Here is a 56518-nt window from a genome sequence, read left to right as displayed (position 1 = left end):
GAACCCGAGGAGCGCCACGCGATCATCGCGCACCTTTACCGCGCCAGCGCGCCGCTGCTGACCTGGTTCCTGGTGCTCTCGGCGCTGGTCAGCCTGGTGCTGATCCGCATCGTGGTGGCCACGGCGCTGAGCTATGGCCTATCGCAATATGCCCTGGAGGTGCTGGTGCGCACGCTGGTGCTGGAGCTGATTCCGCTGTACGCGGCGCTCTTCGTGGCGGTGCGCTACACCATGCCCGAGTCGCAGCGCATCCGCCGCCTGCTGGCCGACGAGCACCGCCGTGGCGGCCGCCGGCCGCGCCAGTTGCTGCTGAGGGTGGACATGCTGCCGCGCGCGCTGGCGGGCGTGTTTTCGGTGCTGCTGCTGGCCGCGCTGAGCTGCTTCATCGCGCTGGTCCTCACCTACCTGAACGTGTACGGTTTTTCCCCCTGGGCACTGGCCGACTACAACCGCAGCGTGGGCAGCGTGTTCTCGCCGGCGGTCACGCTGATCTTTGCCCTCAAGACCGTGTTCTTCAGCCTCGCCGTGGCCTTCGTGCCCATGGCCGCCAGCGCCCAGCGCGACGCCCAGGGCGGCTACACGCGCCGCAGCGACATCACCGAGTTCGCGCGCCTGCTCTCGGTGATCCTGCTGCTGGAGGTGGTGTCCCTGATGGGCAACTACTATTGATTCACCTTCCGGTTCCGACCATGCCCACACCCACGCCACCCAACGGCCCCGTTCTCGACCCCTTGCCGCCGGTGAAGAACCTCGAGGTCAAGGCCGCGCTGTTGCTGCTCCTGCTGCTGATCCTGGTGGTGGGCTCGGCGCTGTACGTGATGTACGCGCGCGGCGCCTTCGAGCGCACGCAGCGGCTGGTGTTGATGTCCGACGACTCCGAGGGCGTGGTGGCGGGCATGGACATGACCTTCGCCGGTTTCGCCATCGGCAGGGTGGCGCAGCTGGAACTGGCCGAGGACGGCAATGTGCGCATCCTGGTGGACGTGCCCACCAAAGACGCGAAGTGGCTGCGCAGTTCCAGCATCTTCACCATGGAAAAGGCGCTGGTCGGCGGCACCAAGATCCGCGCCTACAGCGGCATCCTGACCGACCCGCCGCTGGAGGACGGGGCGGTGCGGCAGGTCTTGCGCGGCGACGCGGCGGCCGAGATCCCCAAGCTGGTGGCCCAGGTGCGTGACCTGCTCGACAACCTCAACAACATGACCAAGGCCGACGCGCCGCTGCAGCAGTCGCTGGCGAACGTGCAGATCGCCACCGAGCGGCTCAAGGGGCCGCAGGGCGCGATGGGCCTGCTCATGGGCAACGACGACGATGCGAAGCAGCTCACGGTCACCCTGGGCAACGCCAACGCCGTGCTCGCGCGCACCGACGGGCTGGTCAAGCGGCTGGACTCGCTGGTGGCCAACGCCGACAAGCAGGTGTTTGGCCAGGGCAGTGGCCCGGGCGGCACGGGCGGCGACACCGGGCTGGTGGCCGACGCACGCACCACCGTGCAGCAGCTCAACAGCATGCTGGCCGAGGCGCGCGGCAGCCTGCAGAAGGTCGACAAGTTGCTGATCGACGCGCAGGCCATCACCGCCAACACCCGCGAGGCCACGACCGACCTGGCCAGCCTGCGCGGCGAGGTGGACTCGAGCCTGCGCAAGGTGGAGGCGCTGATCAACGACCTCAACCGCAAGTGGCCGTTCAAGCGCGATTCGGAGATAAATCTTCCATGACAAGAGACACCCCCGTTGCTTGCTCGCTGCGCGTAGCCGCATCCCCCCTCAAGGGGGCAACACCAGTGGCCCGGCGAAGCCGGTTCCACGGTGTTTCCGATTGGGCCGCTTCTTCATTGGTCGCGCGTTGTTTTCCTGTGTTGCTGGGTCTGACCCTGGCGGCCTGTTCCAGCACGCCCGTGCCGGACTGGCAGATGAACGCCAAGGGCAGCTCGGAGCGGGCGACCGAGGCCTGGCTCAGTGGCGACAGCCGGATCGAGGTGGCGGAGTTTGCGCGGGCGCGGGCCGAAGTGGCGCGCACCGCGCGGCCCGACCTGCTGGCGCGGCTGGAGCTGCTGCGCTGCGCCACGCGGGTGGCGGCGCTGGAGCTGGAAGCCTGCACCGGTTTCGATGCGCTGGCCGCAGATGCGGCGCCGGCCGAACAGGCCTACGCGCGTTACCTGGCGGGCAACGCGCAGGCGGCCGACGCGGCCCTGCTGCCACCGGCCCACCGCGGCCTCGTGTCGGCTGGTCAGAGCGATGTCTCGGTCATTGAAGACCCGCTGGCGCGGCTGGTGGCGGCCGGTGTGCTGTTGAGACGCGGTGCGGCCACGCCGACGACCGTGCAGGCGGCGGTGGACACCGCGTCGGCGCGCGGCTGGCGCCGTCCCTTGCTGGCCTGGCTCAAGGTCCAGCAGCAGCGTGCGCAGGCGGCGGGTGCGGCGGACGAGGCGGCGCGCCTGCAGCGGCGCATCGAACTCATGCTGCGCTGAAGCGCCGTGGCTTCAGCGGCCACTCACTCCAGGTTTTCGTGGTGCCCTTCGGCACCGACCTTCCAGTAGGCGGCCACGCGCATGGCCTCTCGCGGGTGGCCTTTGTCGGTGGCGAGCACGTCACGCATGCGGGCCATCACCGCGGCCTCGCCCGCGCACCAGACGAAGCCCTCGCCAGCGGGCAGGTCCAGCTCGCGAACAGCGCTCACCAGATCGTCGGCCGATGGCACCCAGCGCACCTGCGCATCAGCGCGTGTGGACATGGCGCGCTGGTCGTCGGGCATGGGCGCGTGGGCGATCACCTGCACGCGGGCGCCCGGGGGCAACTCCTCCAGCCGGCGGTGAATGGCGGGCAGGGCGGTGGCGTCGCCCACCAGCAGGTGCCAGTCGAAGTCGGTGGGGATGACCATGGAGCCGCGTGGCCCGCCGACCGTGGCCGGCATGCCGGGCTGGGCCTGGCGGGCCCAGTCGCTGGCCAGGCCTCCGGCGTGGAGGGCGAACTCGATGGTCAGCTCGCGCCGCGCCGCATCGAATTGGCGGGGGGTGTAGTCGCGCCGGTGCACCTCGCCTGAAGGACCTTCAAACATGAATTTGAGGTGGTCGTCGAACGAGAGCGAGGTGAAGCCGTCGAGCGAGGCGCCAGCGAACGTGACCGCGAGGAACTGGGGGCTGACCGCTTCAACGCGGGCGACCTGGACGTCGCGCCGGACAAGTTCGTGGCGGACCCGCTCAACGCGACGGACGGGGGAAGTGATGGACATGGATAGAGTGAATTGATTGATAATGTCATCAATCATGACCAAAATTGATGACAATGTCAGCAAAGTGGGTATCTCGCCCGACAGCGATGTGCTGGAGGCCATGCACGCGGTGGTGCACGCTTTCCGTTCAAAGCTGCTGCGCGGCGAGGTGGACCAGCCCCGGGACCTGAGCCCGATGGAGGGCAAGGCGCTGGGCTACTTTGCCCGCCATCCCGGTGCCACACAGAGCGACCTCGCCACCCACGCGGGGCGCGACAGGGGCCAGGTCGCCCGCCTCATTGGCGGTCTGAAAGACAAGGGCCTGTTGCTGGCGGTGCCCGACGAAGCCGACCGCCGCGTGTGGCGCCTGTCGCTGTCGAAAGAGGCACAGGCTTTGCACAAGCTCATGCAGCAGCGCCAGAAAGCGCTGGCGTCGGTGGCCACGCGCGGCATGAGCGAACGCGAGGTCCAGCAGCTCATGGGGCTGTTGCAGCGGGTCAGGGAGAACCTGCAGCAACACGGGTGAGCAGCCCCATGCCATCCGTCGCCAGGGCATCGACACCCACCGCAGCCGGACAACGGCGGTGGGCGGCCTGACGCGGACGACGTCAGTTCGTGGGTCAGGCGGCCAGCTTCAGTTGGTCGTGGGGGTCGATGACGAACTTCTTCGGCGCACCGGCGTCGAAGGCCGCATAGCCCCTGGGTGCGTCCTTGAGGGCAATCACCTCGACGCCCACCACGTCGGCGATGTGGATCCGGTCCCACAGAATCGCCTGCATCAGCGCGCGGTTGTATTTCATGACCGGTGTCTGGCCGGTGAAGAAGCTGTGCGACTTGGCCCATCCCAGGCCCAGGCGGATGCTCAGCGAGCCGCTCTTGGCCGCCTTGTCCACCGCGCCCGGGTCTTCCGTGACGTACAGACCCGGGATGCCGATCTTGCCGGCCGCGCGCGTCACTTCCATCAGCGAGTTGAGCACGGTGGCCGGGGCCTCTTCCTGCGAGCCGGCGTGGCCGTGGCCGCGCGCCTCGAAGCCCACCGCGTCGATCGCGCAGTCCACCTCGGTGGTGCCGAGGATCTGGGCGATCTGCTCACCGAGCGTGGCGTCCTGCGACAGGTCCACGGTCTCGAAGCCGACCTTGCGCGCGTGCACCAGGCGGGCCGGGTTGACGTCGCCGACGATGACCACGGCCGCGCCCAGCAGCCGCGCCGATGCGGCCGCCGCCAGACCCACGGGGCCTGCCCCGGCCACGTACACCGTGCTGCCCGGGCCGACACCAGCCGTCACGGCGCCGTGGTAGCCCGTGGGCAGGATGTCGGACAGGCAGGTCAGGTCGCGGATCTTCTCGACCGCCTGTTCGCGATCGGGGAACTTCAGCAGGTTGAAGTCCGCGTAGGGCACCATCACGTATTCGGCCTGGCCGCCGATCCAGCCACCCATGTCGACATAGCCATAGGCGCCGCCCGCGCGCGACGGGTTGACGCTCAGGCAGACGCCGGTGTGCTGTTCCTTGCAGGTGCGGCAGCGCCCGCAGGCCACGTTGAACGGCACCGACACGATGTCGCCGCGCTGCAGCGTCTCGACATCGCGCCCGACTTCGAGCACCTCACCCGTGATTTCGTGGCCCAGCACCAGGCCGGCCGGGGCGGTGGTCCGGCCGCGCACCATGTGCTGGTCAGAGCCGCAGATGTTGGTGGTGAGCACCTTCAGGATCACCCCGTGCTGGGCGGTGCGCCCCATCGGGTTCAGGAGTTCGGGAAAAGGGATGGACTGGACCTCGACGTGGCCCTGGCCCAGGTACACGACACCGCGGTTGGCTGACATGGTTGTCTCCTCTGTTGGATGGGGGGAATCCCCCTGCCACTTTTGCAGATTGAGGAGAAGCGACTTGCCTCGATGCGACGCCGAGTTGTGTGGCGGCGGCAGGGGACCCCTGCGGGTCAGGCCACCCGGACCAGCCTGGGCGGGCTCTTCGTCGCGATGGTGCGGCCGGCACTCGCCTTGTCGGCCTGCTGGCGACGTTCGTCGCTGGGGGCGTGGCCGAACAGGCTGCGGTAGGCCTTGCAGAAGTGCGACGACGACTGGAAGCCGCAGGCCACGGTGACCTGCATGATGGGCTGGCTGCTGTGCGTCAGCAATTCCTGGGCGCGGCGCAGCCGCAGGTTCATGTAGTACTGGGCCGGGTTCATGCTGAAGTAGCGGTTGAACAGGCGTTCGAGCTGGCGCAACGACAGCCCGACCAGGCCCGCCAGCTCGATCAGCGACAGTGGCTCTTCGATGTTGGCGGCCATGATCTCGGCAGCCTCGGTCAGGTGCTGGTAGCCGGGGCCGATGCATTCGGGCTGCGGGATGCGCTGGCGGTCGCTGCTGGCGCGCAGCCGCTCCACGATGAACTGTTCGGACACGGCCATCACCAGCTTGGGCCCATGGTGTCCGCGGATCAGGTGAAGCACCATGTGAAGAGGTGCCGTGCCACCCGAACAGGTGATGCGGTCGCGGTCGAAGATGAAGACCTCGGGCGTGAACCGCACCTTGGGAAACTCTTCGCTGATGGCCGCCAGGTTTTCCCAGTGGATGGCGCAGCGGTGGTTGTCCAGCAATCCCGCGCTGGCCAGGGCAAACGACCCGGTGCACAGGGCGCCCATGGCGGCGCCCCGGGCGGCGCACTGGCGCAGCAGCCGGCGCACTGGATCGGTGGTGACCTGGCGGATGTTGAGGCCACCACAGACCAGCACGAGGTTGCAGGACGACAGGTCCTCGGCGCTGCCGTTCGACGAGACGGTCAAGCCATTGCTGGCGACCGGTTGCGACGGCTCGGCCTGGACGACCGTCCACCGGTACAGCGTGCGGCGGCTGATGTAGTTCGCCATGCGAAGCGTCTCGACCGCGTTGGCAAAGGCGATCATCGAGAAGTCGTGGAGCAGGACGAAGCCCACATGGAAGCCTTCCTGGACAGGCGCCTCGCGGGTGAGGGAGGAATCGACGGTGAAGTGTGTCATCGTTCGCTCGCTTGGCGGCTCAGTTCTGCTTGTTCTCTCGGGCCGCGCCGAAGCTCTCGGTGATGCGGTCCAGGATGATGGCGAGCAGCACCACGGCCAGCCCGCTCTCGAACCCCAGGCCGATGTCCAGTCGCTGGATGCTGGCGAGCACGTCGTTGCCCAGTCCGCCGGCGCCGACCATCGACGCAATGATCACCATCGAGAGCGCCATCATGATGGTCTGGTTGACGCCGGCCATGATGGTGGGCAGGGCGATGGGCAACTGCACCTTGAACAGCAGCTGGGTCGACGTGCATCCAAAGGCATTGCCGGCCTCCACCTGCTCGGCACTCACCTGCCGGATGCCCAGGCTGGTCAGGCGCACCACCGGCGGCATGGCGAAGATCACCGTGGCCAGGATGCCAGGCACGCGACCGAGACCGAACAGCATCGCCGCCGGGATCAGGTAGACGAAGGCCGGCATGGTCTGCATGAAATCGAGCATCGGCCGGATGACCGCGTTCACGCGGGGCGCGCGCGAACACCAGATGCCCAGCGGGATGCCGTAGAACAGGCTGATGAACGTCGCCGAGAGCGTCAGCGCCAGGGTGACCATGGTCTGCAGCCAGAACCCGGTCACGACGATCAGCGCCAGCGCCAGCGCCACGAACGTGCCGAACCGCCAGCTCACCCTGCGGACGCTCACCCCCACCGCCACCAGAATCACCAGCCAGAACGGGATGGACAGCATCGCGGTTTCGACCCACTGGGCGAACTGTTCAACCACCAGGCCGATGCCGTTGAACACGGCGGCGCCATGTTCCAGCAACAGCTGCACCCCGGCGTTGACCCAGCGCCCGAGGGGCAACATGTTTTCGGAGGCCTGGGTTACCTGTGAAAGCAGATCAGACATGGCGGGCCTCTTGTTCGATTTTCTGGAGCAGACTGCGGGCGGAGATGGACCCCAGCAAGCGGTTGGCCTCGTCGAAGACGCCCACCGGTTGCTCGATGCCCAGCACGATCTTCATGGCTTCCGGCAGGGGGGTCTGGGCGGAGATGCGGTGGCCGCCGCTGAACATCTGGCCCTGCAACGAGGCGTCCAGCAGGTCCCCGGCCGTCAGGTAGCGCGAGGTGTCCACGCCCTTGAAGAACCGGCGCACGTAGTCGTTGGCCGGCCGGGTGATGATTTCGTGGGCCGTGCCTTCCTGCACCAGGTTGCCGCCTTCCATGATGCCGATGCGGCTGCCGATGCGCAGCGCCTCCTCGAGGTCGTGCGACACGAAAATGACGGTGCGCCGGTGCTCGCGCTGCAGGTCCAGCATCAGGGACTGCATCTCGACGCGCTTGAGCGGATCGAGGGCGGAGAAGGCCTCGTCCATCAGCAGGATCTGCGGATCGACGGCCAGCGCCCGGGCCAGCCCCACCCGCTGCTGCATGCCACCCGAGAGTTGCGAGGGGTACTTGGCGGCGTAGGTCTTCAGGCCCACCTGTTCCAGCACGTCCATGGCGCGCGATTCGCGGGCCTTGCGGTCGATGCCCGCCATCTCCAGACCGAAGGCCGCGTTGTCCAGCACGCTGCGGTGCGGCATCAGCGCGAACGACTGGAACACCATCGCCACCCGGCGGCGGCGCCACTTGACCAGCTCGTGCTGCGGCAGCGCCGCGATGTCTTCACCGTCGATGTTGATCGATCCCGACGAGGGTTCGACCAGGCGGTTGATGAGCCGGATCAGGGTGGACTTGCCACTGCCCGAGAGCCCCATCAGCACGTAGATGTCGCCGGCCGCCACATCAAAGCTGACGTTGTTCACCCCGACCACATGGCCGGTTCGGGAAAAAACCTCGTCTTTGCTGAGCCCCTGGGCCAGCAGCTTCTGCGCTTCTGAAATGTTGTTGCCGAAGATCTTGTACAGACTTCGAACACTTACTTTGGGTCTTTGCATCGTGGGCCTCTGGTTGTCTTCTGTCGTTACTGTTTTTGTGAGCAAGCTGCGTGCCATCGACATGACCTCGATCCTCTGTCAAGCCGGCGGTTTTTGCCATGGGGCAAGCCCCAGTGATGCATCGATGCACGGACTTGGCGGTGTCATGGCGGTTCGAGGTGGCTGAAGCGGTGCGTGCCTGTTCCGCACTCACCGTTCCAGTGCGACATCGCTGAGCGGTTTGCTGCAGCAGGGCAGGATCCAGCCCTGATCGACCTCCCTCGGGCGGATGCCGCCGTTGTGTTTCATTTCGACCTCGCCGGATTTCTTGCGCGTCTTGCAGGTGCCGCACACACCGTTGCTGCAGGAGGAGGGCAGGCGCAGGCCCGCCGCCTGCGCCGCTTGCAGAAGCGTCTGGTCGCTGCGGCACGAGAAGGTCTGGCCACTGGTCTGCAGCACGATGCTGTGCACGGCCGAAGCACCATCGGCTGGCGCCGCCGGTTCGGGCAACGGTGGCGCAGCAAACGAGAAGCTCTCTTCCCGGTAGCGCGCCATGTCGTACCCGGCGACCGACAGCAACTGTCGGATGGCGGCCATGAACGGCGCCGGTCCGCAGGTGTAGATGTCGCGCTGCAGGAAGTCGGGCGCGATGTGCGCCAGGCGCGCCGCGTCCATGCGCCCCAGGTGCCCGGCGTACGCGCTGGCCATGGTGTGCTGCTCGCACACCATGGCCAGCCGCAGCTGCGGCATGTTGCGCGCCATCAGCGTGAGCTCTTCGGGAAAGAGCAGGTCGGCCGGTGAGCGGGCGCAATGGGTGAACACGATGTCGGCGCTGCTGCCCAGGTCGTGCAGCGCGCGTGTCATCGACATCAGCGGTGTGATGCCGCTGCCCCCCGAGAGGAACAGGTAGCGCTGCGCTGGCGCGTGGTGGAAACAGCTGAAATCGCCCGCCGGTCCGATGGCGCTCAGGCGCATGCCGGCGCGCAGGTGGTCGTGCAGCCAGTTGGACACCGGGCCACCGGGCACGCGCTTGACGGTGATGCTCACCAGGTCGGGGCGGGTGGGGGTGCTCGACAGCGTGTAGCAGCGGTTGATCTTGCGTCCGCCGATGTCCAGTTCCAGCGTGATGAACTGCCCTGGCAGGTAGCGAAAGCTCCGGGGCCCTTCCGCTGCGAGGACGAAGGTCCTGACGTCGTGGGTTTCCTGGCGAACCTGTACGCATTGCAGGAACTCATCCCGGTCGGCGTTCCACACCGCCGAGGGCGGCGCGGCGAGGTCGGGTGTGTGCAAAGAGGTGGCCATGGTCGTGTGTCCGGCGCTGGATGTGTCGTGGGGGCGTTACCGGGTGTGTGCGTTCAGGCGGTTGACGTACCAGTTGCAGAACTTCTCGACCAGGCCTTCGGTGTAGGGCGAGTAGGGGCCGGGTTCGTAGGCGCCGGTGGCGATGCCGATTTGCGACTCCTCGACCAGGCGGCGGTCCTGGGCGTTGGTGGCGTTCCAGACCGCGGTGAGGTTCTCGACCGTGTAGTCCACGCCCTCCACCGCGTCCTTGTGCACGCACCAGGTGGTGCGCACCAGGGTCTTGCCGGCCGAGATGGGCAGCACGGTGAAACTGACGACGTGGTCGCTCATGAAGTGGTGCCAGGAGTTGGGCTGGGTCCAGAAGGACAGGCCGCCCAAGGCCGGGTCGGTGAAGTCGGCGAGCAGCTTCCTGGACGCCACCTCGGTGTTCAGGGTCTGGGAGTGGCCCGTGCGGTCCAGTGGCAAGCGCTGTGTGCGGTAACCGGTGATCCGGTCGTCCAGCCGTTCGATCTCGGCGGACGGCAGACCCATGCCTTCCCAGCGTTCGCGGGCGGCGTTGGTGATGTCGATGAAACGCTGCTGCTCGGCGGCATTCTGTTCGTCCGGCTTGTACCCGAAGCCGAACTCGTAGAGGGAGATGGTCAGTTCGGGGTGGTTGGCCACGCAGTGGTAGCACTCCCGGTTGTTCTCCATGGTGAGCTTCCAGTTGCAGTCTTCGATGATGTCCACCTGCGCGGCCACCTTGCACTGGTCCAGGCGGTGCGGTGCCAGGTAGGGCGTCATCTCGGCGGCCATCTGATCGAAGTCCGCCGGCGGCTCGTCGGCCAGGCAGATGAAGATCAGGCCGGAGAGCGTGCGCACGTGCACCGTCTTGAGGCTCATCTCCGACGGGTCGAAGTCTGCGCCCATGTGCTTGGCGTGGATCAGCTTGCCGCTCAGGTCGTAGGTCCACTGGTGGTAGGGGCAGACGATGTTGCCCAGCTGGCCCTGGTGGCTTTCGCACAGCCGGGAACCACGGTGACGGCAGACGTTGTGGAAGGCGCGCACACCCATGTCGTCGTCGCGCACGATCAGGATGGACTTGTTGCTGAACTCCACGGCGATGTAGTCGCCCGGCTCCGGGATCTGCGGCTCGACGGCCACAAAAATCCAGTGCTTGCCGAAGATGTGTTCCATGTCGGCCTGCAGGACCGTTTCGCTCAGGTAGAAAGGCGCTTCCAGGCTGTAGCCGGGGCGGCGGCGCTCCAGCAGCTCGCGGGTGAGCAGCGTCTGAGCAGAGATGGTTTTGGTCATGGAGAGATCCCTTCAGAAGTGAACGAGAGAATGGGCACGCAGGTAGTCGAGCACCGCCTGCGCCTTGTTTCGGGCATCGCCGGCTTTCAGCACCGTGCCGCTGGTCGATGGCGACTCGATGGCGCCCAGCATGCGGGCGTGGCCACTTTGCTGGCGGCGGGCTTCCAGCGGCAGGCGGCGTTTGTGGGCCTGAACGAGCTCGCGCGGTGCGGGTGCACCGTCCGGGCCGTTGGCGTTGGTGACGGGCTGGCGCAGCACCTGACCGGCGACCGCACAGGCCATCGAATGGCGCAGCGTCAGCGGGGCCGCCGCGCTCACGGCCAGCACCGCCGGCGGGTGCACGCGCAGCTGGCGCCGCGCGCCTTTGGGCAAGGCCTGGGTCACGATCCAGGCCTTGCCTTCGGGCCGGATGGACAGCACGTCGCTGATGACGGGGCGGTGCAGCGCGGCGGCCAGGGCATAGGGCAGCACGTCTTCGCCGGGTTCCGTGCCCTGCCGGGTGCCGGTGAGCACCCAGGCCACGTCCTGCAGCTGTGCGGCCAGGGTGGCGGTGAGGTCGGCGCCGGCAGCGCATTCCAGCAGTTCGATGTGCGATGCCCCGAGGGCGAGGTAGTCGCGCGCCACGGCATCGGGCATGTTCCCGGCCGAGAGCAGGCGGACCTGGTCCGACACGCTCAGGGCCAGTGCGGCCGCCACGGCGTCCGCGCGGCTGCGCACCGGCCGGCCACTGACGGGGTGTTGGCGGCCTGCGACCAGGACCGTGATGTCGTTCATGGGGCCTCCTTGTGTTGCCGCACCAGATCGAGCATGGCCTGCATCAGGGCGCGGCTGTCCTCGACCACGGTCAGGTCCGCGCGCCGCGTGATGGGGGCGGATGTGTCCAGGTTGACCGCGATCACATGGCGGCAGTCCTTGATGCCCTGCAGGTGCTGCACGGCACCCGAGATGCCCACGGCCAGGTAGCCGGAAGCGGTCACCGTCTTGCCCGTGGCACCGACTTGCTGGGCCCGGGCAAAGCGCCCGTCGTCCACCGCGACACGGGACGCGCCCACGGCAGCACCCAGTGCCTGGGCCAGCGCGTGGAACAACGGCAGGTCGGTGACCCCGTTGCCCGCGGCCAGGATGAAGTCTGCTTCTTCCAGCGCCATCGTGGCCGGGTCGCCGGTCTGCACACCCAGGTCTTCCACGCCCGCTTCGGCCACCGCCGGCCAGCGCGGGGCCTCGCCGTGCACGCCCAGCCCCAAGAAGGGCAGCTGGGGGCTGGCCACGCCCTTGGCCAGCAGCATCACCTGTGCATGGGGCTGTTGCCAGTCCTGGCCCGCACCGGCGGGAATGCGCAGGTTGTCGGCCGTGAGTTCGGCCACGCCAGCGGCCAGCGGCAGGCCGGCGCGGGTGGCGAAACGGCGACCGAGCTGACCATCGGCCCCGTTGTCGGCCATCAGCCAGCGCGTGGGCGAGAGCTGTCGCCGCAGGTCTTGCAGCCATTGCACGCTGGCTGCGCTCAGGTAGGCGTTGCCATCCGCACCGTCGGCTACCAGGACCCGGTCCACGCCCAGGGCCGCGACGTCGTCGTGGCAAGGGCCCAGCACCGCCAGCACCACTTCGGTGTGGGGGGCCGCGAGGATGGCCGCCGCCGCGATCACCTGACGGGCCTGGTCGCTCAGCGCACCCCGGTCCGGGTGGGTCACCACCAGGGTGATCTCGCTGAAGGGGCCGGCGCTGCGAACCGGCTTGGTCAGCGGCGCGTGCGCGGCGTTGGAGGCGAGGCGTTCGCCCTCGCTGCTGCCCAGGACAATGCGGCGCAGGCCTTGCGGCGTGATGATGGCCGGGCGGCGCGGATCGACGCGGCGCAGGGCGGTGGGTGAATGGTTCATGCCACCTCCAGTGCACGAGCCACCAGCTCGGCGACATCCAGCACCTCGGGGCGCGGGCCGACCACGCCTTCGAGCATGGCGGTGCAGTTGGGGCAGGCGACGGCCACCACGGTGGCGCCGGTCCGCCGGGCGTCGGCGATGCGGATGTCGGGGATGCGCGTTTCGCCGGGAATGTCGGTGAACGGCGCGCCGCCACCGCCGCCGCAACAGCGGCCGTGCTCGGCGTGGCGCTCCATCTCGACGACCTTGATGCCGATGCCCTTGAGCAACTGGCGCGGGGCATCCACTTCGCGGCCGTAGCGGCCGAGGTAACACGGGTCGTGGTAGGTCACCACGTCCTGGCCGGGCGCCTTGGTGGGCGTGATGGTGCCCTTGGCCAGCAGGTCGGCCAGCAGTTGGGTGTGGTGCCAGACGTCGTAGCGGCCCCCCATGGCGGGGTACTCGTTCCGCAGCGAATGGAAGGTGTGCGGGTCGGGTGTGACGATGTGCTGGAAGCTGCGTGCCTTCAGGGTGGCGATCAGCTGCAGGGACAGCCGCTGGAAGCCCGCCTCGTCGCCCAGCCGGCGTGCCAGGTCGCCGCAGTCGGTCTCCGCCGCACCGAGCAGCGCGAACTTCAGGCCGGCCTTTTGCAGTGTCTTGATGAAGGCCCGCAAGGTGCGCTGGTAGCGCATGTCGAAGCCGCCTTCGCCCACCAGCACCAGCCAGTCGGTCTGTTCGCCGGGGTTCAGCACCGGCACATTCAGGTCGGCCGCCCAGTGGTGGCGCGCGCTCAGCGGGAAGCCGCCCACGGTGTCGGTCTCGCGCAGCTGCTCCAGCGCTTCCATGCCCTTGTTCGGCACCTCGCCCCGCACCAGGGTGATGTGGCGGCGCATGTCCACGATGGCGTCCACGTGCTCGATCAGCATCGGGCATTCCTGCACACAGGCCCGGCAGGTGGTGCAGGACCACAGCGTGTCGGCGTTGATCAGGCCGTTGACGATGGGCAGATGGGGCGCGCCGCCGTGCTGGCCCACGGGCTGGCCGGGGTAGGGACTGCCGGCGTAGGCGGCGTCCGTGCGGCCGCTCATGCCGACCACCAGGTCCTGGATCAGCTTCTTGGGGTTCAGGGGCTGGCCGGCGGCGAACGCGGGGCAGGCCGCTTCGCACTTGCCGCACTGCACGCAGGCGTCGAAGGACAGCAGCTTGTTCCAGGCGAAGTCGGCCGGTTTGCCCACGCCCATGTCCTCGGCGGTCAGCTTCAGCGGTTTCAGGGCCGTGGCGAAGCGTTGGTCGCCGAACCGCTCGGGGCGGGGGTGCAGGCCCAGGTGCAGCAGGCCGGCGACGGCGTGCTTCATGGGGCCGCCCAGGCCGATGCCCAGGGCCAGCTCGGCCACGCCCGCGGCGAAGGCCAGGCTGATCAGACCCGCCAGCCAGGGGGCGAGGGCGGTGCCGGTGAGGGCCACCACACCGACCAGGGTCGCGGCCGCGGCGAACGCCAGCAGGGAATAGGGCAGTCGTTTCCAGGGCCCTTGCGACAGGCGTGCGGGTGCCGCGCGGCGGCGCCAGGCCATCGCACCGGCGCCCACGATGGCCAGCAGGCCAGCGATGAGCAGCACCACGTCCAGGCTGCGCCAGTAAAGGCCGAGGCCGTAGTTCAGCGCCACGATGAACAGGGCCAGCAGCGTGCCTCCGGCGACGCCGACGTGCGCCCGCGCCACGAAGGGCTCGCGCGCCACCACATCGTGCAGGTCCACGAAGTAGCGCCGGGGGATCTGCAGCAGGCCACCGAAGTCCACCGCGGCGGCGCGGCCACCGCGCCAGAGCGCGGCGCGCCGGGCCAGGCCGATGAGCAGGCCCAGAACGGCGAGCCAGAACACAGCGCTCACAAGGTGCTGCAGCAGCATCTCAGACCTCCACAGCGCCGGCGTGCGAGCCGCCACGCATGACGAGGTCCAGCCCAAGGGCACCGCCGGGCCGGCTTTGCCGGACGGCCAGTGCCGCCCCCCTGGAGGGGGGAGACGCGAAGCGGCGCAGGGGGTGCTTCATGTTCAAAAGTCCTTACAGAGGCGCAGCGAGTCGTAGATCGCGGCGTGGATGTTGTGCATCGACACGCAGTCGCCGACGCGGTAGAGCAGGAAGTGATCGCCGTCGGTCTGGAGGCTCAGGCCGGGTTGCGGCAGCGCGTCGTACAGGGCGTCGATGTCGGTCTGCCCTTTGTTCAGCGACAGGGGCTTGAGCTGGTGGTAGAGACCCTCGTTGGGCAGGATGCCGTTCTCGATCACCACCTGATCGACCGCGCGCTCCTCCAGCGCCTCGGTGTACTCGTTCTTCAGCACCGCGATCAGCTTGTCGCCCTCGCGGTACACGCGCTCCAGCCAGAAGTTGGGGGTCTGGATCACGCCGTTGGCGTACAGCTGGCGGTAGAAGACCGGGAAGGTGGTGCCCCCCGTGTCGTCGGCCACCTTCACGTCGGGCGTCACGATCTCCACCAGCTTGCCGCGGGACGCGATGAAATCGGCCACGCCGGTGCCCGCATGCGTGCTGATGCTGTCGTAGACCAGCACGTTCTCGGCCGGTGCGACCGCGCCCGAGAGGATGTCCCAGCCGCTGACGCTCAGGCCGTCGGCCGCGCCCCAGGCGGGCACCTGGCCGGTGTGCGGCGTGCCGCCGGTGGCCAGCACCACGATGTCCGGCTGTTCGGCGCGGATCATCTCGGCCGTGGCCGCCACGCCCAGGCGGCGGTCCACGCCCAGGCGCTGGGTCTCCATGTCGAACCAGCGGATGATGCCGGCCATCTGTTCGCGCTTGGGCGGTTTGGCGGCGAGGTTGACCTGCCCGCCCACGGCGCTGTTCTTCTCGAACAGCACGACGTCGTGGCCACGTTCCCGGGCCACGCGGGCCGCTTCCAGCCCGGCCGGGCCGGCGCCGACCACCACCACCTTGCGGCGCACGCCCGTGGTCTTCTCGATCACGTGGGGCATGGTCTGTTCGCGGCTGGTGGCGGCGTTCTGCACGCACAGCACGTCCAGGCCGTTGTACTGGCGGTCGATGCAGTAGTTGGCACCGACGCACTGCTTGATCTGGTCTTCGCGGCCGTCGCGGATCTTGATGACCATGTGCGGGTCGGCAATCTGCGCGCGCGTCATGCCCACCAGGTCCACCATGCCGGTGGCCAGGATGCGTTCGGCCTGCGAGGCGTCGCGGATGCTCTGGGCGTGCATGACCGGGACCTTGGACACCGACTTGATGCCGGCGGCCAGGTGCACGAAGGGCTCGGGTGGCAGCGCCATGGGCGGCATGCAGTTGGCCAGGGTGTTGTGGGTGTCGGCGCCCGAGCCGACCACGCTCAGGAAGTCAATCAGGCCGCTCTCGGACATGGCCTGCGCGATCTCCTTGGCCATCTCGTGGCTGATGCCGTCTTCGTGGAATTCGTCGCCGCACATGCGCATGCCGACGCAGAAGTCGGCCCCCACCTGTTCGCGCACGGCCTGCAGCACCTCCATGCCGAAGCGCAGGCGGTTCTCCAGGCTGCCGCCGTACTCGTCGGTGCGGTGGTTCACGCGCGGGCTCCAGAACTGGTCGATCAGCTGCTGGTGCGCGGCGGAGATCTCGATGCCGTCCAGGCCCGCGTCTTTCACGCGACGGGCCGCGCGGCCGTAGTCGGCCACGATGCGGCGGATTTCCTCGATCTCGATCATCTTGGCGTTGCCGCGGTGCACCGGCTCGCGGATGCCCGAAGGGCTGACCAGGTGCGGCCAGTCGAAGCCGTGCCAGGCGTTGCGCCGGCCCATGTGGGTCGCCTGGATCATCAGCTTGGCGCCGTGCTTGTGCATGGTCTCGGCCAGGTTGGCCAGGGGCTCGATCACCGAGTTGGTGGCCAGGTTGACCGAGCTCCACCACGACCAGGGGCTGTCGCGCGAGACCGGGCTGGAGCCGCCGCAGATGGCCAGGCCCACGCCGCCCTTGGCCTTCTCTTCGTAGTAGCGGATGTAGCGCTCGGTCGGGTGGCCGCCTTCGGCGTACACCTCGGCGTGGGCCGTGCTCACGATGCGGTTGCGCAGCAGCACCTGGTTCAGGCGCAGCGGTTCAAACAGGTGCGGGTAACGCATGGTGGCTCTCTCAGAGGGGGCTGACGGTGAATTCGCAGTGCCCGTGGCCTTCCGCCGCACATTGCGTTTCCGCGCTGGTGGTGCGCACCGCCGAGCCGCTGGTCTCCAGCACCCAGTCCATCGCGCCCGAGAACCAGCCGGCGAACAGGTAGCAGACCTTGCTGTGGTCCACCGGCACGCCGGCGATGCCCTGCGCCAGCACGAACACCGAGTGCTCCAGCCGGATGCGGGCGTGGCCCGTGGTGGCATCGGACTCGATGAAGGAGAACAGGCCCCAGCCGCGTTGCGACAGCCGCTTGAGGTAGTGCTCGTACACGGCCATGCCGGTCAGGCCGTGGGTGGCGGCTTCTTTCTGGCACCAGAAATAGGCCGAGCGGTGGCCGGCCTTGTAGAGCGCGGGGGCGTAGACCTCGCGTCCCACCACAGCCTCGGTCTCCACGTGGTTGTTGACGAAGAAATGCCGGGGCACATAGATCATCGGCAGACCGTCGGTGGTCCAGATGCCGGTCTGTGCGTCGACGTCGATGGGGAGTTGGGGATTCATCGTGGGGTACTTTGTCGTTGCTCGGTCGGTGCGTGTGGCGGGTAGCACGCCCCCTGCCCGGAACAGCTCAGGCATGCAGGGGGCGGGGGTGTGGCTCGCCACGCCAGGTGTCAGGCCCGGTCGGGCCGCCGGTGCCTCAGGAGGTCCAGCCCGCGACGCGCGCCGCGTTGTCGGCCATCCATTTCTCGGCGGCCGCAGCGGGCTTGCTGCCGCCTTCGACGGCCAGCATCACCGCGCCGATTTCTTCGGGCTTCCAGGAAAATTTCTTCAGGAAGGCCACGACCGACGGGGCCTTGGCGTTCAGGCCGGGGTTGATCACGCTGTCCACGTGTTCTTCGGCGCCGTAGATGTTCTTGGGATCGGCCAGGAAGCGCAGCTTGTACTTCGCGAACATCCAGTGCGGGATCCAGCCGGTGACGGCGATGGCCTTGTTGGCGCGGTAGGCGCGGTCCAGTTCGGCCGCCATGGCGGGGCCCGAGCTCGGCAGCAGGCGCATCTCCAGACCATAGGCCTTGATGGCCTCTTCGGTCTTCTTCATCACGCCGGCGCCGGCGTCGATGCCGACGATGCGGTTGTCGAAGTCGGCGCGGAAGTTGTTCAGATCCGCCAGGCTGGTGGCCTTGACGTAGTCGGGCACGATCAGGCCGATCTTGGCGCCCGGGTAGTTGGCGCCGATGATCTGCACCTTGTCCTTGAAGTTGGTCAGGTAGGCTTCGTGGGTGACCGGCAGCCAGGCCGAGAGGGTCATGTCCAGGTCACCGCGCGCCACGCCCTGCCACATGATGCCGGCGGCCAGCGGCACCAGCTCCACCGGATAACCCAGCTTGCTGCGGATGATGGTCGCGGCCAGGTGCGTGGTCGCCACGCTGTCGGACCAGCCGTCCACAAAACCGATCTTGATCGTGGGCTTGGCCTGGGCGAAGGTGAGCGGGCTGGAGACCGCCAGCGCGGACAGCCCCAAGGTTTGTGCCAGGAACTGGCGACGTTGGCGGGTAGAAAGCGTGTGCGTGCGGGTCATGGCAAGGGTACTCCTGGGTGAAAGAAAAGAGCAAGAAGATCGATGTCGGGTAGCGCATATCAGGCGCCCCAGACCTCACGGAAAACACGGAGCCAGTTCCGCCCCATCACCTGGGTGATGGGGCTACCACAGGCTTACTGAATTTGGTCTGGCTTCACCACGATCCAGTTGCGGTCGGCCGTCACAGGAAGGCCTTGGGCTTTCTGGGCTTCGGCGTGTTTTTTCTGCATGGCCTGGATCTGCACCAGGTACTTGTCTTTGCGGTTTACCCACACGCGCAGACCGCCACGCTCTACATCGGTGCCGCGAAACAGCATCGGGCCGTCACTGACGGGGGTGTCACCCGCCACCAGAATGGGCTTTTTCCATTCGTCGATGTAGGTGTAAATGGCAGCCTGCTTGCCCTCAAACCAGGTCATCGGGGCCCATAGATAGGATGTCAGTTCATGGTCCAGCAAGGCGGTCTGGGTGTACTTTTTCTCGGCAATGAGCTTGCGCGCATTGGTGACTTCGCCGGTCTTGCGGTCTTTGAGCAACAAGCCGACACCGATGACGTTTTGCGGCTTGGCGTTGTAGCCATGCTTGGGGTCGGATACAACCATGCGCACCAACTCCTCGCTGGCCGCACTCATCACGTACACCTCAATGCCGTTTTCCATCAACCGGTTGTAGAGTTCCTGCATGCCGGTGTAGAACTTCGGCGGCTTGACCGCAATGGTCTTGACCGTCGTGCCCTCGTAATACGTGGCCGGAATCGGTTTGCCTGCAGCCAGCATTTCATCGAGCCAACCCTTGAGTTCGCGCAGGGTGTAGCCCGAAAATACCTGGGCCACCCAGGGGTAACAGACCTGGTCGTCGATATCGCAGAGGCGGTAGTAGTAGCTGTTGAGGCTCTCCTTGTGGCCTTCAATGTCCTTGAACGGAATCAGCTTCAGAGCGGGGTCGAGTTTGTCGCGGCTCAAAATGCCCTTCATTTCCAGAAAGGGCAGCAAGGATTCTTCAAGATCATTGTTGTAGCTGGTGTTGTCGGCGTCGAACACGGCAAACGCGCCTTTGTGAGCGTTGGCCTGGATCAATGCCTCCAGCTGCGCAGCCGCTTCGGGTGGCCAATGCTTTAATGCAGTCTCGGCCTGCGCTGAAACCACCAGTGCCAGGCTCATCGCCCAAGCAGCCAACCATTTGGCCAGATTCGTCCTCTTCAACATTGCAGTACTCCTTTTGGACTCAATGACAAACAGTGCGGATCAGGCGCCCCAGACTTCACCAAACACACGCAGCCAGTTCTGCCCCATCACCTTGGTGATGCGGTCAGTCGACCAGCCCGCCTGCTCCATCGCGGCCGTCAGGTTGGGCATTTCACCGATGGTGCGAATGCCCAGCGGGTTCTGCACGGTGCCGAAATTCGTCAGGCGGCGACCCCGCCCTTTGTCGTGGGTGATGTGGTCGAAGAAATCCTGTCCGTAGCCTTGCGTGTGGTCGGTACCGACGCCCACGCAGTCTTCGCCCACCAGGTTGATCACGTAGTCGAGCGCCTCGACGTAGTCGTCCACGGTGGACTCGATGCCGCGCCTGAGGAAAGGCGGGAACATGGTCACGCCGATGAAGCCGCCACGGTCGGCGATGAACCTGAGCTGTTCGTCGCTCTTGTTGCGCGGGTGTTCCTTCAGGCCTGCGGGCAGGCAGTGGCTGTAGGTGACCGGCTTCTTCGATTCGAGGATGGCTTCTTCCGAGGTCTTGGCGCCCACATGGGACAGGTCCACCATGATCCCGACGCGGTTCATCTCGCCGATCACCTCGCGCCCGTAGCCCGACAGGCCGCCGTCACGCTCGTAGCAGCCAGTGCCGATCAGGTTCTGCGTGTTGTAGCAAAGCTGGACCACGCGAACGCCCATGTCCGCGAAGGCTTCGACGTGACCCAGATGGTCTTCGAAGGCGTGCGCGTTCTGGAACCCGAGGATGATTCCGGTCTTGCCGTCCTTCTTGGCCCGTTCGATGTCGGCCGTGCTGCGCACCAGGGACAGCAGGTCGCTGTTCTCGCGGATGGACTTCTTCATCTCGGCGATGTTGTGCACCGTGCTCTTGAAGTCGTCCCACACCGAGACGGTGCAGTTGGCGGCGGTCAGGCCGCCCTTTTTCATGTCCTCGAAGACCGAGCGGCTCCACTTCGAGATGATCAGACCGTCGATGACGATGGCGTCCTGGTGCAAGTTGCTCATGGCTTGGGTGTGGGTAAGGGTTTACGCGAAAGGGACTTGGTTTTCTGTTAGGGGTGCTGTCGAGTGCGTTCATTGTTGTGGCGCGGTCCCCGGCCAGCTTGTGCATGACAGACGCGCACTTGCTCATAAACGACATGGCGGCCGACGGGTGCCGGCCGCAGGTTTCAAGCGCTTCTTTCTGCCGAGGTGGAGGCCGACAGGCCCCGGGGGCCGTGGCATCGGCGCAGGGGCGCTGGACGCTGCTGAGACAATTCGGGTTGCTTTTGTCCGCCGCTCACCTCTCACACCCCTTTTTTTTCCTGAAAGCACTTTCCATGCGGTCAAACGCAAACACCCGGCTCGCCATGTGGTCCATCTGGCTGATCCCGCTCCTGTGGACGGTCAACAACCTGCTGGCCCGCGTGGCGCCGGGGGTTGTCGGACCCTACACGCTGGGTTTCATGCGCTGGGGATTGGCGGGCATGTTGCTGAGCTGGCTGGTGCGCGACGAGCTGCGGCGGGAGTGGCGCCACCTGGCCCGGCACTGGTACCGGTACCTGGTACTGGGCTTTCTGGGCATGGTGGCCTGCGGGGCTTGGGTGTACATCGGCGGTCGGACGACCAGCGCCACCAACATCGCCCTGATCTACTCCGCCGCACCGGCGCTCATCGCCGTGAGCTCGGCCGCGTGGCTGCGCGAACGCATGGGTGGCCTGCAGTGGGCGGGTCTGGCACTGGCATTGGCCGGCGTGTTGCATGTCATCGTGCAGGGCCACTGGTTGGGCCTCGCCGACTTCCGGTTTGTCGAAGGTGATCTCTGGATTCTGACCAGCGTGGTCTGCTGGGCGCTCTACGCGCTCCTGCTGGAGGCCTGGCCCAGTCCGTTGGGCGCCGCCGCCCGGCTTGCGGCCGCTGCCTGGGGCGCCCTGCCTTTGCTGGCCGCGGGCGCGGCCTGGGAGATGTCTCAGCCATCGACCCCGGCGATAGGCGCCGATGCGCTCCTGATGGGGCTGGTCGCGGCCCTGGTTCCCGGTCTGATGGCCTTTGGTCTGTACGGATGGTCGCAGCAGATCCTGGGCGCCAGCAAGGTGGCCGCCACCCTGTACCTGGGGCCGCTCTACGGCGCCCTGGCAGCCTGGTGGCTGCTTGGGGAATCCCTGGGCTGGTACCACTTCTGGGGCGCGGCGCTGCTCTTGCCCGGCGTCTTCCTGGCCTCACGCCCGGTGGCGCCATCGCGCGCGGCGGCCAGCGCGCCGCTGTGAGCCGGTTGCGTGTCGGAATCAGGCCAGAAACTGGCGTGTTCAGCGAATCGCCGGGCCCCGATGCGCCGCACCATGCACTGGCGTTCCAAAGCCGTTGATGGTGGCGGCGGGCGCTACCCGCGCACCCCTTGACGGGGGTGTTTTCCAACAGGCGCGGCCACGTCCTGGTCAACGGCTGCTCGGGCCTGCGTCGTCTTATTCAGCTGGAGCAAACATGCAGATGAAGGTCGTAGGAATACTCGCTGTGGCGGGCTTGTTGACGGGGCAGCAGGCTTTCGCCGAAGACGCCAGTTGCAAGACCGTCAACTTTGCCGACGTGGGCTGGAGCGACATCGCGGCCACCACCGGACTGGCCTCGGTGGTGCTCGAAGGCCTCGGCTACCAGCCCAGGGTCACCATCGCGTCCGTGCCCATCGTCTTCGCCGGCATGAAGAAAAAACAGATCGACGCGTTCCTGGGCTACTGGAATCCGTCCATGACACCGGTCATCGAGCCTTTCGTGAAGGCGGGCGACATCAAGGTGCTGGAGACGCCGAATCTGGTGGGCGCCAAGTACACGCTGGCGGTGCCGACCTATCTGTACGACAAGGGCCTCAAGACCTTCGGCGACATCTCGAAATTCGAGAAGGAACTGGGGGGAAAGATCCATGGGATCGAGCCCGGCAACGACGGCAACGCCCTGATCGCGGGAATGATCAAGGACAACAAGTTCGGACTGAAGGCGTTCAAGCTGGTGGAGTCCAGCGAGGCGGGCATGCTGGTCGAGGCACAGCGTGCGGGCAAGGCGCAGAAAGCCATCGTGTTCCTGGGCTGGGAGCCGCACCCGATGAACGTGCAGATCAAGATGAGCTACCTCGCGGGCGGCGACGATGTGTTCGGGCCGAACCTGGGGGAAGCCAAGGTCTACACCGCGGTTCCGCCGTCGTACGAGAAGCGCTGCCCCAACGTCTACGCCTTCCTCAAGAACCTGCAGTTCAGCACCACCATCGAAAACCAGGTGATGGAGCCGATCCTCAACAAGGTCAAACCCAACACGGCGGCGCGCGCCTTCCTCAAGAAGAACCCGGACACCGTGGACAAATGGCTGGCCGGTGTGACCACGTTCGACGGCAAGCCCGGCCTGGACGCGGTCAAGGCCGCACTGGCGAAATAAACCCGACCGCACAGCCGAGCCTTCACCGGTGTGAGGGCGGCCGGCGTGCGGCCATGGGCGCCCGGCCTGCATGGGCCAGGCCCCGCAAGGATGGTCATGAATCCCACAACCCTGTTCAGTTTCATCAACGGACAACACGTCCACGGCGGAGGGGCGGCCTTTGAGTCGGTCAACCCCGCAACAGGGCAGGCCTGGGCCGTCGTGCACGAAGCCACGCAGGACGACGTGAACCGGGCGGTGCAGGCCGCGCAGGCAGGCTTTGCGCTGTGGTCGGCCATGAGCGGCACCGAGCGCGGTCGCATCCTGCGCCGCGCGGCCGACATCCTGCGGGCGCGCAACGACGAACTGGCCGCGCTGGAGGTGCAGGACTGCGGCAAGCCGCTGCAGGAGGCGCTGGTGGTGGACGTGATGAGCGGCGCCGACTGCATCGAGTACTTCGCGGGCGCGGCGGCCACGCTGACCGGCCAGCAGTACCCGCTGAAGAACGCGTTCGCCTACAGCCGCAAGGAGCCGCTGGGCGTGTGCGTGGGCATCGGTGCCTGGAACTACCCGCTGCAGATCGCCTGCTGGAAGTCGGCGCCTGCGCTGGCGGCGGGCAACGCCATGATCTTCAAGCCCTCGGAGCTGACACCGGCCACGGCGGTGAAGCTGGCCGAGGTGTACCTGGAAGCCGGCGTGCCACCAGGCGTGTTCAGCGTGGTGCAGGGGCGCGGGGCGGTGGGCGCGATGCTGGCGGCCCACCCGGACGTGGCCAAGGTGTCCGTCACCGGCTCGGTGCCCACGGGCAAACGGGTCATGGAAACGGCCGCCGGCACGCTCAAGCGGGTGACCATGGAACTGGGCGGCAAGTCGCCACTGCTGGTGTTCGACGACGCCGACCTGGAGCAGGCGGTGTCGGCCGCGATGATGGGCAACTTCTACACGCAGGGCGAGGTCTGCACCAACTGCACCCGCGTCTTTGTGCAGCGCGGCATCGCGCCGCGTTTCCTGGCGCGGCTGAAGGAGCGCACGCTGCAGCTGCGCGTGGGCGATCCGATGGACCCGCAGACCGAGATCGGCGCGCTCATTTCCGAAGCCCATGCGAACAAGGTGATGGACCACATCGCCAGCGGCCAGGCCGAGGGCGCGACGCTGGTCTGCGGGGGTGAGCGGGTCACCGTCGAAGGCCTGGGCCGCAACTTCGTGGCCCCCACCATCTTTGCGGACTGCCGCGATCACATGCGCATCGTGCGCGAGGAAATCTTCGGGCCGGTGCTGTCGATGCTGACCTTCGACACCGAGGCCGAAGCCGTGGCGCGCGCCAACCAGTCGCGCTTCGGTCTGGCGGCTGGTGTCTTCACCACCGATCTGCAGCGTGGCCACCGCGTCGCTGCGCAGATCCGGGCCGGCATCTGCTGGATCAACAACTACAACATCACGCCGATCGAGATGCCGTTCGGCGGCGTGGGCGAATCCGGCATCGGCAGCGAGAACAGCATGGCCGCGCTGGACCACTACACCCAGCTCAAGACGGTGTACGTCGAGCTGGGCGAGGTGGCGACCAGCTACCGCTGAACCCCCAGGCTTCGAGTCATTTCTTCCCACCGCCGCACGAGCCGCTTCGCATGACCCCGCCCGCCGCAGAGTTCGACTACATCATCATCGGCGCCGGCTCGGCCGGCAGCACCCTGGCCTACCGCCTGGGCGAAGACCTGGACGTGAAGATCCTGGTGATCGAGGCCGGTCCCATGGACCACAACCTGTTCATCCACATGCCCAGCGCGTTCGCCTACCCGATGGCCAACCCGCGCTACAGCTGGCAGTTCGAGGCCGAGGCCGACCCCGGCATGAACCACCGCCGCATCCACTGCCCGCGCGGCAAGACCATTGGCGGCTCCAGCAGCATCAACGGCATGGTCTACATCCGCGGCAACGCCGAGGACTACAACGGCTGGGCCGAGCAGTTTCACCTGCCCGAATGGCGCTACGCCCACTGCCTGCCGTACTTCCGCAAGTCCGAGACGCGCGAACAGGGCGGCGATGATTACCGGGGATCGGACGGACCGCTCAAGGTCAGCACCGGGGCCTGCCGCAACCCGCTGTACAAGGCGTTCATCGAAGCGGGCCAGGAGGCCGGGTACGGCTACACCGCCGACATGAACGGTCACCGCCAGGAAGGCTTCGGCCCCATGGACATGACGGTGCACAAGGGCCGGCGCTGGAGCACGGCCATGGCCTACCTGAGGCCGGCGCTCAAGCGAGGCAACGTCACGCTGCACACCGGCACCAGCGCCTCGCGCATCCTGTTCGAAGGTCGCGACCCGCCGCGCGCGGTGGGGGTGGCGGTGGAGCAGGGCGGGCAGAAGGTGGTGTACCGCGTGCGCCGCGAGCTCATCCTCAGCGCCGGGGCCATCCAATCACCGCAGCTGCTGCAGCTCTCCGGTGTGGGCAACCCGGACCTGCTGCGTCCGCTGGGCATCCCGGTGGTGGCTGCGCGCGCGGGCGTCGGCGAAAACCTGCAGGACCACCTGGAAACCTATGTGCAGTACGCCTGCAAGGAGCCGATCACGCTGTACTCTGCCACGAAGCCGCTGGCCATGGGCGCGATCGGCGCGCGGTGGCTGCTCACGCGCACCGGCTTGGGGGCCACCAACCACTTCGAGTCCGGCGGTTTCATCCGCAGCGACGCGGGCGTCAAGCACCCCGACCTGCAGTACCACTTCCTGCCGATGGCGGTGCGTTACGACGGCAGTGCGACGGTGGAGGGCCATGGCTTCCAGGCCCATGTGGGGCCCATGCGATCGACCAGCCGAGGCCATGTGCGCATCCGCAGCGCCAGCCACCGAGACGCGCCCCTGATCCGCTTCAACTACATGAGCACCGAGCAGGACCGCAAGGAATTCCGCGCCGCCATCCGCCTCACGCGCGAGGTGTTCGAGCAGAAGGCCTTCAACCGCTTCCGCGCCGAAGAGCTCTCGCCCACCGCGCAGGTGCAGAGCGACGCACAGATCGACGAACACATCCGCAACCAGGCCGAAACCGCCTATCACCCCAGCTGCTCCTGCCGCATGGGCCACGACGACCTGGCGGTGGTGGACGGGCAGGGCCGGGTGCACGGCGTGCAGGGCCTGCGCGTGGTGGACGCGTCCATCATGCCGCTCATCGTGAGCGGCAACCTAAATGTGCCGACCATCATGATGGCCGAGAAGATCGCTGACGCGATCCGGGGCCGGGCGCTGCCGCCGTCGGACGCGCCTGCCTGGGTGCACCCGCACTGGCAGACCCAACAGCGCTGAAGTGAAGCACCCCCTGCGCCGCTGACGCGGCTTCCCCCTTTGTTGCGCGCCTGCGGCGCTTCGAGGGGGACGCACCCTGTGGCCCGGCAGAGCCGGTTCCACGGGTGCCCTGGGCTCGGACACGCGCTCCGGCTGGATTCTGTGTGTTCTCCCTGTGTCACTGCCCGCGGCCGTGTCGGAATCCGACGTCTGCACATGTCGGAATCAAGACAGAAATTGGCGTGATCAGCGCAGCACCGACAAGGGTTGAAACCGAAGATTCACTCCAGTTCGCCACACCCACAAGACCCGAGGAAACACCCCATGTTCAGCTACCAGAAACAGTCCTTGCAGGCCTCCGATCCGGCCCTGTGGTCCATCGTCCAGCAGGAGCACCAGCGCCAGGAACAGCACATCGAGCTGATCGCCAGCGAGAACTACACCTCGCCTGCGGTGATGATGGCCCAGGGCAGCCAGCTCACCAACAAGTACGCCGAGGGCTACCCGGGCCGCCGCTACTACGGCGGCTGCGAGTTCGTCGACCAGGCCGAGCAGCTGGCCATCGACCGCGTCAAGCAACTGTTCGGCGCCGACGCGCACGGCTGGGGCGCCAACGTGCAGGCGCACTCGGGCGCGCAGGCCAACGAGGCCGTGTTCATGGCCTTCATGAAACCCGGCGACACCTTCATGGGCATGAACCTGGCCGAAGGCGGCCACCTCTCGCACGGCATGGCGCTGAACATGAGCGGCAAATGGTTCAACGTCGTGTCCTACGGCCTGAACGAGAAGGAAGAGATCGACTACGACGCGATGGAGCGCAAGGCCCACGAGTCCAAGCCCAAGATCATCATCGCCGGGGCTTCGGCCTACGCGCTGCGCATCGATTTCGAGCGCTTCGCCAAGGTCGCCAAAGACGTGGGTGCCCTGCTGATGGTGGACATGGCCCACTACGCCGGCCTGATCGCCGCCGGCGAGTACCCGAACCCGATTCCCCACGCCGACATCGTCACCAGCACCACCCACAAGAGCCTGCGCGGGCCGCGCGGCGGCATCATCCTGATGCGTCCCGAGCACGAGAAGGCGATCAACAGCGCCATCTTCCCCGGCCTGCAGGGCGGGCCGCTGATGCATGTGATCGCGGCCAAGGCGGTGGCTTTCAACGAGGCGCTGTCGCCCGGGTTCAAGGCCTATCAGCAGCAGGTGGTGAAGAACGCTGCGGCGCTGGCCGACACGCTGGTGGCGCGTGGCCTGCGCATCGTCTCGGGCCGCACCGAGAGCCACGTGATGCTGGTCGATTTGCGCGCCAAGGGCATGACCGGCAAGGCCGCCGAAGCGCTGCTGGGCCAGGCCCACATCACCGTCAACAAGAACGCCATCCCCAACGACCCCGAGAAGCCGATGGTGACCAGCGGTGTGCGCCTGGGCTCGCCGGCCATGACGACCCGCGGCTTCAAGGAAGCCGAGGCCATCCAAGTGGGCCACCTGATCGCCGATCTGCTCGACCACCCGGAAGACGAAACCGTGGTCGCCCGCGTGCGCGCCGACGTGGCCGCGCTGACCGCGGCCTTCCCGGTCTACGGCTGAACCTGGGCAGCACCACATGTCCCTCAGCACCTTCGACCTGTTCAAGATCGGCATTGGGCCGAGCAGCTCGCACACGGTCGGGCCCATGCGCGCGGCGCTGCTGTTCGCGCAGGCCCTGCGCGACGGCGGCCTGCTGCCTGCCGTGCAGTCGGTGCGTTGCGAGCTGTACGGCTCGCTCGGCGCCACCGGCAAAGGCCACGGCAGCGACAAGGCCGTGCTGCTGGGCCTGGAAGGCGAAGCGCCCGACCGGATCGATCCCGACGTGATCGCGCCGCGCCTGCTGGCCCTGCGCGCGTCGCAGACGCTGAACCTGCTGGGCATCCATCGCATCGCCTTCAACGAGCGCGAGGGCCTGAAGTTCCTGCGCAAGGCCTTGCCTTTCCACCCCAATGGCATGCGCCTCTTCGCCTTCGCGGCGGATGGCGAGCCCTTGCTGGAGAAAACCTACTACTCCATCGGTGGCGGTTTCGTCATCAACCAGGATGCCGAAGGACAACCGGCGCTGGTGCCCGACCGCAAGGTGTTGCCCCATCCCTTCACCACCGGGGACGAGCTGCTGCAGCGCTGCAAGGACAGCGGCCTGAACATCGCCCAGGTGATGTGGCACAACGAGCTGGCCTGGCGAGATGCCGACACGGTGCGCGCCGATCTGCTGCGCATCTGGGCCGTGATGCAGGCCTGCGTGAAGCGCGGTGTGGCCACCGAGGGCGTGCTGCCCGGTGGCTTCCAGGTCAAGCGGCGCGCCAGCGAGCTGCACCGCTCGCTGACCGAGCACCCGGAGGCGGCACTCAAAGACCCGCTGCAGGTGATGGACTGGATCAACCTGTACGCGCTGGCGGTCAACGAAGAAAACGCCGCCGGGGGGCGCGTGGTCACGGCGCCCACCAACGGCGCGGCCGGCATCGTGCCCGCGGTGCTGCACTACTACAGCCGTTTCGTGCCCGGTGCCAGCGAACAGGGGGTGATCGACTTCCTGCTGACCGCAGCGGCCATCGGCATTCTCTACAAGGAAAACGCCTCGATCTCGGGCGCCGAGGTCGGCTGCCAGGGCGAGGTCGGTGTGGCCTGCTCCATGGCCGCTGGCGCGCTGGCACAGGTCATGGGCGGCACACCCGAGCAGGTGGAGAACGCGGCCGAGATCGGCATGGAGCACCACCTGGGCCTGACCTGTGACCCCATCGGCGGGTTGGTGCAGATCCCGTGCATCGAGCGCAACGCGATCGCCTCGGTCAAGGCCATCAACGCCGCACGCATGGCGCTGCGCGGTGACGGCACGCACTTCGTGAGCCTGGACAAGGTCATCCGCACCATGCGCCAAACCGGCGCCGACATGATGACGAAATACAAAGAGACCTCGCGCGGAGGCCTGGCCGTGAACATCGTTGAATGCTGAACATGAAACACCCCCTGCGCCGCTTCGCGTCTCCCCCCTCAAGGGGGGCGGCACTGGCCGTCTGGCAGAGCCAGCCCGGCGGTGCCTCTGGTTTGAGCCCTGCACTCGGGGCGGTCCGCGCTCCGGCGGTATGAACAGCTGAACAGGTCAAAAGAAAGAACCCCCATGCAACATTTTTCCATCTGGTCCCTGCTGCGCAACAGCATGTCCTACCACGAGGGCTGGCAGAAGCAGTGGCGCTCGCCCGAACCCCAGCGCGAATACGACGTGGTGGTGGTGGGTGGGGGCGGCCACGGCCTGGCCACGGCCTACTACCTGGCCAAGGAACACGGCCTGCGCAACATCGCGGTGATCGAGAAGGGTTACCTGGGCGGTGGCAACACCGCGCGCAACACCACCATCGTGCGCTCCAACTACCTGTGGGACGAGTCCACCGCGCTGTACGAGAAATCCATGCAGCTGTGGGAAGGCCTGTCGCAGGACCTGAACTACAACGTCATGTTCAGCCAGCGCGGCGTGCTCAACCTCGGCCACACGCTGCAGGAGATGCGCGACATCGAGCGCCGCGTCAACGCGAACCGCTTGAACGGGGTGGACGGCGAGGTGGTCACGCCGGCGCAGATCAAGGAAATGATCCCGTACATCAACCTGAACACGCGCTATCCCGTGCTGGGCGCTTCGCTGCAGCGGCGCGGCGGCGTGGCCCGGCACGATGCGGTGGCCTGGGGCTTTGCCCGCGCGGCCGACGCACACGGCGTGGACCTGATCCAGAACTGCGAGGTCACCGGCATCCGCCGCGATGGCGGTGCCGTGGTCGGCGTGGACACGGTCAAGGGCTTCATCAAGGCCAAGAAGGTCGCCATCGTCGCGGCCGGGCATTCCAGCGTGATGGCCAGCATGGCCGACATCCGCCTGCCCATCGAGAGCAAGCCGCTGCAGGCGCTGGTGTCTGAACCGCTGAAACCCATCTTTCCCTGCGTGCTGATGAGCAACGCCATCCACGCCTACATCAGCCAGTCCGACAAGGGCGACCTGGTGATCGGCGCGGGCGTGGACCAGTACAACGGCTACGGCCAGCGCGGCAGCTTCCACACCATCGAGCACACGCTGCAGGCCATCGTGGAGATGTTCCCGCTGTTCTCGCGCGTGCGCATGAACCGCCAGTGGGGCGGCATCGTCGATGTCTCGCCCGACGCCTGCCCGATCATCGGCCTGACCCCGGTCAAGGGGCTCTACATCAACTGCGGCTGGGGCACCGGCGGCTTCAAGGCCACGCCGGGCTCGGGCTGGGCCATGGCCCACACGGTGGCGCAAGACCGACCGCACGCGCTCAACGAAGCGCTGTCGCTGAACCGCTTCTCCAACGGTCACCTGATCGACGAACACGGCGCTGCTGGCGTCGCGCATTGAGATGACCCCCCCGCGCCGCTTCGCGTCACCCCCCCAGGGGGGCGGCACTGGCCGTCCGGCAAAGCCGGCCCGGCGGTGCCCTTGGCAAAACACCGCAGCCTCCGTTCTTTGAGAAAGAAAACCATGTTGCAAATCAACTGTCCCTTCTGCGGCACGCGCGCCGAGATCGAATTCACCTGCGGTGGTGAGGGCGGCATCGTCCGTCCGCTGAACTCCGAGGCCATGAGCGACGCCGAGTGGGGCGACTACGTGTTCATGCGCAAAAACCCCAAAGGGCTGCAGCACGAACAGTGGCGCCACTCCAGCGGCTGCGGTCGCTGGTTCAACGCGCTGCGCCACACGGTGAGCTACCGGTTCGAGGCGACCTGGAAGATCGGTGAGCCGGTGCCCGCCGAGTTTGCCGCCGTCGTCAACGAAGGAGCCGCGGTATGACCACCCGTCTGTCCACCGGCGGTCGCATCGACCGCCGCCGCAGCCTCAACTTCAGCTTCAACGGCCGCGCCTACCAGGGCCTGGAAGGCGACACGCTCGCCTCGGCCTTGCTCGCCAACGGCGTGTCCATGGTGGCGCGCAGCTGGAAGTACCACCGCCCGCGCGGCATCCTGTCGGCCGGGGTCGAAGAGCCCAACGCGCTGGTGCAGCTGTTCGACGGCGCCCGCACCGTGCCCAATGCCCGCATGACCGAGGTGTCGCTGGTCGAGGGCCTGAACGCCCGCTCGATCCACGCCAAGCCCAGCATCGAGTTCGACACCGGCGCGGTCAACGGCTGGTTCTCGCGCCTGATCCCGGCCGGTTTCTATTACAAGACCTTCATGGCCTCGCAGGCGGCCTGGCACTTCTTCGAGAAGCACATCCGCGCGGCCAGCGGCCTGGGCCACTCGCCCAGCGAAGCCGACCCCGACCGCTACGAGAAGCGCTTCGCGCACTGCGACGTGCTGGTGGTCGGCGCCGGCATTGCCGGCCTGGCGGCCGCGCTGGCCGCGGGACGCTCCGGTGCCCGTGTGGTGCTGTGTGACGAGCAGGCCGAGGCAGGTGGCTGGCTGCTGTCCAGCGACGAGTCCGTCGATGGGCAGCCTGCCGTTCAGTGGGTTGCGAAGGCGCTGGCCGAACTGGCCGCGCTGCCCGACGTGACCGTGCTGCCTCGCACCACCGCCTTCGGTTACCAGGACCACGACCTCGTGACCCTGGTCGAGCGCCGCGCCGACCACCTGAGCGCCGAGCAGGCGCCGGTGTTCCGCGAGCGCCTGTGGCGCGTGCGGGCCAAGCAGGTGGTGATCGCCACCGGTGCGCACGAGCGTCCGCTGGTGTTCGGCAACAACGACCTGCCCGGCATCATGCTGGCCGGCGCGGTGTCCACCTATGTGCGGCGCTACGCCGTGCTGCCCGGGCGCAACGCCGTGGTCTTCACCAACAACGACGCCGGCTACGACGCGGCCCTGGCACTCAAGGCCGCCGGTGCCAGCGTGCAGGTGGTCGATGCGCGCTCGCAACCGTCGGGTTCGCTGAGCCAGCGGGCCAAGGCACAGGGCATTGCGGTGCTGGCCGGCCACGTCATCACTGAAGCCCGTGGCGGCCAACGCGTGAGCGCTGTGCTGGTGCAGGCCATCGACGGCCAGGACCGGCTCAGCGGCGCCGTGCGTGACATCGCTTGCGACCTGGTGGCGCTGTCGGGTGGTGTCAGCCCGGTGATCCACCTGCAGTGCCAGGCGGGCAGCAAGGCGGTGTGGAGCGACGCGCAAGCGGCCTTCCTGCCGGGCGCTCCGGCGCAGTCTGAAATGTCGGCCGGTGCCTGCGCCGGTCAGCTCACGCTCAAGGCCAGTGCCGACGATGGCGCGGCCGCAGGTGCCCAGGCGCTGAAGGCGCTGGGCCTGTCGGCCAACGCGACTGCTCCGGTCGTGGCGGCGCAGGACGCGGGCAGCATCCGCGCCCTCTGGCTGGTGCCACACGCCATGCCGGTGAGCCGCGCGCCCAAACAGTTCGTCGACCTGCAGAACGACGTCGCGGCCTCCGACATCCACCTCGCGGTGCGCGAGGGTTTCGAGTCGATCGAGCACGTCAAGCGCTACACGGCCATGGGCTTCGGCACCGACCAGGGCAAGACCGGCAACATCAACGGCATGGGCATCGTGGCCCAGGCGCTGGGCAAGTCCATTCCCCAGGTCGGCACCACCACCTTCCGCCCGAACTACACGCCGGTGACTTTTGGTGCGCTGGCCGGGCTGGAACTGGGCGACGCCTTCGATCCGATCCGCACCACCGCCATGCACGACTGGCACGTGAAGCAGGGCGCGCTGTTTGAAGACGTGGGGCAGTGGAAGCGCCCCTGGTACTACCCCCGCAAGGGAGAAGACCTGCACGCCGCCGTGGCCCGCGAAACCCTGGCCGTGCGCAACGGTGTGGGCACGCTGGACGGCTCCACGCTGGGCAAGATCGACATCCAGGGCCCGGACGCGAGCGTGCTGCTCAACTGGATCTACAGCAACGCCTGGTCCAAGCTGGAGATCGGCAAGTGCCGCTACGGCCTGATGCTCGATGAGAACGGCATGGTGTTCGACGACGGCGTGACCGTGCGCCTGGCCGAAAACCACTACCTGATGCACACCACCTCCGGCGGCGCGGCGCGCGTGCTGGCCTGGATGGAGCGCTGGCTGCAGACCGAGTGGCCGCACCTCAAGGTCTACCTGACCAGCGCCACCGACCACTGGTCCACCTCCATCGTGGCCGGCCCCAAGAGCCGCGCGGTGTTGCAGAAGATCTGCAGCGACGTGGACTTCGACGACACGGCCTTTCCCTTCATGTCGTACCGCGAAGGCACGGTGGCCGGTGTCAAGGCCCGCATCATGCGCATCAGCTTCTCGGGCGAGCGCTGCTACGAGGTCAACGCCGCGGCCGAAGACGGCCTGCGTGTGTGGGAAGCCATCCACGCCGCCGGTGCCGAGCACGGCATCACGCCCTACGGCACGGAGACCATGCACGTGCTGCGTGCCGAGAAGGGCTACATCATCATCGGCCAGGACACCGACGGTTCCGTCACCCCGATGGACCTCGGCATGGGCGGCCTGGTCACCAAGACCAAGGACTGCCTGGGCAAGCGTTCGCTCACCCGCGAAGACACGGCGCGCAGCAATCGCAAGCAACTCGTCGGCCTGCTGCCGGACGACCCCAGCCTCGTGCTGACCGAGGGCGCACAGATTCTCAACGAGGCACCCACCGGCCCCACCGCCCCCATGGTCGGGCACGTCACCTCCAGCTACATGAGCCCGACGCTGGGCCGGTCCATCGCCATGGCCTTGGTCAAGGGTGGACTGGGCCGCATGGGCGAGCGCGTCCACATCTCCCAGGTGGGCCCCAACGGCCCCGTCGTCCACACCGCCACCATCGCCAGCCCGGTCTTCTTCGATCCCAAAGCGGAGCGCCAAAATGCTTGATACCTCACAGCGCCCTGTGGCGCCCATGGACCGTGTGCCCACCACCCGTGCCTCGACCGGGCAGTCCTTGCTGGCCGGCTGGCGCCATGGACAGTCCGTGCTCAATCTTCGCGGCAACCCGGACGACACGGCCTTCCGCGACGGCGTGTCGCAGGCCCTCGGCCTGGACCTGCCCACGCAGGCCTGCACCACGGTCGCCAACGACACGCACCGGCTGGTCTGGGTCGGGCCGGACGACTGGTTCGTCATCGGGCCAAAGGGCCAGGCGGGCGCCATCGAAGCGGCGCTGCGCGAAGCCCTGGCGGGCCAGCACGTGGCGGTCACCGACGTCAGTGGCGGCTACACCGTGCTGCACCTGAGCGGCACCCCGGTGCGCGAGGTGCTCGCGCAGGGCTGCCCGCTGGACCTGCACCCGCGCGTGTTCGGCCCGGGGGCCAGCGCCGGCTCGGTGTTCTTCAAGGCCTCGGTCTGGCTGTGGCAGGCCGACGACGCACCGGTCTACGAGGTGCTGGTGCGCAGCAGCTTCCGGGGCTACGTCTGGCTGATGCTGGAACGCTGCACGCAGGAATGTGGCCTGGTGACGCGCCGCTTCACATGAACACGCGTTGGACGGTCCGGATCGAACGGCTGGAGACCCGCCTGCCGGTGGGGATCTATGCCGAAGAACGGGACCAGCAGCCGATCTGGATCAGCCTCACGGCCAGCGGGCTGGCGCCTGCCGCGCCAGACGCGCTGGACGGCTGCCTGGACTACGAACCCCTGTGGCGCTGGTTGACGCAGGTGTGGCCCAACACGCCTCACACCCCGCTGCTGGAGACCCGCATTAACCAGGTGATCGGCTACGTGTTCGGGCTCGACCCGCGCATCGACGAGGTCTGGGTCGGCCTGTACAAGCAGCGCGTGAGCCTGGGCGCGCTGGCGGTCGGCATGGAGCGCGCATCGACCCGGACCGAGTTCGAGGCCCTGCATTTGCAGGCGGCCGAGACGGATGCCCTTCTTCAATCCCTCACACAAGACCTTGAAACCTATGCAAGCCTCGCCCAATGAATCGTCCCGCTACGTGCTGACCCTGGCGGTGGCCAGCGCGCAGGGCCAGGTGGCGGCCATGGTGGCCCTGCTGGAGCGGCACGGTGCCTACATCGAAGAATTCGCGGTGTTTGACGACGCGTTGGTGTCGCGCTTCTATGTGCGCATCGTGTTCCGGCTGGAGGGGCTGAAGGCTTCCGGGATCAGCGCGCTGCGCGAGGCCTATGCCCAATTGATGGACGGCTTCGACGGCGCGGAAGGCGCCATCCACGACCTCAGCCGCCCGACACGGGTGCTGATCATGGTGTCCAAGGCCGACCACTGCCTGCGCGACCTGCTGGCGCAGTGGCGCCGCAGGGAACTGAACATGGACATCGTGGCCGTGGTGTCCAACCACGCCGACCTCGGGCCGCTGGCCATGGCCGAAGGCATCCCGTTCCACCACCTGCCCATCACGGCCGGCACCAAGCCGCAGCAGGAGGCGCAACTGCTCCAATGCATCGAGCAACACGAGGCCGAGCTGGTGGTGCTGGCGCGCTACATGCAGGTGCTGTCGGAAGACATGTGCGAGAAGCTGGCGGGCCGCGTCATCAACATCCACCATTCCTTCCTGCCCGGCTTCAAGGGCGCGCGCCCTTACGAACAGGCGCACGCGCGTGGCGTCAAGCTGATCGGCGCCACCGCCCACTTCGCCACCAGCGACCTGGACGAGGGGCCGATCATCGAACAGGCCCTGGAGCGCGTGGACCACGCCTTCAGCCCTGAGCAGTTGCTCAGCACGGGGCGCAACGTCGAGTGCCTGGCCCTGGGCCGCGCCTTGCGCTACGTGCTGGAGCACCGGGTGTTCATCAACGGGCTGCGCACGGTGGTGCTGAGATGAGCATGCCCATGGGCCAGGGACGGTTCACCTGGAGGGTGGCGGCAGCGCAGATCGGGTGCCATGCAATGACCGTTGCCAGAGACGGGGCAGGGTCTCTGGTGACCGCATGAGTTCCTGCAACGTGAACTCGGACCGTCCGGGCAAGAAAGAAGCCCCAAGGCGTTGATTCCTAAGGGCTTTTTTTCTTCCGGGACGTCTTGCAGCTTCCCGGAAATTTCACATGGTGGAGACGAGGAGGATCGAACTCCCGACCTTCGCATTGCGAACGCGACGCTCTCCCAGCTGAGCTACGTCCCCACGAACAGACGAGATGTTAGCAAAGGCACCCGGCTTGCGGTGCATTCTTTCAGCGGGGGTGGGCCTTGTCTTTGGGCGAGCGTTCCATCGTGAGCTCCACGCGGCGGTTGTGCACGCGGTCCACCGGGTTGTCGCGCGCGGCGAGCGGGCGGGTGTCGGCAAAGCCCGAGGCCTGCACGCGCTGCGGTGCGACGCCGCGCTCGATCAGGTAGCGCGCGACGCTGGCGGCGCGGGCGGTGGACAGCTCCCAGTTGGAGGGAAAGCGCTCGCTGCTGATCGGCATGCTGTCGGTGTGGCCTTCAACCACCAGGCGCAGGTCGGGGTCGGCGTTGAGCAGGGGAATCAGGCGGTCGAGCACGGGATGACCCGACCCGGTGAGCCCGGCAGCGCCGGAGTCGAACAGGATCTCGCTGCTGATGCGAAACCGCACCGCGTCGTCTTCCAGGGTCACCACGATGTCGTTGCCCAGCTGATCGAGCGGGAACCCGTTGATCGTCTGGGGGGGCGGTGGGGCGGGCGCCTCGGTGGCCGGCACCGTGACCGGCAGCGGCACGGGGGGCACGATGCTGGCGACGGCGGGCGCCGGTGCGGTGGCGGGGGCCTCCGGCGCGGCGGTGGCCTGCGCCGGTGCCGGGGCGGTGTCGGTCGGCTTCTTGCCGTCTTTGGGGCCGGACATGGCGAGCATCACGACCATGAGCACGAGGATCAGGGTGATCACGTCCAGGTAGGTGATCAACCAGCCGTCTTCTTCGGGCTCGGCGCGGGTGTCCACGTGCCAGCGGCGGTAGCGGCCGACGCTGGTGGAGACCCTGGGCGTGCGGGTGGGGGTCGGGACCGGGTGGATGGTGGCTGGCATGCTGTCAGCGGCGAGCGGTTTGGGTTTGTCCATCAAAAATCTCGTCATCGAACTGCGCGACAAAGGCCTTGAGGGTTTCGCGCATCAGCGCCGGGCTGCGGCCCACACACATCATCGAGATGCCTTCGAGCACCATGTTCATCAGCACCAGGCGCTGCTCGGTGCGGCGCTCCAGTTTGACCGCGATCGGCTTGAACACCAAGTTGGCGAGCAGCACGCCGTAGAAGGTGGTGACGAGGGCGATGGCGAGTTGCGAGCCGATGGCCGTCATGTCGCCGTCGCCCACGAGGTCCATCAGGTTGATCAGGCCGAGCAGGGTGCCCAGCATGCCGAAGGCCGGTGCGTAGCTGGCCATGACGCGAAAGAGCTGCGCCTCTGCGGTTTCGCGCTGGCGCAGGTGGGCGATGCGCCACTGCAGCAGGTCGATGATTTCTTCTTCGGGCGTGCGGTCGATCACCAGCTGCACGCCGGTGCGCAGGAAAGGGTTGGTCACCAGTGCCAGCGACTTTTCCACCGCCTGCAGGTCGCCCTGGATCCACAGCCGCGAGAGGCCCACCAGCTCCTCGATATCGTTCTTGGTGTCCAGGCGGTCTTCGCGCAGGACCTGGCCCACCAGGTGGAACACGCGCAGCACCTCGCGCAGCGGGTAGCTCAGGAAGGTGGCCGCGAGCGTGCCGCCGAGCACGATGGCGATGCTGGGAGCGTCGATGAAATTCCACGGGTTGTCGGAGGCAAACAGCAGGATGACGGCCATCAGCAAGACGCTGGCCACCATGCCAATGAGGGTGGAGGGGTTCACGCGGGGGGTCTCTTGGGAGTGGTGTGCATACCCCAAGGATTCTCGGCACACCCCCAAACGGGGTGCGCCGGAAAAGGAGGGCTTCTGCCCCCCAGTTCTCTATCGCATCCCGTTGCGGCTGGCCAGCTCCATGAACAGGGCCGAGTGGTCCAGATCGGCCAGGCCGTGGTCGGCGGCCTGTGCGAACAGCTGTTCGAACAGGGCGGTGATGGGTGCCTCGAAGCCGATCTCGCTGGCGGTGGTGAGCGCATTGCGCATGTCCTTGAGCTGCACGGCCACGGCCCCGCGCTTGGCGAAGTCGCGCTCGATCATGCGCTGGCCGTGCACCTGCAGGATGCGGCTGTCGGCGAAACCGCCGCTGATGGCCTGCTTGACCTTGCCCATGTCGGCACCGCCTTTTTCGCACAGCAGCAGGGCTTCGGCCACGGCGCCGATGGTGATGCCCACGATCATCTGGTTGGCGAGCTTGGCCAGCTGGCCCGCGCCGTGGGGCCCCACGTGGGTGGCGCGGCCGAGGTGCTCGAACACGGGCAGCGCGCGCTCGAAGTCGGCGGGTTTGCCGCCGGCCATGATGGCCAGCGTGCCGGCTTCGGCGCCCACCGTGCCGCCCGACACCGGGGCGTCCAGGTGGCTCACGCCGATGGCGGCGAGCCGGGCGGCGTGGTCGCGCGCCTGGCGCGGCTGGATGGACGACATGTCGATCACCAGCGTGCCCGGGCGCAGGCCGCCGGTCGTGCCCTGCTCGAACAGCACGCTCTCGACGATGCTGCCGTCCTCGAGCAGGCAGATCACGATGTCGGCCTGGGCCACGGCCTGAGCCGGGGTGTCGGACACCTCGGCGCCGAAGGGCTGCAGGCGCTCGGCTTTGGGGCGCGAGCGGTTCCAGGCAAAGACGCGGTGGCCGGCTTCGCACAGGCGGCGGGCCATCGGAAAACCCATCATGCCGATGCCGAGCACGGCGATGGAAAGCGGGGTGGATGCAGCGTGGGTCATGGGAAAAGTGTAGGCGCAGGGTGTGCGCGGGATCGGTGGAGAGGGATAAAAAATGCGGTTTCCGGGCGCTGCCCGGAAACCGCATGAAGTGGTTCAACGAACCACGGAGTGATGGGGTGCGGGGCCGGTGGGGTGGGTGTCCATGTGGGCGCCGAGGTAGGCGCTGGCCTGGCCGCTGTGCTCGCGCATCAGGGCCTCGGCGCGCTCGCCGTCGCCCTCGGCCACGGCCGCGGCGATGGCCTCGTGTTCGTCCCAGACCGGGCCGCGCAGCGTGTGGTGGCGCAGGGCTTCGCCCATGGCGCGGCGGATGTGGTGCCAGTGCAGCAGCGCGCTCTGCTCGATCAGCGGGTTGGCCGATCCCTGGTAGAGGGCGCGGTGGAAGGCGAGGTCGGCGTCGATCATGGCCTTGATGTCGCCCCGGCCCACCGCCTCGCGACCCCGCGTGATCAGGGCGGGGTCGATGCGGGTGCGGCGGGCGGCGGCCAGGCGCGCGGCCAGCACGTCGAGCGCGCCGCGCACCTCGTACACCTGCGCGATCCAGGCGGCGTCCAGCAGCGCGACCTGCAGACCGCGGCTGCGGCCGTTGGACGCGCCAGCCAGCGGCGCGTCGTGCACGAAACCGTCGCGCTTGAGCAGGCGCAGCGCCTGCATCACCGGCTGGCGCGACACCGCGAGGCGCTCGGCCAGCTCTTCCTGGGTGATCCGCTGCCCGGGCGCCAGCGAGCCCTCGCTGATGGCGTCGAGCAGGGCGCGGTAGACCTGATCGACCAGATCGGGCGCGGTTTCCAGTTGCAGGAGTTGGGCGGTCATGGGTCGTATTCTGTACTCCGAATACAGAATACATCAATTCGGACTCACTGGTGTGACAGGGTGTGTCACCGGGCTGCAGGACAATGCCGCTCCATGAACGACGCCCAACACACCGACCCCGCCTGGCTCGACAGCCAGTACAACAACCGCGCCCGCGTGCCCGAGCACGTCCAGCACTTCGAACGCTGGGCGGCCAGGTCGCGCCAGGCGAGGGCTGAGCTGGGTGGCCTGCTGGACGTGGCCTACGGTCATGAGCCAGGGGAGACGCTGGACATCTTCCCCCCGCGCCAGAAGGCCGGCGCGCCGCTGGCACCGGTGCTGGTGTTCATCCACGGGGGCTACTGGCGCAGCCTGGACAAGGCGGACCACAGCTTCCTGGCCCCCGCTTTTGTGAACAAGGGCGCTTGTGTCGTGGTGCCCAACTACGCGCTGTGCCCGGCGGTGACGATCCCCCAGATCACGCTGCAGATGGTCAAGGCGCTGGCCTGGGTGTACCGCCACATCGCGGTCCACGGCGGCGACCCGCGCCGCATCTCGGTGGTCGGCCACTCGGCCGGCGGACACCTCGCGGCCATGCTGCTGGCCTGCGAGTGGGACCGCTACGCGAGCGACCTGCCGCTCGATCTGGTGAACAACGCGCTGTCGATCTCAGGCCTGTTCGATCTGGAACCGATGCGCCACACGCCCAGCGTGCGCGACGCCCTGCGCCTCACGCCGGAGCAGGTGCGCATGGCCAGCCCGGCCTATCTGCCCCGTGTGCCGCAGGAGGACGAGCGGGGCGTGCTGCTGAGCGTGGTGGGCGGCGACGAGAGCAGCGAATTCCTGCGCCAGAACCACCTGATCCGCGAGACCTGGGGCGAGGCGCTGGTGCCCATCTGCGAAACCCTGCCAGGCCTCAACCACTTCAGTGTGCTCGACGCGCTGATCCAGCCACGCCACCGCCTGAATGGCCTGGCCATGCAACTCCTGAAGGCATAGGCCCATCCCCGAGCCGCCTGCGGCACGAGGGCGGGGCGTCACATGATGTTCGCGTTGTCCCCGCCCAGAATCACGTAGTTCACCTTGCGCACGTCCATCAGCTTGGTGCCGCCCGAGTAGCTGATGGAGCTCTGCACGTCCTGCTCCATCTCGATCAGTGTCTCGGCCAGCGGGCCCTTGATGGGTTCCAGGATGCGTTTGCCTTCGACGTGCTTGTACTCGCCCTTGTTGAAGTCACTCGCCGAGCCGTAGTACTCCTTGAACAGCTCGCCATCCACCTCGACCGTCTGGCCGGGCGACTCTTCGTGCCCCGCGAACAGCGAGCCGATCATCACCATGGTGGCGCCGAAGCGCACGCTCTTGGCGATGTCGCCGTGGCTGCGGATGCCGCCGTCGGCAATGATGGGTTTGGTCGCCACGCGGGCACACCACTTGAGCGCGCTGAGCTGCCAGCCGCCGGTGCCGAAACCGGTCTTGAGCTTGGTGATGCAGACCTTGCCAGGACCCACACCCACCTTGGTGGCGTCTGCGCCCCAGTTCTCCAGATCGATCACCGCCTCGGGCGTGGCCACGTTGCCGGCGATCACGAAGCTGCTCGGCAGCCGCGCCTTGATGTAGCCGATCATGTCGCGCACGCTGTCGGCGTGGCCGTGGGCGATGTCGATGGTGATGTACTCGGGCACCAGGCCCTCGGCCGCGAGCGTGTCCACCGTGGCGCGGTCCGGGGCTTTCACGCCCAGCGAGATCGAGGCGTACACACCGGCCGCGTGCATGTCGCGCACGAACTGGATGTTGTCCAGGTCGAAGCGGTGCATCACGTAGAAGTAGCCGCTCTGCGCCATCCAGAGGCAGATCTTCTGATCCACCACGGTCTTCATGTTGGCCGGCACCACCGGCAGGCGGAACGTGCGCCCACCCAGCGCCACGCTGGCGTCGCATTCCGAGCGGCTTTCCACGCGGCACTTGCGCGGCAGCAGCAGGATGTTGTCGTAGTCAAAAATTTCCATTTGAAACCAGGCTCCAGAAAACTGTTGTGGATGAACAGGGAGAGCGCTTGGCTTGGGTCCGGTCTTCTGTCGGGCGGAAATCCATCCGGCCAAAAAGAAACCGGGCGCAAGAATCTTGGGCCCGGTGATTGATTCTAGGCGCTTCGATGCGCGCGGCACAGGGCTGCGGTCGGGTGCCGGGTTTATAGCGGTCATACGCCGGCGCATATATACCCGGCGCAGCATCCCGGCTTCCTACAATCGACACCATGTTGTTTGAAGAATCCGTTGTCCCGTCCCCGCTGCTCGCGGGCCTCAATGCCGAACAGGGCGCCGCCGTCACGCTGCCCGCCGAACACGCGCTCATCCTCGCCGGCGCCGGCTCGGGCAAGACCCGTGTGCTCACCACCCGCATCGCCTGGCTGCTGCAGACCGGGCAGGTCACGCCCGGCGGCGTGCTGGCCGTGACCTTCACCAACAAGGCCGCGAAGGAAATGATGACGCGGCTCTCCAGCATGCTGCCCGTCAACGTGCGCGGCATGTGGATCGGCACCTTCCACGGCCTGTGCAACCGCTTCCTGCGCGCGCACCACAAGCTGGCGAACCTGCCGCAGACCTTCCAGATCCTCGACACGCAAGACCAGCTCTCGGCGGTCAAGCGCCTGTGCAAGCAGTTCAACGTGGACGACGAGCGTTATCCCCCCAAGCAGATCCAGTACTTCATCAGCGGCTGCAAGGAAGACGGCCAGCGCCCGGGCGACGTGGTCGCGCGCGACGAGGAGACGCGCAAGAAGGTGGAGCTGTACGCGCTGTACGAAGAGCAGTGTCAGCGCGAAGGCGTGGTGGATTTCGGCGAGCTGATGCTGCGCTCCTACGAAGTGCTGCGCGACAACGACCCGGTGCGCGAGCACTACCAGCGCCGCTTCAAGCACATCCTGATCGACGAGTTCCAGGACACCAACCGCCTGCAGTACGCGTGGATCAAGATGTTCAGCGCGCCGCCGCTCGAAGGGCTCACGCCTTCGGGCAATGCGGTGTTCGCCGTCGGCGACGACGACCAGAGCATCTACGCCTTTCGCGGTGCGCGCGTGGGCAACATGACCGACTTCGTGCGCGAGTTCCGGGTGCGGCACCAGATCAAGCTGGAGCAGAACTACCGCAGCGTCAGCAACATTCTCGACTCGGCCAACCAGCTCATCAGCCACAACAGCCACCGCCTGGGCAAGAACCTGCGCACCGACGCGGGCGCGGGTGAGCCCGTTCGCGTGTACGAGGCGGTGAGCGACTTCGCCGAAGCGCAGTGGATGGTGGACGAGATGAAGCAGCTCGCGCGCGAGGACATGCCCAAGAGCGAGATGGCCGTGCTCTACCGCAGCAACGCGCAGAGCCGGGTGGTCGAAACCGCGCTGTTCAACGCCGGCATGCCCTACCGCGTGTACGGTGGCCTGCGTTTCTTCGAGCGCGCCGAGATCAAACACGCGCTGGCCTATTTGCGCCTGCTGGAGAACGCCAACGACGACACGAGTTTTCTGCGCGTGGTGAACTTCCCGCCGCGCGGCATCGGCGCGCGCAGCATCGAGCAACTGCAGGACGTGGCGCGCACCAGCGGCTGTTCGCTGCACGACGCGGTGAGCGCGGTGACCGGCCGCGCGGGCGCGGCCATCGGCGGCTTCGTCGCCAAGCTCGATGTGCTGCGCGAGCGCTCGGTGGGCATGACCCTCTCCGAGATCATCGAGCTGGTGCTGGATCACAGTGGATTGATCGAGCACTACCGCGCTGAGCGGGAAGGGCAGGACCGGGTGGAGAACCTGGAAGAGCTGGTGAGTGCGGCGAAGAGCTTTGTCGGCATCGAGGGTTTTGGGCGTGATGCGGTGGCGCGCACGGCGGACGGGGTGGCGCTGACCCAGAGCCCGGCCAGCCAGGGGCTGGACCCGGCACTGCCCGTGGTGGACGAGCCGCTGGCGCCCGACGCCGACACCGGCGAAACCATGAGCCCGCTCGCGGCCTTCCTCACCCACGCCGCGCTCGAATCCGGCGACAACCAGGCCCAGGCCGGGCAGGACGCGGTGCAACTCATGACGGTGCACGCGGCCAAGGGGCTGGAGTTCGACTGCGTGTTCATCACCGGCATGGAAGAGGGCCTGTTCCCGCACGAGAACTCCATGAGCGACCGCGACGGGCTGGAGGAAGAACGGCGCCTGATGTACGTGGCGATCACGCGCGCGCGCAAGCGCCTGTACCTCAGCCACTCGCAGACGCGCATGCTGCACGGCCAGACGCGCTACAACATGAAGAGCCGCTTTTTTGAAGAGCTGCCCGAAGCCTGCCTGAAGTGGCTCACGCCGCAGCAAGCGGCCTGGAGCCCCAGTGCGGTGGGCGGCGGTTCGGGTGGCTGGCAGGGCAACCGGGGTGGCTACGGCGCGCGCGGTGCCGGCGCGCCCGCGGTGCTGCAGCCCGCCTGGTCGCCGGGCTGGGCCTCGGGCAGCGATCCCAAGGGCCTGGGCGGCAAGAGCAACCCCGAGCCCGACCGTGGCACCGACATCAAGGCCGGCATGAAGGTCTTCCACAACAAGTTCGGCGAAGGCAAGGTGCTGGCGCTCGAAGGCGCGGGCGCCGATGCGCGGGCGCAGGTCAGCTTCTCGCGCCACGGCGTGAAGTGGCTGGCGCTGTCGGTGGCCAAGCTCACGCCGGTGGACGACTGACGGCCCATGAAAAAAGCCACCGGCGCCGAAGCGCCGGTGGCTGAAAAAACTTGCGCAGACCCTGATTGCCGCGTTGGCTATCCGCGCAAGACCCGGAGAAAACGATCAGAAGTCGTGGCGCAGGCCCAGGGCGAACAGGCGGGTGTCGGCCGTCTTCACGCCCGAACCGTCTTTCACGTTGTGCGAGCGCAGGCCACCGTACAGCTTGGTGCGCTTGGACAGGGCGTAGGTTGCACCGACGCCGAAGCCCGACGATTTGCCCGCGGTGGAACCGCCGATTTCGGTTTTGCTGGTGGCGTAGCCGACGGACAGGTTGACGTTGCCCATGGGCACGTTGACGCCCACGGTCAGTTCGTTGTCGTCGCCCTTGGCGTCATCGCCCTTGCGCGTGTTGTAGCCCGCGGAGAGGCTCAACATGCCCAGGTCGTACGAACCGGCCAACAGCATGTAGTCGTTGTCCTTGCCTTTTTCCTGCTGCAGGCCCAAAGCCACGTTCAGCGGGCCGTTCTTGTAGCCGACCTTGGCACCGACCATGTTGGCGTCGACGGTGGCGTCTTCGTCCAGCGCGTATTCGATGCCGCCGTAGACACCGCCGATCGAGGGCAGGGCGTAGGTGATCTTGTTGTTGAAGCGGCTGCTGTAGTCGCCGCCCGAACCCCAGACGCCGTTGGAGGCGGGCGTGAAGGCCGAGTCGAACACGTTGCTACTGAAGGCCAGGCCACGCACGTCGTCATAGATGGTGGAGCTGCGGCCGAGCTTCACTTCACCGAAGCCACCCGAGAGGCTCACGGTGGACTCGCCCTTCCACATCGGCTCCTGCGCGGTGCCGTCGTCGGCGTTCAGGCGGTGCTCCAGCTTGAAGCCGGCCTTCAGGCCACCACCGAGGTCTTCGGTGCCGCGAAAGCCCAGGCGCGAGGTCGTCAGACCGCCGTCGCCGCCGTTGAACAGCTTGGTCTGGCTGCCCTTGTTGAGTTCCTTGAGGCTGCCGACCGACAGGTCGACGCGGCCGTACACGGTGACGGAGGATTGGGCCATGGTGGCGCCGGAAGCGGCGAGCACGGCCAGAGCGATCAGGCTCTTCTTCATGATGTTTCCTTGATGGATTGTTTGGAACGTGTGGGGCGGATGCCCACCTGATTGCATGGAACATTCAGGTGGCGCTATTTCACTGGATGAATGTGAAAATCAGACGACGGTGTGTCACTGACGCCACGAAACGCTGTATTCCACTTTTTGACGGTAATGCCATCAAGGCCGCCCGGCGTTGAGAAAGCGAGTCCAGCCTGCTCCGTCGTTGTCGTTCACGACCCAGAGCTCGCTTTTGAACACCACCATGCCCTCGGCCTTTTCCTGCAGGTAGTTGAAGTCCTTGCGCAGGTCCTTCACCAGGGTCTTCTGCAGCACAGCGCCCTCGACCATGTCGCCCGCGTTCACGCTGTAGATCCGCTTGACCTCGGCGTTGATCGCCTGGCCTTCGCCACCCCCCTTGTCGCGTTCGAGCAGCAGCAGTCGACCGTCGTCGGTGAGTTGTATTTCCGACAGGCCCATCCAGAACTGTTGGGGGTCTTTGCTGTGCTGTTCGAGCGGGTAGACCGCGGTGGTCCAGGTGTCGGTGGGCAGGTGCAGCTTGAGGATCGCCGCCTGCGGCCGTTTGACGTCGAAGCCCCGCTGCACGGCCATGTAGAGCGTCTGCCCGTCGGCGCTGGCGGTCACGCCCTCGTAGCCCGTGCCGGTCTTGGGGCTGGCGAACCGGGCCTGCACGCTGGCGGGCAGCTTCACGCGCTGCTGCACCACGCCGGCCGTGTTCACCTTGATCAGTTCGTTGCCTTCGACCGTCGCACCCTCCGAGGCGATCCAGAAACCGTCGGCCACTTTGGCGATGCCTTCGGGGTCCACCTTGAGCGCCTGGCCGTCGGCGGTGGTGAGCAGCGTGACCTGGTCGATCACCATGCGACCCTGGGACGCCGATGAAGGGTCGATGCGGAAGATGCGTGACTGGCCGAAGGCGTTGTCGGGCACGGCGTACAGGTGGGTGCCGTCGGTGGTGAGTCCCGACAGCGCGCCCCAGGGCATGCTGTGGTCCTTCGCCACCAGCTGCGGCTCGCGCGCGGCCGGCGCGCCCTGGGCGTGAAAGCGGTAGAGGTTGAGCGAACCGTCGCCCTCGTTGGCGGTGACCAGCAGTTGCTGGCCGTCGCGCCGTTTCGTCACCGTGGTCAGCCCCTCGGGCGACAGGCCGGTCGGCAGCAGCTGAACGAAACGTGGCTGCTTCGGTTCGTCGATGCGGTGCACCTCGATGAAGGCCCCCCGCTCCGAGCCCGCGAACAGGTACGGCTTGCCGCCGAACGTGCCCGCCGCCACACCCTCGATTTCCACGCCCTTGGCCGCCGAGCGGCCGTCGGGATAGTGGCCGTGCAGCAGCGCGTTCAGCTCGGTGCGCTCGCCGGTGTCATGGACCACCTCGCCGCGGATGTTCATCAAGGTGAACCCACGCCCGCCGGGCAGCACACCTTCTTTGTCCTTCTTGCCGTCGCCTTCGTTGGCAGTGGCGAAAACGCCCGGGGCCACCCAGGCCACGGCGTCCGCTTCGCGGCGGCCGATGAAGCTGTCCTTGAACATCACCTCCTTGTCCTTCTGCAGATCGGCGTTGCCGTTGCGGACCACGCTGCCGGTGGAGAACACGCGCTCCAGCCGCGCGCGCGCCGGGTGGCTCAGGTCAAGGATCGCGACCGCGTTGTTCTCCTGCAGCGACACCACCGCCTGGCGGCCTCGGGGGTCGATGGACACAAACTCCGGCTGCGGGTCGTTGGGGTACACCACACCGGCCGTGGCCTGCAATGCCGCCACCAGTTCGATGGACTGCACGCCGGTGCTGGCGCGGCCATAGAGGTCCTGCAGGCCCACCACGTCGATGCGGCCCGGGCGCTGGCCGTCGAGCGTGGCGTCGCCTTTGGCGTCGGTCTCTTCGTCTTCGATCGCCACCACGGCGCGCAGCGTCCGCCCCTGGCCCACCAAGGCCAGCGAATCGGGCCCCACGCCCACGGTGATGTCCTTGACGTGCTGCACCGAGCGGGGATTGCGGATGTCGTACACGCGCAGCAAGCCATGGCGCGCATTGGCCACGTCGTCACCCATGCGCACCGCCGTCACGGCGTAGCGGCCGTCCGGGCTGATGGCCACCGATGTGGGCTCGCCCACGCCCATGCGCCTCACGTCCACGCGCGGCAGCAGCACAGGCTGTTCAGGACGCGTGATGTCGATCAGCCCCAGCACCCCGGCGTCGGCGCTGGTGTAGACCAGCGTCATGCCGTCGGGCGTGGCGGCCACGATCTCGGCCACGCCGTCCACCGCCAGGTGATGGACCATGGCAAACGGGCCGGCCGGCGGGACGGGCGGTGCGGAATGGGCCAGCGACGTGAAAACAAGGCCAGCCGCGAGGGCTGCGGTCAATGAGCAGAGGCGAAGGGTGTGCATGTGAAAGGGGAGCCATTGGGGAACAACCACCCAGCTTACGGGGCGCATGTGTCACCCCCGTGAAGTCCCCGGTGCCGGCGCCTTGGCATGGCGCGAAAAAAACCCTGCCGGCGGGCGCGGGCAGGGTGGTGGGGCGCGCGGCGGGCGCGGCGCGGGGAGCGGCTTCAGCCCGCGGTGGCGACCGCTGCCTGGGTGGTATCAGCGCGGGCCTGGGCATTCTGGAGGTTCACTTGCATCGACAGGTCCAGCAGCACGGCCTTGCTGGTGTAGTACCGGTCGAGCCGCCATTCCGCCATGACGTCCATCGCCAGGTTGAAGTCGTCGTAGTCCAGGCTGTACAGGTCCGACAGCAGGAACGGGGCGTCGGATTCCAGTGCGAGCACCAGGCGCGACAGGATGTCGGCAGGCGGTTGGCCGGACTTGTTTTCGATCAGCTTGCGTGCTTTTTTCAGGGCTCTCATGGCTTCGGCTCTCACAAAGGTTGGTCAAGTGGGTGGCAGACGAAAGACTTCGTTACACCTTTGAAAGAAGCATACCGGCGAGGGTCACGGGTTTGATGACGAAACTGTGACGGTGGTGTGATAGCGCGGTGACGGTCGAGAGACAGCGCCGCATCAGCGGGGGCCGCGGCGCAGCCAGTCGCGCACCTGGCCCGCCACCCAGCGTGGGTCGTCCAGCGGCAGGTCGTGGCCCGCGGCCGGGTGCGTCACCAGCGGACAGTGCCAGGCCTCGGCGATGGCCCGCGAGCAGGCGCTGTCCACCAGCTGGTCGTGTTCGCTGGACAGCAGCAGCAGAGGCACGCCGGGTGCCTGCCGCAGGGCCCGGTAGCGGGCCGCGGCGATCAGCTGGCGCACGGCGTTGCTGGCACTCACCGGGCGGTGGCGGCGCACGGCCGCCCAGTCGGGGATCACCTCTTGCAGCTGATCCGGCTGGTTGCTGGTGAGCTGCAGCACCGTCTGTTCGATGGCTTCGGGTGAGCCCCGGCCGAGGGTCAGGCGCAGCAGGGCCGGGTAGTTGCCGGGCCGCAGCCGTTGGGGCAGGGGGCTGAACGGTCGCAGGCTGGTGTTGATCAGCACACAGCCGGCCAGTTCGTCGGGCGCCACGCGCGCCCACTCGGCCGCCACCATGGCGCCGAGCGACATGGCGAGCAGGTACACCGGTGTTTCGATGCCACGGCGGGCGCGTTCGTCGCGGCACGCGGCCACCATGCCGGCCACCGAGAGCGGGCTGGTCTGGCGGTGGTGCCCGCCATTGCCCGGCAGGTCCATCGTGTGGAGGCGGACCTGAGGCAGGGCCAGCTTGAATTCGGCGGTGAAGCGGCCCCAGTGCGTCGCTTCGCGCGTCAGGCCTCGGAGGAGGATCCAGGTGCTCATGGTGGGGTTCTCCCGGTCGCTCAATACCAGTCGGCCAGCGCGTCGGCGTGGCGCTGCGGGCGCTGCTCCGCGGTCGGCGTCCAGAGGGCGTGGCTGCCCGCGGCCCGCGAGAGGAAGTCCAGCAGCGCCTGGTGGCGGCGCAGCACGCGCTGCTGGCGGTGGTTGATCAGCGGGTTGAAGATGCCCTTGCGCGAGAACAGCTGGCGCGGGTTCTTCTTGATCCAGAGCCACGAGCCCATCTCCAGCGTCAGCGGCAGGAAGGTGGTCGCCGGGTGCTCCGCACAGGCCCGCTGGTAGAGGTGGTCCCAGAGGTCGCCGTGCGTCAGGTACTGCGCGCTCTGCGGTTCGATGATGTAGGGGTGCTGGCTGTGGGCCTGGACGAAGATGTCTTTCAGCGCGTGCAGCTCGGCCAGGTGGTGAATGGGTGCCCGGGTGTGGGCGAACGGAAACCACAGGCGGTCGCGGACGCCAAAGCCCGAGTGGCAGTCCAGCGCCAGGCTGAATGGGCGGCCCAGCAGCTCGCTGCGCACCACCTCGCACAAGGCCTCGGCCTCCACCTCCAGCGGGTCTCCGAGTCGCCCCCGGTACCACGGCAGGCCCGCGCTCAGGCGCTGCCCGCCCATCAGGTGAGGCACCTTCTCCAGCGAGTCCACGGGCGCGTTGCGCATCAGGTCCACCCCGCGCGGGTTGGCGCGGGTGGCGGCCCACATGCCGCCGGGGTTGACGATGGGCATGAACACCAGGCGCACGCGCTCAAGCTGGCGCTGCAGCGTGGTGTCCCAGCGCAGGCGGGTGACGATGTTCTGCAGAAAGGCGATGACCACCTCGGCCCCGATGCGCTCCAGCCCGTGCACGCCGCCGAAGTAGCCCACGGCGGGCAGGCCGGGGTCGGGATTGCCCAGGGTGATGGCGTGGATCGGGAACGAGGGCCCGTCCGGCACAGACACACGCCGGACCTCGCGGGCCTGCAGGTGGGCGCCGCCCTGTTCGATCAGCTGCTCCAGCGCCTGCAGCTCGGGGAGGGGTCGGTGGTGGGCGTTCATGGGGTGGTCGTCACGGCGTTGTCACAGGGGGCCACTAGGGTGTTGTACACCCCCCACTTTCCAAGGTACAGCATGTTGGTCCAGAGCCTGTTGCAGCGGCGCGAGAAGCGCCTGGCGCCCCACCGCTGGGTGCACCTCGGCGTGATGGCCTGCGGGTGGGCCACGGGCCTGGTGGAGTTCCTGGCCTTGCAGCGTTCGCGCCTGCAGCGGCCGCACCACCGGGTCTTTGATGTGAAGCGGCCATCGGGCAGGGCAGGGGGCTGACAGTGCCGGCGCTGCCCGCCCTGTGCCGGCAGCATATCGGACACAGACCCCGGTCATGTGACGACAATGTGAACAGCGTGTGACCCGGCGCCGGGGCCACGCCGATGCGACAGCGCCCGAAACTGCCACGCCATTGCCACACAGCGTTTTTAGGATGGAGCGGCACCGCCCCGCGCGGCGCACCGGCCTTCTCCCCCATCTTTCTTGAGGTACCTCATGCGACTCCCCCTCCTTGGTCTGATGTTGCTCGGGCTCGTCTGTGGCTCCGCCATGGCCGCCCCGGCAGGCGACAAACACGGCCGCCACACCGACCGGCCCTCCCATGTCCAGCTCGGACCGCGCCCTTTCTTTCTGGTCGACGACATGGCCGACAGCCCGCTCAAGAACCAGCTGAAACAGTGCGCACAGCGTGGTCAGTTCACCCCGCGCGACTGGTCCATCGGCCACCGTGGTGCGGCCCTGCAGTTCCCCGAGCACACGGTGGAGTCCTACACCGCGGCGGCGCGCATGGGTGCGGGCATCGTCGAGTGCGACGTGACCTTCACCAAGGACAAAGAGCTGGTCTGCCGCCACGCGCAGAACGACCTGCACACCACCACCAACATCCTGGTCACACCGCTGGCCGCCAAGTGCACCAAACCCTTCGTGCCCGCCACGCTGGACGCCACCGGCAAGGTGGTCACGCCGGCCACCGCCGAGTGCCGCACCAGCGACATCACGCTGGCCGAGTTCAAGACCCTGCGCGGCAAGATGGACGCCTCCAACAACGCCGCCCGCACCCCCGCCGAGTACCTGGGCGGCACGGCCAACTTCCGCACCGACCTGTACTCTGGCCCCAGCAGCGGCACGCTGATGACCCACGCCGAGAGCATCGAGCTCTTCAAGCGGCTGGGCGTGAAGATGACGCCCGAGCTGAAGAGCGCGAGCGTGACCATGCCCTTCGACGGCTTCACGCAGGATGCCTACGCGCAGAAGATGATCGACGAGTACAAGCGCGCCGGCGTACCGCCGCGCCACGTGTTCCCGCAGTCGTTCAACATCAACGACGTGGTGTACTGGGTGCGCAACGAAGCCGCGTTCGGCAAGCAGGCGGTCTACCTGGACGACGCCAACACCGTGGCCGACCTGCCCGGCTACAACGAGCTGGCGGGCTACAAGTCGATGGGCATCAACATCTGGGCGCCGCCGCTGTTTGCGCTCATGGCCACCGACGCCGCGGGCAAGATCGTGCCCTCGCAGGCCGCGCGCGACGCCAAGGCGGCCGGGCTGGGCCTCATCACCTGGTCGCTGGAGCGCGCCGGCATCCTGGCCGACGGCAACAACGGTTTCTACTACCAGACGGTGGACTCGGCGCTCACCAGCGAAGGCGAGATGCTGCGTGTGCTGGACGTGCTGGCCAAGGACGTGGGCGTGATGGGCGTGTTCTCCGACTGGCCCGCCACCACCACCTTCTACGCCAACTGCGCCGGACTGCGTTGAACAGGAGCACCCCCCGCGCCGCTTCGCGTCACCCCCCTCCAGGGGGGCGGCACTGGCCGTCCGGCGAAGCCGGCCCGGCGGTGCTTCTGGGGCTGGATGCATCGCTTCTCACGTCGCGAATGGTGCAGGGCTCCTGAAAAGCAGGTCCGAGGTCGAGGCAGCAGGGCGCTCGGGCGCCCCGCCTTGCAACAGGCCGGCCAGGATCTCCGGGATCTCGAACAGTGCCCGGTTGTGGATCTGGCGCACGCTGGCGCGGTAGGTGTCGAGGTCGCCCAGCAGCTGCGCCACGCCCCGGTCGATCGAGCGGAAGCTGCGCAGCACCAGCCCGACCCGGTTCTCCACGATCCATTGCGCGTTGTAGCGCTCCTGCGGCATGGTCCAGGCGTTGTTCACCACGATCACCGGCAGCTTCTGCTGCACCGCCTCGCTCACGCTGCCCGGCCCCGGCTTGCCGATCAGAAAGTCCGCCAGCTGCATGTAGCGCGGGATGTCCGCACTGAACCCCACCACGAGGCGCGGCGCTCCCTGGGGCAGCGCGCGCAAGGCGTTGGCGAGCTTCTGGTTGTGGCCGCAGACCAGGATCAGCTGCGTGTCGATCAGCCGTTCGGCGATGCCCAGCATGGCTTTAGAGCCGTGGCCGCCGAACAGCACCAGCCCGGTCGGTCGCCCCGGGTCCAGCCCCAGGCGGCGCTGTTCGTCGGCCCGGTTCAGGGTGCCGGGCCGGTAGAACTCGGGGCGCAGGATCATGCCCGAGGTGGCGTGCACATGGTGCGCGTCGTGGCCTTGTGCCCGGGCCTGTTCCACCGCCCGGGGCGTGCCGCACACCACGTGTTGCAAGGGGTGGCGCTCGATCCAGAAGTGGGGCGGGAAGTCGGCGAGATCGGTCAGCACGGTGACGTACGGCACACCCGGCCGGGCCGCGTCCAGGCTCTCGCAGAGCGCGCGGTTGAAGTTGGGGATCAGCGACACCACCAGGTCGGGCCGCGTGGTCTGCCAGTGCCACCGCAGGCGCCGCAGCAGGGCGGGGTGCGCCACGCGGATCAGGCTTTGCAGCAGCTTGAGCTCCTGGGCCATGCCCAGCGTCCAGCCTCGCGCGAGGCGCTGGTTGTACCAGTCCTCCGGGGCCTTGCCGGTGAGGCGCTTGAAGCGGCCCGACGGGTCGAGCACCTCGAACAGGTTGACCAGGCGCACGTCCCAGGGGCGGCCCTGTTCGCGCAGCACAGATTGAAGCGCGAGCGCCGACGAGCGGTGCCCGCCACCGGCGTTGAAATAGATCAGCTGGACCGTTGTCATGGTGTGCCTGCGGGTGGGTGGGCGGCGGGTTGCAGCAGCGCTTCGCCCATGCGGATGCGGTGGCCGTTCTGCAGCGTGGGGTCCAGCGCCAGGCCCGACGGCGCCAGCACCAGGATGGTGGAGCCGTGTTCGAACCAGCCGAGTTCCTCGCCCTGCCGGTAGCGGGCCGAGCAGGGCAGCTGGTGGGGGCCGCGGTAGCGCAGGTTGAGCGGAACGTCGAGCGCGCGCAGGCGCATGCTGGCCACCAGGATGGCGGCCACCGGCACGAGCACCAGCAGGCCGCCGTCGGCCAGGCGCAGCCGCAACACGGCGCGTTCGTTGCGGCAAAACAGGCGCTCCACGCGCTGGAGCGCGATCGGGTTGACGTTCCAGGTGTCGCCGCTGAGGTAGGTCACGTGTTCCAGCGTGGCGTCGCAGGGCGCGTGAAAGCGGTGGTACATGCTGGAGGTGAGCCGCAGCGTCACGTAGATCCCGCCCTGCAGCTGCCGCGCCAGCTCGCGCCCGGGCGCGTTGTCGCCCAGCAGGTCGAGCAGCCGGTAGGGGAAGCCCTTGGCCTGGAACAGCTGGGCGTCCGTGCCGTACTGCAAGGCCTCGATGCGGCCGCAGGCGCCCACGATGCCGTCGCTCGGGCTGGTCAGCACACCGGGCCGGCCGTCGAGCGGGCGCAGGCCGGGCTTGAGTTCGCGGGTGAAGCAGTCGTGCAGGCTGTCGAAGTGGGATTGTTTGGCCTCGCTCAGGTCGAGGTCGGAGAAGGTTTTCCAGACCGCCATCGACGTGCCACGCACCCAGGGGTGGCGGATGCGGCTCCACCAGCCCATGAAGCGCGTGAGCGCGATGCGCGGCACACGGTTGGTCAGCAGGAAATTCAGGTCTTCGTTCAGCGCCAGGCGCTGAGCGGCGGCTCGCAGGTTCATACGGGTGTCATGGGGGTGAAATAGAAACGCGGGATTGCAGTCACGGAGCAGTCATCGCCATGCCCTTTTTCGAATACGCCCTCCCGGCCGCCGCGCTCGCGCTGGGCCTGCCAGCGCTCAAGCGCCGCCTCGACCTCTCGCGCGCCAAACACCGCTCGCTCGCCGGCCATTCGCGTCTGGCCAAGCGGCTGGCGCGGCTGCTGCCGGGCTACGCCTACGACGAACAGAAGTTCTTCAACTGCGACGGGGTGTCCGATGAGGTCGCGCAGCTGCGGCGCGCGGCCTTCGAGACGCTGTGCGCCGGTTTCGCCCAGCGCTACGCCAAGACCCTGGCGCTCACCGCGCAGGCGCGCGAAGGACTGGCCGATTTGCAGTTCACCGGCCAATACCGCGTGCCCTTCCAGTTCAGCCCCATCGTGAGCGCGCGGCTGAAGGTGGGTGCCTTCGTGCAGTCGGCCGAGGGCGTGAGCCTGACCGACCTGGATGGCAACCGCTTCATCGATCTCACCGGCTCCTACGGCGTCAACGTGTTCGGCGTGGACTTCTACAAGGCCACCATGACCGAGGGCGCGGCGCTGGCGCAGGACCTCGGGCCGGTGCTCGGGGCTTACCACCCTTGCGTGGCCGACAACATCGCGCGGCTGCGCGCGATCTCGGGGATGGACGAAGTCTCGTTCCACATGTCGGGCACCGAGGCGGTGATGCAGGCCGTGCGCCTGGCGCGTTACCACACACGCCGCAAACACCTGGTGCGTTTCTGCGGCGCGTACCACGGCTGGTGGGAAGACGTGCAGCCCGGCCCGGGCAACCCGCTGCCCCCGCGCGAGACCCACACCCTGGCCGACCTGAGCGAGCGCAGCCTGCAGGTCTTGCGCACGCGCAAGGACATCGCCTGCGTGCTGGTCAACCCGCTGCAGGCCCTGCACCCCAACCGCAACGCCCCGGCCGACTCGGCGCTGGTCGACAGCAGCCGCCAGGCCGGCTACGACAAGGCCGCCTACACCGCGTGGCTGCAGCGCCTTCGCGAGGTCTGCACCAAGCGCGGCATCGTGCTGATCTTCGACGAGGTGTTCCTCGGATTCCGGCTCGCGCCGGGCGGCGCGCAGGAATACTTCGGCGTGAAGGCCGACATGGTCACCTACGGCAAGACGCTGGCCGGCGGTTACCCGGTGGGCGTGGTCTGCGGGCGCCACGATCTGATGCAGCGCTACCGCCCCGAGCGCCCGGCCGACCTGTGCTTCGCGCGCGGCACCTTCAACGCCCACCCATACGTCATGGGCGGCATGAACGCATTTTTGCGGCGCCTGGACACCCCCGATGTGCAGGCCATCTATGAGGGGCAGGAGGCGCGCTGGGACGCGCGCGCGCTGCGCTTCAATCAGACCATGGCCGCTGAGGGCCTGCCCATGCGCGCGGCGAACATGCACAGCATCTGGACCATCGGCTACACCGAGCCCTCGCGCTACAACTGGCTGCTGCAGTACCACCTGCGCTGGCACGGTCTGGCCCTGAGCTGGGTGGGCACCGGGCGATTGATCTTCAGCCTGAACTTCAGCGACGAAGACTTCGATCAGGTGCTGCAGCGCTTCGTGCTCGCCGGCCGCGACATGCGGGCGCAAGGCTGGTGGGGGCAGGGCGGCGGGCCGAGCAACAAGGCCATCCGGCGCGGCATCCTGCGCGAGGTGCTCGGCGCTCTGCTGGGGCGATGAACCGTTCAAGGCAGGCGGCCGCGAGCGGTGGGTGATCAGCCGCGGCCGCCGTGGTAGGCCGGATCGATCCACTCGCCGCGCAGCAGGTGCAGCGGGGCCTTGTGGTACAGCTTGATGTCGTGGAAGGGGTCGGTCAGGATCTTGGTCATCCACACCAGACCGGTCCGCACGTCCTGGATGAAAAACAGGTGCACCGTGCGGAACAGCAGGCCGCCCACCCCCAGCGCCAGCCAGGCCACGCCGACCTGGCGCAGGTAGCCCATCCAGCTGTCGTGCGGCTCGACCAGGCCCAGCAGATCGGGTTGCACCAGCAAGGCCACGGGGGCCGCCGCCCACAGGGCCATCAAAACCACCTTGCGCTGCAGGTTGTAGCCCACCTTGATGGCTTCCTTGTGTTCGTGGCTGGCCTGGTTGACGTGGTCGTAGCCCCTGGGCTCAAAGAAGAAGTGGCCCGACTGGCGCGTCGTCATCGAAACCAGCCAGGCGATCAGCGCCGCGATGGCCGGGTCGACGAACAGCCAGCCATAGGCCACCAGAAAACTGATCGCACTGACGAAGTGCAGGGCCTGGTTGACGCGGCTGTGGTGGTAGTAGCGGTGATCGTCCCAACGCTGGATCTCGAGTTGCTTGAAGAATTCGCTCACAGGGGTCTCCGGTGGTTCAAAGGGCTAGGGCCACCCATGATGTGAATCACCGGTGAAAGGCCTGTGACACCACCTCGCTGTCATGGAGACCGCA

General features: G+C 67.5%; 49 protein-coding genes and 1 tRNA gene (1 of these 50 running past the window's edge). 21 read left to right on the top strand and 29 right to left on the bottom strand.

Annotation, left to right across the window (positions count from 1 at the left end; translation table 11 throughout):
* The 3 genes from IV088_RS16920 to IV088_RS16910 all read left to right on the top strand — a co-directional run.
* On the top strand, positions 1 to 669 hold the 3' portion of the coding sequence (locus tag IV088_RS16920) for an ABC transporter permease (protein WP_291104542.1). Its footprint begins 138 nt before the window's first position; 669 of the gene's 807 nt are visible here — the last part of the coding sequence; its start codon lies beyond the left edge, outside the window; the stop codon is at positions 667 to 669.
* A 20-nt stretch (positions 670 to 689) separates the two neighbouring features.
* Entirely contained in the window at positions 690 to 1718 is a 1029-nt protein-coding gene (locus IV088_RS16915) for a mammalian cell entry protein (RefSeq protein WP_291104540.1), read from the top strand.
* A 137-nt stretch (positions 1719 to 1855) separates the two neighbouring features.
* Entirely contained in the window at positions 1856 to 2470 is a 615-nt protein-coding gene (locus IV088_RS16910; protein ID WP_367171595.1) for a hypothetical protein, read from the top strand.
* A 23-nt stretch (positions 2471 to 2493) separates the two neighbouring features.
* Here IV088_RS16910 and IV088_RS16905 read toward each other — a convergent pair whose 3' ends face one another.
* Positions 2494 to 3231, bottom strand: coding sequence for a siderophore-interacting protein (locus IV088_RS16905; RefSeq protein WP_291104537.1), 738 nt, complete (start codon positions 3229 to 3231; stop codon positions 2494 to 2496).
* Between the two features lie 34 nt (positions 3232 to 3265).
* Here IV088_RS16905 and IV088_RS16900 point away from each other — a divergent pair, with 34 nt between their 5' ends.
* Complete coding sequence (locus IV088_RS16900; protein WP_291104535.1) at positions 3266 to 3736, top strand: MarR family transcriptional regulator; 471 nt, start codon at positions 3266 to 3268, stop codon at positions 3734 to 3736.
* Positions 3737 to 3830: 94 nt separating this feature from the next.
* Here the strand turns inward: IV088_RS16900 and fdhA are convergent, their stop codons facing one another.
* From fdhA to IV088_RS16830, 14 genes are all read right to left on the bottom strand, one after another.
* Positions 3831 to 5033 (bottom strand): formaldehyde dehydrogenase, glutathione-independent, encoded by a 1203-nt coding sequence (fdhA, locus tag IV088_RS16895; RefSeq protein WP_291104533.1) that lies wholly within the window; start codon positions 5031 to 5033, stop codon positions 3831 to 3833.
* Positions 5034 to 5149: 116 nt separating this feature from the next.
* Positions 5150 to 6208 carry a GlxA family transcriptional regulator gene (locus IV088_RS16890; RefSeq protein ID WP_291104531.1) on the bottom strand — a complete coding sequence of 353 codons (1059 nt, stop codon included), beginning with the start codon at positions 6206 to 6208 and terminating at the stop codon, positions 5150 to 5152.
* A 19-nt stretch (positions 6209 to 6227) separates the two neighbouring features.
* Positions 6228 to 7100, bottom strand: a complete 873-nt coding sequence (locus IV088_RS16885; RefSeq protein WP_291104529.1) for a proline/glycine betaine ABC transporter permease — start codon at positions 7098 to 7100, stop codon at positions 6228 to 6230.
* Positions 7093 to 8130: a glycine betaine/L-proline ABC transporter ATP-binding protein gene (locus IV088_RS16880; protein WP_291104527.1), complete on the bottom strand. Its 1038-nt coding sequence runs from the start codon at positions 8128 to 8130 to the stop codon at positions 7093 to 7095. Before IV088_RS16880 ends, IV088_RS16885 begins: the two co-directional genes overlap by 8 nt.
* Before the next feature lie 189 nt (positions 8131 to 8319).
* Complete coding sequence (locus tag IV088_RS16875; protein WP_291104525.1) at positions 8320 to 9411, bottom strand: hybrid-cluster NAD(P)-dependent oxidoreductase; 1092 nt, start codon at positions 9409 to 9411, stop codon at positions 8320 to 8322.
* A 36-nt stretch (positions 9412 to 9447) separates the two neighbouring features.
* Positions 9448 to 10704 (bottom strand): aromatic ring-hydroxylating dioxygenase subunit alpha, encoded by a 1257-nt coding sequence (locus tag IV088_RS16870; RefSeq protein ID WP_291104523.1) that lies wholly within the window; start codon positions 10702 to 10704, stop codon positions 9448 to 9450.
* A gap of 12 nt (positions 10705 to 10716) precedes the next feature.
* Positions 10717 to 11478 (bottom strand): hypothetical protein, encoded by a 762-nt coding sequence (locus tag IV088_RS16865; protein WP_291104514.1) that lies wholly within the window; start codon positions 11476 to 11478, stop codon positions 10717 to 10719.
* Entirely contained in the window at positions 11475 to 12578 is a 1104-nt protein-coding gene (locus IV088_RS16860) for an electron transfer flavoprotein subunit alpha/FixB family protein (protein WP_291104512.1), read from the bottom strand. The genes IV088_RS16865 and IV088_RS16860 overlap by 4 nt, the downstream gene beginning before the upstream one ends.
* Positions 12575 to 14461, bottom strand: a complete 1887-nt coding sequence (locus tag IV088_RS16855) for a (Fe-S)-binding protein (RefSeq protein ID WP_291104511.1) — start codon at positions 14459 to 14461, stop codon at positions 12575 to 12577. The genes IV088_RS16860 and IV088_RS16855 overlap by 4 nt, the downstream gene beginning before the upstream one ends.
* A 144-nt stretch (positions 14462 to 14605) precedes the next feature.
* Positions 14606 to 16666, bottom strand: a complete 2061-nt coding sequence (locus IV088_RS16850; protein ID WP_291104510.1) for an NADH:flavin oxidoreductase — start codon at positions 16664 to 16666, stop codon at positions 14606 to 14608.
* Between the two features lie 10 nt (positions 16667 to 16676).
* Positions 16677 to 17210 carry a DUF5943 domain-containing protein gene (locus tag IV088_RS16845; RefSeq protein WP_291104508.1) on the bottom strand — a complete coding sequence of 178 codons (534 nt, stop codon included), beginning with the start codon at positions 17208 to 17210 and terminating at the stop codon, positions 16677 to 16679.
* A gap of 136 nt (positions 17211 to 17346) precedes the next feature.
* Positions 17347 to 18228 carry a glycine betaine ABC transporter substrate-binding protein gene (locus IV088_RS16840; RefSeq protein WP_291104506.1) on the bottom strand — a complete coding sequence of 294 codons (882 nt, stop codon included), beginning with the start codon at positions 18226 to 18228 and terminating at the stop codon, positions 17347 to 17349.
* A gap of 134 nt (positions 18229 to 18362) precedes the next feature.
* Complete coding sequence (locus IV088_RS16835; RefSeq protein WP_291104503.1) at positions 18363 to 19433, bottom strand: haloacid dehalogenase-like hydrolase; 1071 nt, start codon at positions 19431 to 19433, stop codon at positions 18363 to 18365.
* Positions 19434 to 19472: 39 nt separating this feature from the next.
* The gene (locus IV088_RS16830) at positions 19473 to 20444 is read right to left on the bottom strand and encodes a dipeptidase (RefSeq protein WP_291104500.1); all 972 of its coding nucleotides are present in this window, start codon (positions 20442 to 20444) and stop codon (positions 19473 to 19475) included.
* Between the two features lie 314 nt (positions 20445 to 20758).
* Here IV088_RS16830 and IV088_RS16825 point away from each other — a divergent pair, with 314 nt between their 5' ends.
* The 12 genes from IV088_RS16825 (at position 20759) to IV088_RS16770 (ending at position 35813) form a co-directional block, all read left to right on the top strand.
* Positions 20759 to 21685 carry a DMT family transporter gene (locus IV088_RS16825; RefSeq protein ID WP_291104497.1) on the top strand — a complete coding sequence of 309 codons (927 nt, stop codon included), beginning with the start codon at positions 20759 to 20761 and terminating at the stop codon, positions 21683 to 21685.
* 220 nt (positions 21686 to 21905) lie between these two features.
* A complete protein-coding gene (locus tag IV088_RS16820) occupies positions 21906 to 22838 on the top strand; it encodes a choline ABC transporter substrate-binding protein (RefSeq protein ID WP_291104579.1) in 933 nt (310 codons plus the stop codon).
* 96 nt (positions 22839 to 22934) lie between these two features.
* Entirely contained in the window at positions 22935 to 24392 is a 1458-nt protein-coding gene (gene betB / locus IV088_RS16815; protein WP_291104495.1) for a betaine-aldehyde dehydrogenase, read from the top strand.
* Between the two features lie 50 nt (positions 24393 to 24442).
* Complete coding sequence (gene betA / locus IV088_RS16810) at positions 24443 to 26113, top strand: choline dehydrogenase (RefSeq protein WP_291104492.1); 1671 nt, start codon at positions 24443 to 24445, stop codon at positions 26111 to 26113.
* Between the two features lie 303 nt (positions 26114 to 26416).
* A complete protein-coding gene (gene glyA, locus IV088_RS16805) occupies positions 26417 to 27676 on the top strand; it encodes a serine hydroxymethyltransferase (RefSeq protein ID WP_291104489.1) in 1260 nt (419 codons plus the stop codon).
* A 16-nt stretch (positions 27677 to 27692) separates the two neighbouring features.
* Entirely contained in the window at positions 27693 to 29069 is a 1377-nt protein-coding gene (locus IV088_RS16800) for an L-serine ammonia-lyase (protein ID WP_291104486.1), read from the top strand.
* A 165-nt stretch (positions 29070 to 29234) separates the two neighbouring features.
* Positions 29235 to 30479 carry a sarcosine oxidase subunit beta family protein gene (locus tag IV088_RS16795; RefSeq protein WP_291104483.1) on the top strand — a complete coding sequence of 415 codons (1245 nt, stop codon included), beginning with the start codon at positions 29235 to 29237 and terminating at the stop codon, positions 30477 to 30479.
* A gap of 123 nt (positions 30480 to 30602) precedes the next feature.
* Positions 30603 to 30911: a sarcosine oxidase subunit delta gene (locus IV088_RS16790; protein ID WP_291104480.1), complete on the top strand. Its 309-nt coding sequence runs from the start codon at positions 30603 to 30605 to the stop codon at positions 30909 to 30911.
* A complete protein-coding gene (locus tag IV088_RS16785) occupies positions 30908 to 33907 on the top strand; it encodes a sarcosine oxidase subunit alpha family protein (protein WP_291104477.1) in 3000 nt (999 codons plus the stop codon). The genes IV088_RS16790 and IV088_RS16785 overlap by 4 nt, the downstream gene beginning before the upstream one ends.
* Positions 33900 to 34505: a sarcosine oxidase subunit gamma gene (locus IV088_RS16780; RefSeq protein WP_291104474.1), complete on the top strand. Its 606-nt coding sequence runs from the start codon at positions 33900 to 33902 to the stop codon at positions 34503 to 34505. Before IV088_RS16785 ends, IV088_RS16780 begins: the two co-directional genes overlap by 8 nt.
* Complete coding sequence (locus IV088_RS16775) at positions 34502 to 34954, top strand: hypothetical protein (protein WP_291104471.1); 453 nt, start codon at positions 34502 to 34504, stop codon at positions 34952 to 34954. The genes IV088_RS16780 and IV088_RS16775 overlap by 4 nt, the downstream gene beginning before the upstream one ends.
* Entirely contained in the window at positions 34935 to 35813 is an 879-nt protein-coding gene (locus tag IV088_RS16770; protein WP_291104577.1) for a formyltetrahydrofolate deformylase, read from the top strand. The genes IV088_RS16775 and IV088_RS16770 overlap by 20 nt, the downstream gene beginning before the upstream one ends.
* A 221-nt stretch (positions 35814 to 36034) precedes the next feature.
* Here IV088_RS16770 and IV088_RS16765 read toward each other — a convergent pair.
* From IV088_RS16765 to IV088_RS16745, 5 genes are all read right to left on the bottom strand, one after another.
* Positions 36035 to 36110, bottom strand: a tRNA-Ala gene (locus tag IV088_RS16765).
* A gap of 49 nt (positions 36111 to 36159) precedes the next feature.
* Complete coding sequence (locus tag IV088_RS16760; RefSeq protein WP_291104468.1) at positions 36160 to 36999, bottom strand: flagellar motor protein MotB; 840 nt, start codon at positions 36997 to 36999, stop codon at positions 36160 to 36162.
* The gene (locus IV088_RS16755) at positions 36971 to 37765 is read right to left on the bottom strand and encodes a MotA/TolQ/ExbB proton channel family protein (protein ID WP_291104465.1); all 795 of its coding nucleotides are present in this window, start codon (positions 37763 to 37765) and stop codon (positions 36971 to 36973) included. Before IV088_RS16755 ends, IV088_RS16760 begins: the two co-directional genes overlap by 29 nt.
* Before the next feature lie 99 nt (positions 37766 to 37864).
* Positions 37865 to 38758, bottom strand: a complete 894-nt coding sequence (locus tag IV088_RS16750) for an NAD(P)-dependent oxidoreductase (protein WP_291104462.1) — start codon at positions 38756 to 38758, stop codon at positions 37865 to 37867.
* A 93-nt stretch (positions 38759 to 38851) separates the two neighbouring features.
* Positions 38852 to 39568 carry a GntR family transcriptional regulator gene (locus IV088_RS16745; RefSeq protein WP_291104459.1) on the bottom strand — a complete coding sequence of 239 codons (717 nt, stop codon included), beginning with the start codon at positions 39566 to 39568 and terminating at the stop codon, positions 38852 to 38854.
* A gap of 93 nt (positions 39569 to 39661) precedes the next feature.
* Between IV088_RS16745 and IV088_RS16740 the strand changes: the two genes are divergently transcribed.
* Positions 39662 to 40546 carry an alpha/beta hydrolase gene (locus tag IV088_RS16740; RefSeq protein ID WP_291104456.1) on the top strand — a complete coding sequence of 295 codons (885 nt, stop codon included), beginning with the start codon at positions 39662 to 39664 and terminating at the stop codon, positions 40544 to 40546.
* A gap of 38 nt (positions 40547 to 40584) precedes the next feature.
* Here the strand turns inward: IV088_RS16740 and IV088_RS16735 are convergent, their stop codons facing one another.
* Entirely contained in the window at positions 40585 to 41553 is a 969-nt protein-coding gene (locus IV088_RS16735; RefSeq protein ID WP_291104453.1) for a GMP reductase, read from the bottom strand.
* A 248-nt stretch (positions 41554 to 41801) separates the two neighbouring features.
* On the opposite strand from IV088_RS16735, the gene IV088_RS16730 reads away from it, so the two are divergent.
* The gene (locus tag IV088_RS16730) at positions 41802 to 44234 is read left to right on the top strand and encodes a UvrD-helicase domain-containing protein (protein ID WP_291104450.1); all 2433 of its coding nucleotides are present in this window, start codon (positions 41802 to 41804) and stop codon (positions 44232 to 44234) included.
* A gap of 105 nt (positions 44235 to 44339) precedes the next feature.
* Here IV088_RS16730 and IV088_RS16725 read toward each other — a convergent pair whose 3' ends face one another.
* From IV088_RS16725 to IV088_RS16705, 5 genes are all read right to left on the bottom strand, one after another.
* Positions 44340 to 45320 (bottom strand): porin, encoded by a 981-nt coding sequence (locus tag IV088_RS16725; protein WP_291104447.1) that lies wholly within the window; start codon positions 45318 to 45320, stop codon positions 44340 to 44342.
* 162 nt (positions 45321 to 45482) lie between these two features.
* Positions 45483 to 47705 carry an esterase-like activity of phytase family protein gene (locus tag IV088_RS16720; RefSeq protein ID WP_291104444.1) on the bottom strand — a complete coding sequence of 741 codons (2223 nt, stop codon included), beginning with the start codon at positions 47703 to 47705 and terminating at the stop codon, positions 45483 to 45485.
* Positions 47706 to 47869: 164 nt separating this feature from the next.
* Positions 47870 to 48166 carry a hypothetical protein gene (locus IV088_RS16715; RefSeq protein WP_291104441.1) on the bottom strand — a complete coding sequence of 99 codons (297 nt, stop codon included), beginning with the start codon at positions 48164 to 48166 and terminating at the stop codon, positions 47870 to 47872.
* Positions 48167 to 48319: 153 nt separating this feature from the next.
* Positions 48320 to 49078: an alpha/beta hydrolase gene (locus IV088_RS16710; protein WP_291104438.1), complete on the bottom strand. Its 759-nt coding sequence runs from the start codon at positions 49076 to 49078 to the stop codon at positions 48320 to 48322.
* A 20-nt stretch (positions 49079 to 49098) separates the two neighbouring features.
* Positions 49099 to 50121 (bottom strand): M14 family zinc carboxypeptidase, encoded by a 1023-nt coding sequence (locus IV088_RS16705; RefSeq protein ID WP_291104431.1) that lies wholly within the window; start codon positions 50119 to 50121, stop codon positions 49099 to 49101.
* Between the two features lie 72 nt (positions 50122 to 50193).
* Here IV088_RS16705 and IV088_RS16700 point away from each other — a divergent pair, with 72 nt between their 5' ends.
* Together IV088_RS16700 and IV088_RS16695 are read left to right on the top strand one after the other, a co-directional pair.
* Positions 50194 to 50385, top strand: a complete 192-nt coding sequence (locus IV088_RS16700) for a hypothetical protein (protein WP_291104428.1) — start codon at positions 50194 to 50196, stop codon at positions 50383 to 50385.
* A 216-nt stretch (positions 50386 to 50601) separates the two neighbouring features.
* Positions 50602 to 51864: a glycerophosphodiester phosphodiesterase family protein gene (locus tag IV088_RS16695; RefSeq protein ID WP_291104425.1), complete on the top strand. Its 1263-nt coding sequence runs from the start codon at positions 50602 to 50604 to the stop codon at positions 51862 to 51864.
* A 108-nt stretch (positions 51865 to 51972) separates the two neighbouring features.
* Here IV088_RS16695 and IV088_RS16690 read toward each other — a convergent pair whose 3' ends face one another.
* Both IV088_RS16690 and asd read right to left on the bottom strand, forming a co-directional pair.
* Positions 51973 to 53157 (bottom strand): glycosyltransferase, encoded by a 1185-nt coding sequence (locus tag IV088_RS16690; protein WP_291104422.1) that lies wholly within the window; start codon positions 53155 to 53157, stop codon positions 51973 to 51975.
* A complete protein-coding gene (asd, locus tag IV088_RS16685) occupies positions 53154 to 54071 on the bottom strand; it encodes an archaetidylserine decarboxylase (RefSeq protein WP_291104419.1) in 918 nt (305 codons plus the stop codon). The genes IV088_RS16690 and asd overlap by 4 nt, the downstream gene beginning before the upstream one ends.
* Positions 54072 to 54130: 59 nt before the next feature.
* Here asd and IV088_RS16680 point away from each other — a divergent pair, with 59 nt between their 5' ends.
* Positions 54131 to 55780, top strand: a complete 1650-nt coding sequence (locus IV088_RS16680) for an aminotransferase class III-fold pyridoxal phosphate-dependent enzyme (RefSeq protein WP_291104416.1) — start codon at positions 54131 to 54133, stop codon at positions 55778 to 55780.
* Between the two features lie 35 nt (positions 55781 to 55815).
* Here the strand turns inward: IV088_RS16680 and IV088_RS16675 are convergent, their stop codons facing one another.
* Positions 55816 to 56424: a hypothetical protein gene (locus IV088_RS16675; protein WP_291104413.1), complete on the bottom strand. Its 609-nt coding sequence runs from the start codon at positions 56422 to 56424 to the stop codon at positions 55816 to 55818.
* Positions 56425 to 56518 lie beyond the last annotated feature (94 nt).

This window comes from Hydrogenophaga sp. (assembly GCF_018780075.1).
Lineage (GTDB): Bacteria > Pseudomonadota > Gammaproteobacteria > Burkholderiales > Burkholderiaceae_C > Hydrogenophaga.
The sequence above is the reverse complement of the archived record's forward strand: the minus strand, read 5'-3'. Positions and strand labels throughout refer to the sequence as shown.

What these genes read in the sequence shown, in the direction of transcription:
- IV088_RS16885 (WP_291104529.1), bottom strand. Translation starts at nt 7,100, where the DNA reads ATGTCTGATCTGCTTTCACAGGTAACCCAGGCCTCCGAAAACATGTTG.
- IV088_RS16820 (WP_291104579.1), top strand. Translation starts at nt 21,906, where the DNA reads ATGAAGGTCGTAGGAATACTCGCTGTGGCGGGCTTGTTGACGGGGCAG.
- IV088_RS16780 (WP_291104474.1), top strand. Translation starts at nt 33,900, where the DNA reads ATGCTTGATACCTCACAGCGCCCTGTGGCGCCCATGGACCGTGTGCCC.
- IV088_RS16740 (WP_291104456.1), top strand. Translation starts at nt 39,662, where the DNA reads ATGAACGACGCCCAACACACCGACCCCGCCTGGCTCGACAGCCAGTAC.
- IV088_RS16760 (WP_291104468.1), bottom strand. Translation starts at nt 36,999, where the DNA reads ATGGACAAACCCAAACCGCTCGCCGCTGACAGCATGCCAGCCACCATC.
- IV088_RS16750 (WP_291104462.1), bottom strand. Translation starts at nt 38,758, where the DNA reads ATGACCCACGCTGCATCCACCCCGCTTTCCATCGCCGTGCTCGGCATC.
- IV088_RS16705 (WP_291104431.1), bottom strand. Translation starts at nt 50,121, where the DNA reads ATGAACGCCCACCACCGACCCCTCCCCGAGCTGCAGGCGCTGGAGCAG.
- IV088_RS16690 (WP_291104422.1), bottom strand. Translation starts at nt 53,157, where the DNA reads ATGACAACGGTCCAGCTGATCTATTTCAACGCCGGTGGCGGGCACCGC.
- IV088_RS16680 (WP_291104416.1), top strand. Translation starts at nt 54,131, where the DNA reads ATGCCCTTTTTCGAATACGCCCTCCCGGCCGCCGCGCTCGCGCTGGGC.
- IV088_RS16830 (WP_291104500.1), bottom strand. Translation starts at nt 20,444, where the DNA reads ATGAGCAACTTGCACCAGGACGCCATCGTCATCGACGGTCTGATCATC.
- IV088_RS16860 (WP_291104512.1), bottom strand. Translation starts at nt 12,578, where the DNA reads ATGAACCATTCACCCACCGCCCTGCGCCGCGTCGATCCGCGCCGCCCG.
- IV088_RS16835 (WP_291104503.1), bottom strand. Translation starts at nt 19,433, where the DNA reads ATGTTGAAGAGGACGAATCTGGCCAAATGGTTGGCTGCTTGGGCGATG.
- IV088_RS16770 (WP_291104577.1), top strand. Translation starts at nt 34,935, where the DNA reads ATGCAAGCCTCGCCCAATGAATCGTCCCGCTACGTGCTGACCCTGGCG.
- IV088_RS16845 (WP_291104508.1), bottom strand. Translation starts at nt 17,210, where the DNA reads ATGAATCCCCAACTCCCCATCGACGTCGACGCACAGACCGGCATCTGG.
- IV088_RS16825 (WP_291104497.1), top strand. Translation starts at nt 20,759, where the DNA reads ATGCGGTCAAACGCAAACACCCGGCTCGCCATGTGGTCCATCTGGCTG.
- glyA (WP_291104489.1), top strand. Translation starts at nt 26,417, where the DNA reads ATGTTCAGCTACCAGAAACAGTCCTTGCAGGCCTCCGATCCGGCCCTG.
- IV088_RS16700 (WP_291104428.1), top strand. Translation starts at nt 50,194, where the DNA reads ATGTTGGTCCAGAGCCTGTTGCAGCGGCGCGAGAAGCGCCTGGCGCCC.
- IV088_RS16915 (WP_291104540.1), top strand. Translation starts at nt 690, where the DNA reads ATGCCCACACCCACGCCACCCAACGGCCCCGTTCTCGACCCCTTGCCG.
- IV088_RS16715 (WP_291104441.1), bottom strand. Translation starts at nt 48,166, where the DNA reads ATGAGAGCCCTGAAAAAAGCACGCAAGCTGATCGAAAACAAGTCCGGC.
- IV088_RS16880 (WP_291104527.1), bottom strand. Translation starts at nt 8,130, where the DNA reads ATGCAAAGACCCAAAGTAAGTGTTCGAAGTCTGTACAAGATCTTCGGC.
- IV088_RS16725 (WP_291104447.1), bottom strand. Translation starts at nt 45,320, where the DNA reads ATGAAGAAGAGCCTGATCGCTCTGGCCGTGCTCGCCGCTTCCGGCGCC.
- IV088_RS16875 (WP_291104525.1), bottom strand. Translation starts at nt 9,411, where the DNA reads ATGGCCACCTCTTTGCACACACCCGACCTCGCCGCGCCGCCCTCGGCG.
- betA (WP_291104492.1), top strand. Translation starts at nt 24,443, where the DNA reads ATGACCCCGCCCGCCGCAGAGTTCGACTACATCATCATCGGCGCCGGC.
- IV088_RS16795 (WP_291104483.1), top strand. Translation starts at nt 29,235, where the DNA reads ATGCAACATTTTTCCATCTGGTCCCTGCTGCGCAACAGCATGTCCTAC.
- IV088_RS16695 (WP_291104425.1), top strand. Translation starts at nt 50,602, where the DNA reads ATGCGACTCCCCCTCCTTGGTCTGATGTTGCTCGGGCTCGTCTGTGGC.
- IV088_RS16855 (WP_291104511.1), bottom strand. Translation starts at nt 14,461, where the DNA reads ATGCTGCTGCAGCACCTTGTGAGCGCTGTGTTCTGGCTCGCCGTTCTG.
- IV088_RS16785 (WP_291104477.1), top strand. Translation starts at nt 30,908, where the DNA reads ATGACCACCCGTCTGTCCACCGGCGGTCGCATCGACCGCCGCCGCAGC.
- IV088_RS16710 (WP_291104438.1), bottom strand. Translation starts at nt 49,078, where the DNA reads ATGAGCACCTGGATCCTCCTCCGAGGCCTGACGCGCGAAGCGACGCAC.
- IV088_RS16800 (WP_291104486.1), top strand. Translation starts at nt 27,693, where the DNA reads ATGTCCCTCAGCACCTTCGACCTGTTCAAGATCGGCATTGGGCCGAGC.
- IV088_RS16890 (WP_291104531.1), bottom strand. Translation starts at nt 6,208, where the DNA reads ATGACACACTTCACCGTCGATTCCTCCCTCACCCGCGAGGCGCCTGTC.
- IV088_RS16720 (WP_291104444.1), bottom strand. Translation starts at nt 47,705, where the DNA reads ATGCACACCCTTCGCCTCTGCTCATTGACCGCAGCCCTCGCGGCTGGC.
- IV088_RS16790 (WP_291104480.1), top strand. Translation starts at nt 30,603, where the DNA reads ATGTTGCAAATCAACTGTCCCTTCTGCGGCACGCGCGCCGAGATCGAA.
- IV088_RS16870 (WP_291104523.1), bottom strand. Translation starts at nt 10,704, where the DNA reads ATGACCAAAACCATCTCTGCTCAGACGCTGCTCACCCGCGAGCTGCTG.
- fdhA (WP_291104533.1), bottom strand. Translation starts at nt 5,033, where the DNA reads ATGTCAGCCAACCGCGGTGTCGTGTACCTGGGCCAGGGCCACGTCGAG.
- IV088_RS16730 (WP_291104450.1), top strand. Translation starts at nt 41,802, where the DNA reads ATGTTGTTTGAAGAATCCGTTGTCCCGTCCCCGCTGCTCGCGGGCCTC.
- IV088_RS16865 (WP_291104514.1), bottom strand. Translation starts at nt 11,478, where the DNA reads ATGAACGACATCACGGTCCTGGTCGCAGGCCGCCAACACCCCGTCAGT.
- IV088_RS16840 (WP_291104506.1), bottom strand. Translation starts at nt 18,228, where the DNA reads ATGACCCGCACGCACACGCTTTCTACCCGCCAACGTCGCCAGTTCCTG.
- IV088_RS16775 (WP_291104471.1), top strand. Translation starts at nt 34,502, where the DNA reads ATGAACACGCGTTGGACGGTCCGGATCGAACGGCTGGAGACCCGCCTG.
- IV088_RS16735 (WP_291104453.1), bottom strand. Translation starts at nt 41,553, where the DNA reads ATGGAAATTTTTGACTACGACAACATCCTGCTGCTGCCGCGCAAGTGC.
- asd (WP_291104419.1), bottom strand. Translation starts at nt 54,071, where the DNA reads ATGAACCTGCGAGCCGCCGCTCAGCGCCTGGCGCTGAACGAAGACCTG.
- betB (WP_291104495.1), top strand. Translation starts at nt 22,935, where the DNA reads ATGAATCCCACAACCCTGTTCAGTTTCATCAACGGACAACACGTCCAC.
- IV088_RS16850 (WP_291104510.1), bottom strand. Translation starts at nt 16,666, where the DNA reads ATGCGTTACCCGCACCTGTTTGAACCGCTGCGCCTGAACCAGGTGCTG.
- IV088_RS16900 (WP_291104535.1), top strand. Translation starts at nt 3,266, where the DNA reads ATGACCAAAATTGATGACAATGTCAGCAAAGTGGGTATCTCGCCCGAC.
- IV088_RS16745 (WP_291104459.1), bottom strand. Translation starts at nt 39,568, where the DNA reads ATGACCGCCCAACTCCTGCAACTGGAAACCGCGCCCGATCTGGTCGAT.
- IV088_RS16905 (WP_291104537.1), bottom strand. Translation starts at nt 3,231, where the DNA reads ATGTCCATCACTTCCCCCGTCCGTCGCGTTGAGCGGGTCCGCCACGAA.